Here is a 54,861-nt window from a genome sequence, read left to right on the forward strand (position 1 = left end):
GGCCGGGCGAAGACATCTTCGCCCGGCCACAACCGTTTTGTTTCTCCGCAGGTCAGCCCACTTCGACGCTCGCGTCAATGCCTGGGAAGGTGTTCTGCGGGGGAGGCTCGGCCTGAGGCTGGGGCTTCCCCTGCTGGGGCGGCGGGACCGGCTGCTGAGGCTTCGGCTGCGCCGGGGCAGGCTTGCTCGGCGCGGCGGGAGCCGCAGGCGGCACGTTCTCGGCAGGAGCCGGGATGTCGCCGTCCTCGATCGCGAGCTGGCGGTCGAGGTCCTGCAGGGCCTTCGGCCGCGATCCTGGGGACGCGGGCTCGTACGGGCCGATCTTGTCGATGTCCCAGGTCGTGGCGTGGTCCTCCACGTACCAGCCGCGCGGCCACGGGTTGCCGGTCTCCACGAGGCGCTGGAACATGCCCTCGAAGGCGACGACGCAGGCCGCCTGCGGCGTCTGGTACACCTGCTGGAGCCACGGCGCGACCTCGTTGGCCCACTCGACCTCCTCGGTGAGGAACTTCTGCCGGTGCCAGATGTCGTACCAGCCGAAGAAAAGGTAGTGGATCGCGTTGATCGGGTTCTGGACATTGATGATCGTCGGGTTGATCCAGTACCTGTTCGGCTTGATCGTCGGCTGGATGATCGCGATGAGCGGGCCGAAGAGCTGGGCCATCGGCTGCCATGCGGCGGCGGGGGCGAAGGCCTCCGAGACGAAGTCCCCGGCCATCGGCGCGAGCTCGATGATGTCCGCGAGGCCGCCGTAGCGGTCCGGGGGCGGCCAGCCGAACGGGCACGGCGGCTGGTAGAGGATCGGCCCGTTGTTCAAGCTGAGCACGCTCGCCAAAGCGGGATTGGAAGACTGGTCGCCGTCGTCGCCGCCCGTGTCCGGATCGTCCGCTTCGGCCGCCGCCAGGACGGCCTCGTTGCTCTCCGCCCGCGCCAGCATATGCAGCGCGTTCGCGGTCTCCGGGACCTGCAGGGCGAGCGTCGTGATCTGGTCGTACCCCGCGCCGTGGCTCAGCCTCGCGGGCAGGGCTTCGCTCGCGCCGTCTGGCTCGGCAGGCTCGGCCTTCGGCGGCGCGGTCGCGGCGGCGACCGGCTTCGGGCGTGCGGTCGGGGCCTGCGTCGCGGGGGCTTGCTGCGGCTTCGCTTTCGCTGCCCGGACCGCTGCGGCGAGACGGGCCAGCGAGTCCGTGATTTCTTGCCGGGTCGGCGCCTGCGGCGCAGTTTTGTGGGCCGCGTGCCGGTCGGGAGCAGGCTCGGCGGACACGGCCTGCGGCGGGAGCGCGCCGACGACGGCCATCGCGGACACGAGCGCAGCGCCCGCCGTCCGGGCGGCGCCGAACGCGGAACGGGTTCTCCCTCCCACTGGCTTCATCTGGATGCTCTTCCTGTTGTTCATTCGTCCTCCGCTCACGATCAAGGTCGAGTGGGCGCTGGGCTGTCCGACGGCTCGAAGGACCCTTCGAGGTGCCAGAGCCCGGTGAACTTGTCGAACGGCCCGCCGACGATGAGGCTCCGCCACTCAAGGGTGTAATGCTTCGTCGCAGGGTCGTAGGAGCCTTTCGCCCAATCTCCTTGCGGGATGTTATCCGCGACGGGCACGTCGAGGAACTTCTGCGCGGCCCAGTCCCAGACCTGTTTGACCTGCGCCGCGCCTTGGACCTCGGCGTCTTTCGCGGGTTGGGGTTTCGGCGCACCTTGGTTGAAGTACTGCCCGTTCCACGTGGCGGCCCAGCTGGACAGGTCCGCCACAAGCGTCCCGTCTTTCAGCAGCACGACCTTCGGCGGGCCGACCGGGCGCTTGGTCTGCGGGTCGGTCGGATTGGTGGAGATGGAGAACCTCACCAAGAAGAACGGGGTCGGCTGGGTCACCGAGCTCGCGAGCGAGTCGCCCGCCTTCGGGTCCGTCGGCGTGCCTGCGAAGGCGGGGTCGGGCACGCTCTGGTACCCGCCCGAGCGCAGGCCGCCGCCGGCGCCGGGTTCGAGGTACGTGTACGCGCCGGGCACCGGCTTGCCGCCGACCTGCCAGATGTCGGCGCCGGGGTTGGAGTTCGACATCACGCCGCCCGCAGGGGTGACCATCTGGAACCACGTCCCAGAGGGCGCCTTGTCGGGGCCGAGGGACTTGCCGGGATCGAATCGGAAGAGCCCGACAAGGTCTGTCCCGCTGCGGTCGGGCTGCGCAGGCTTGGCATTGCCGCAGGCGGAAGTCGTCGCGATCAGCAGCAGCGCGGCGAGCGCCGCTGCGGCGCGGCCCTTGGCGGTGGTACGGCTTGTGGTGTTCATGCTTGCTCCCTTTGGTCGGCGCGGTTTCTCCGTGTGAGCACGTCTGCGCCGACGGCGGCCACAAGGAGGAGCCCCGGCGAGAGATAGAACCAGCCGAACTCGTCGAATGCGGCGAAGCTCAGCGGGGCCGTGGTCTGGTTGAGCCGTTCGAGGGCCTGGAAGTGGCCGAGGTTGTCGGCGAACTCCTCGATCACGCCCGCGAAGTCGGAGCTGATCGTCGCCCATTGGTCCACGAACGCCCTCGTCGCGGGGAGCTTGGCCTGCGGATCCGTGTGCAGGTCGTTGAGCAGCTCGGCGGACGAGGGCCCGATCACCACGAACTGGCTCTGCGCCCAGCGGACGTTCTCCTCGGTGAGGATCGGCCGGAAGTCCGCGAGGAGCTTGGTGCCTGCGGCAGATTTGGCGAACACGCCCGTGGCGACGGGGAACAGGACAAGGCTGACTCCCACCAGCGCGGCGACGACCTGCAGCGTCCGGCGTTTGTTGGGGGCGGAGTCCGACAGGAGGCCGATGGTCCCGACGACGACGAGGGCGAAGCCCGCGAAACCGAAGACGAAGGGGAAGAGGCCGAACGGGGGCAGCGACTTCAGCTGGCCGAACACGCCCTCGTCGGCGCGCATTCGCGTGATCCAGCCAGAGAAACGCGTTTCGGTCTCCGGGAACTGCCGGGTGAACTCGGCCGTGTTCAGATGGGCGAGGTCCCCTTGCGGCAACTGCCTCGCCTCGGTCTCGGCGCGGGCGGCCTCGATCACTTTGAGATGGTCTTCGAGCCGGTCGAGGCGTTGGTCGGTGAGGACCGGGGTGAACCGTTCGACCATGCGCTGGCCTTCGGCCGCCTCGCCGTACATGCCGAGCCGGATCGGAGCCAAGATGAAGGCCACGCCGACCAGCACGAGCAGCGCCCAGAGCCAATTGGCGCGGAGCCAATGGGTTGTGGGCGGGCCCGCTCCCGGCGCGGAGGCCGGAGCCTCCGCCTCGTGCTTCGGCAGAGCTGTGTGCTTCGGCAGATCAGTCACGTCGAGGACGCCCTTCTTCGGCTCGCGCTTAGTGCCCGCCACGGTGCTGGCTCATCGGCCGCCGCCGAAGTGGCCCTGCAGGTGCCAGTAGCCGGTGAACCCGTCGAAGGGGCCGCTGACGATCAGGCTGGTCCACGAGAGCGTGAAGTTGCCGCTGCCGTCGATGGTGCCCTTCACCGGGGTGGTGAGGCCGGGGAGGTCGCCGCCCGGCTTCGGGGCGCCTTGGTTGAAGAACTGGTTGTTCCAGGTGGCGGCGAACGCCGAGAGGTCCCCGCTGAGCGTGTTGCCGTCGCGGTTGATCGCGGGCAGCGCCGTCGCCTCTTTGGTCTGCGGGTCGTTCTGGTTCGTCGAGGTCGCGAACAGCACGCCGTAGAAGCGCACCGGGCGGGTCACCGTCCCGGCGGTCGCGTCGCCGTTCCCGGCGAACGGCGACGCGGGCTGCGGCTGGTACCGGCCGCTGACCAAACCGCCGTCTGTGCCCGGAGCGAGCGGGGTGACGGTGTTGTCGCCGCAGGGGGAGTCGCTGTTGCCGAGGTAGGGGCCGTTCTCCCCGCCTGCGGGGAGGATCATGCGGAAGTACGATCCTTGCGGCGATCCGGCACACGTCCCCGGAGTGAGGGAGAACAGGCCGTTGAGCGTCTCGGCGTGCGCGGGCGCCGCTGGCGCGAGGACGGCCGATGCGAGGGCGGCGGCCACGCCGAGGCGGGCAACCGGGATGCGGGAGAAGATCGTCATGCGCGTTACTTCCTGGTTCACGGGGATTGGCCGGCGGGTGTTTGTCCGCGACGGTGTTGATTCGAGAAGAGCATGATGCGGCGCGAAAACACTGCTCGCATGCCACGAGGAGGCGGTTTTCCGCCGATGCTCATGGTCTTTCGATCAATTCAGGGTGAGCGCAACGGCGCGGTTGCCAGGTCGGCGGGGGATAACAGCGCAGCGGGTCCGACTGTCCATTTTCCGTACATCCGATGTGGCCGAGCTCATATACCTTCGCCAAGGACAACAGTTGACAGCACGTGCTGTGCTCACGGTTCGAAGGCAAGGATTCGCATGGCCCACTCCCCGGCAGGCAATGCCGTCCCGGCGGATGGAGGGCGGAGCGCCTGCTCGACCTGTGCAAGAACCAACCAGTCCAAGAACTAACCAGTGCAAGAACCAACCGGATAGCGAGGTCCTCGTTGTGATGTCGGAAGATCGATCCAGCATTGCCGCGCCAGCGGAAGACGGAACGAAGCCAAATTTCACGGCCCTGATCATCGGGGCTGGGTTCAGCGGGCTCGCCGCCGCGCTTGAGTTGCGCAAGCACGGCGTCCATGACTTTCAAATCCTGGAGAAGCACGATGGGGTCGGCGGCACGTGGTGGATCAACCGATACCCTGGCGTGGGCGTCGACGCTCCGCCCATGGCGTACCGATTGTCCGCGAAGCCTTTCCGGACCCACTCTTTGTTCCCCAAGGGGCATGAGGTGCGTCGGTACCTGAACTCTGTCGCGGACGACTTCGACCTCCGCTCGAAGATACGCTTGAACACCGTCGTTGAGTCGGCCACATGGTGCGATGAACGCCATCTGTGGCAGGTGCGATTGTCCTCGGGCGAAGTGCTGTCGAGCCGTTTCGTGCTCATGTGCCACGGTTTCCTAGAGAAACCGAAGACTCCCGACATTCCGGGGTTGGACAGCTTCGCCGGACCGGTGGTCCACACCGCGCGATGGGACGCTAGCACTGACTACTCTGGAAAACGAGTGGGCGTCATCGGCACAGGCGCGTCCGCGGTGCAGCTCGTGCCCGAATTGGCAAAATCCGTCGAACGTCTGACGGTCTTTCAGCGCACACCGATATGGATTGTGCAAAAGCCAGATCGGACGCTGAGCCCGGCGTTGCAGAAGGTGATCTTCTCCAAACCCGTCGACAGCCTCGTGATGCAGCTCTTGAGGAGCGCGTATAGTCTGGTCACCACGCCGTTCATGGAGAGGGAATGGTTCTCCAGGCGAATGACTGCGCGGCTGGTGGGAATATATAAAAGCATCCTGAACGACGCCGAGCTCGAGGCGAAACTTATCCCAAAATATCCGATGGGATGCAAGAGGCCGGAGTTTTCCTCCGAGTACCTCCAGGCGTTCAAGCAGGAGCATGTTGGGCTGGTGACGCAGGGGATAGACAGCGTGTCCCCTCGGGGGATTGTGACGGCAGACGGCCAAGAACACCCCATCGACGTGCTGGTGCTGGCCACCGGGTTTCATATTTACGACCAGCATTCGACTCCGTCGATGCCCGTCTTCGGGGTAGGAGGCGAGGAGCTTGGAGCGTACTGGCAGGAGAACGGCGCTTTCGCCTACGACGGCGTGTCGACGCCAGGGTGGCCGAATCTTTTCTTCGTCGGATGCGGGCCGACGGTGTACACGTTCGATGTCATCGACTCGATCGAGGGCTCGGCAATACACGCGCGTCGGACGATGATCGAGGCGCTCCGGACCAATTCGACACGGGCCGAGCTCCGGCTGCAGCCGTATCGGGGCTATCGGCGCCGCCGCAAGGCGGAACTGGCGAGGTCGAACTGGGGCGGCAGCTACTGCTCGGGCGCTAATTCATACTATTTGACATATCAAGGCGAGTTGCTGTTCCGTATTCGCGCCACTGGATGGCCGCAGGTGTTGAAGGATCGTTATTGGCCGCTCAAAGCTTTGTACTCGTTCGGCCGTCGGGCGAGCGCCCATAGGCCTGTCGGCCACGACCTCATGGTGGGGCAAGCGAAGTGAATGCCGAGAATGAACGTGGTCGCCGAGGGCGAGAAAGACGAGAGTTCGTGAGTCCTGCCCCGGCTTCGCGGGGAGAGCGGTCGACCATCGTTCACCACGACCGGCACGGGAACCCCGGCCTCCGATACGCGTTGTATGTGTCGAAGTTGTTGTCGATGCTGGTGCCGTTGTCTTTGCTTGAACGGGCTATGGTGCCCTTGAACAGGGCTCTTGCGCGAAAACGGGTCACGGTCAGTTGCATCGAACGAGTGGTCGGCCAGCGGCCTGCGTTGGTCTTCTCCGGACCCGGATACAGCGACCGCCATGCCGTGCTCTACTTCCACGGCGGCGCTTTCTTGTCGGGCAATCCGCAGGTCTTCTCGAAGCTGACTCGGTGGATCGCGGACAGGCTGCGCATGCCCGTGTACTCGGTCGACTATCGGAAGCTGGAGAGCGGCGGCGTCGGGTCGGCGGTGCACGACGCGGTCGAAGCATATCGGGATCTCCTTCGTCTCGGCTACACCAGCATCGTCGTCATGGGCGATTCGGCAGGCGGGTTCCTCGCGGGGAAGGTGGTGGAAGCGAGTGCGCAAGCGCAGCTTCCCCGGCCCGCCGCCTTCGTCGGCCTGTCGCCAGCGGTGGATCTGTTCGTGGGGCGCAACCCGTCCCGATCCGGATGGCGCGATGCTGTGCTCTCGAAGCTCAAGGTCGCTCAGTTGTCCAGGAAAGTCTTTCAGGGCCCGGTCGGTTTCGTCGGCGAGACTTCCCTCGTGGACGTGCCTGCCGAATCATTCCCCCCGTCAATGTTCATCACTGCGCGCGGCGAGTTGTTCGAAGCGGACATTTTCGAGCTCACGGCCAGGATCTCCCGATCCGGGGGCTCCGCAGTGACGCATAGCTTCGCTGATCAAGTGCATGACTTTGTTTTCGGAGTCGGATTTTCATCAAAAGCGGGCAGCCTTCCGGATAACGCGAGGTACGCGTTGTCGCTCGTGACCGGATTCGTTCTCGAAGTCGCCGGTTCGGAAACCGGAAGAATAGTCGCCAGCTCGGAAACCGGAGGAATACATGGCCGACAATCCTGATGTCACAGTTCTCGTGATCGGCGCGGGGCTGGGCGGTATTTGCGCCGCCGTTCGACTGCGCGAGATGGGAATCGACGATTATCTGGTCATCGACCGCGAGGACGGCCTCGGCGGCACCTGGCTCAAGAACAGGTACCCCGGCGTGGCGGTGGACATCCCGTCTGTGCTCTATCAGTACTCGTTCGCGGTGAAGCTGGACTGGTCCCGGGTCTTCGCTCCCGGGCATGAGGTTCTCGACTACCTAGAAAAACTGGTGTCAGAGCGCGGCCTGCTCGACAAGTTCCGCTTCGGCGTGGAGGTCGTCAAAGAAACCTGGGACGGGGAGAACAATTGGTGGTCGGTCGAGACGCGGGACGGCAGGACGATCACAGCTCGTTTTGTCATCTCGTCGCTCGGCCCGTTCCTCGATCCGAAATCAGGCGACGGCATACCTGGACTGGCAGACTTCAAGGGCGTGCACGCGTCGACGGCTTCGTGGCGAGACGATTACGACCTGAGGGGCAAACGCGTCGGGGTCATCGGGACTGGCGCGACGGGGGTCCAACTCGTCGCTGCGGTCGCGCCCCTGGTCGGCAGTTTGGTGGTTTTCCAGCGAAGCGCGGCGTACGCGCTCCCGAAACCAGATGCCGAGCTGGGCAGGCGCGCCCACCGGGTGCTGGCGCTGCCGGGCGTGACCCCTGCGCTGCGTTGGACGCTTCGCTCGCTCTTCGACGTTTTTTCTGGCTTCTTCCGCATTATGCCGTTCTGGTTGGCCACGCGAGTATTCAAATCGATGGACGCTTTGGCGCTAAAACATTACCCGCGCTACTTGCGGCGGGTGGTGGACGATCCTGAAACGGCGGCCGCGCTTGCGCCGTCGCACGGGTTCATGACCCACCGTCCGACCCTCAATTCCGAGTATCCGCGGGCCTTCAATCTTCCTCATGTGAAGCTTGAGACGAATCCTATCGACTCGGTCACAGAAAAAGGAGTCAGGACGATCGGCGGAACCGAATACGAATTCGACTACCTTGTCACCGCTCTCGGCTTCTCGGTGTTCTCGGAGCCGAAATCGTATCTGTCCGGACGAGTGATCGGGCGCGACGGCGTGGACCTCGGGCAATATTTCAACACGAACGGTATGCGGGCGTTCGACAGCGTTGCGGTGCCTGGTTTCCCGAATCGGTGGATGGTCGTCGGCCCGTACTCGTGGGTGGGCAGCACTTGGCACGATGTGGTGGAGCTTGCGGTGGCGCACGCGTCTCGCGCTTTGGAGGTGGCTCGTCGTTCGTCGGCTGTTTCCATCGAAGTGAAGCGTTCCGCGGAGAGGGATTTTCATGAGAAGATGCGTCGAGAGGCGAAGTCTATCGAATACTATCTCGCGGATCTCCACGCGGGCGAGACCGGGTACTACGTGAATTCGCAGAACGAAGCGCCTATATTCCGGTTCGGCAGCTTTCGGCGGTTGATGAAATATTCTCAAAAGGTTGGGCTGGAATCGTACGAAATTGTCGTGTGACGCCGCCGAGGGGCGGCACAAGGCGCGTGTCGGCTCGTCGGAATTATCGTGACTTCATGGGCGAAGCGATGCTCTTTTAGCAAGGGATGGATATGAAAGTTCTCGTTGGCAAGGTGGCGACCGTGAGCGGCGCGGCTTCCGGTATCGGTCGAGGCATAGCGGTCGAACTGGCCCGGCACGGGGCAAGGTTGTCGCTGACCGATATCAATTCAGCCGGCCTGCAAGAGACGGCTGAACTGTGCCGGAGCGTGGGCGCGGAGGCCAAGTGCTACCAGTTGGATGTGCGTGACCGCTCGGCGGTCATAGCGCATGCCGACGAGGTCGTCGCGGATTTCGGTGGATTGAACATCGCGATCAACAATGCCGGTGTCGCTGTTCCTGGGCTCATCGAGGCGACATCATGGCAGACCATGATCGCGCCATCGACGTCCTGTTCACAGGCATGTTGGACTGCGCCCGAGCCTATCTGCCGAAATTGCTGGAGTCGGGCGATGGCCACATGGTGAACACGTCGAGCACGGCGGGGTTCATAGCGCTTCCGGGAACAGCCACATATTTCGCGTCGAAATTCGGCGTGCGTGGATACCGTGCGCGGACACACGGAGAGCTTGCGGATGGAGCTCAAGGCCATGCGCCGCCCAGTGAGCGCCACGTGCTTGCATCCAGGGTTCATCCTCACCGACATCATTTCTGGCTTTGGAGACGCGGCCCGTGTCACCAAGAGGATCGCGCCGTTCGTGCCGAAGCTGTACCTTCCGTCGACAGTTGGAAAGCGTGTGGTCAAGGGAATACTCAAAGATAAAGCGCGTGTGTACTGCGGCTTGTTCGGGCGGTCGTTGCCAATCGTTGGATCGTCAGGCTCGTGGTATTTTCCGATCGTGTCGCGAATCACCCGGCAGGTGTACCGCGCCTGAGGCCGCTCAGGCCCTGAGGCCGCTCAGACGAAGACGCCTGCCCGTTCGGGCAGGCGCCTTCGTCTGAGGTGTGGAATTACCCGAGGTAGTGCTCGCGGTCGGGAAGCCCCATCTCGTCGCGCAAGGCGTTCTCGGTGAGGTCGTGCGGATGCACCGAGTCCGGGACCGGAGCCTCCGGCGTCCTCGGGTTGCCGTCCCAGTCCACCGGCAGGCCGACGGCCTCGTGCTCCGCGTTGGCGAGGTACTGCGGCGACCAGCTGCCGATGTTCTGCGAGTCGACGGGGTCTTTGCCGTTGGGGCCGTAGTCCCCCGGCATCATGGTCCCATTCGTGTCGTCGTAGGCGTGCGCCATCTCGTGGTACATCACCACGGTGGGGTTGAGCTCGTGGTAGTCCGGGGCCGACCCCTGCGTGAGGTTGCCGAGGTTGGTGAGCGTGGTGTCGATGCTGATGATCGCGTCCGTCCCGGCGCCGGGACGGTTGTGCTGCGTGTCGTAATAGAAATCGGAGTCGTTCGTCGGCTGGTCCCCGTGCGACGGCGCGGTGTAGCCGTTGTTGTACAGCACCTTCCCGTCGTTGAGCAGGTGGCCGTCGTCGATGAGCAGGTTGTGCCCGCTGTGGCCGAGGCCCTGGAGCATCTTCTGCCCGTCCGGCGAGGCCGCGAGCATTTCGAGGTCGTCCTGGATCCTGCGTTGGAATTCGGGCGAGCCCTGGACGGTGATGTTGTCGGGGACCTCCAACGGCTGGATGGTGACGACCTGGTTGTGCCCGGAGCCCTCGTTGACGTGCGTCCCGGCCTGGGCGTAGACGGTGTCGTTGCCGCCCTGGTTGTTGATCGTGGCCTGCCCGCTGCCCGCGTAGATGGTGTTCTTCCCGGTCCCCGCATTGATGGTGTTGGTCCCGGTGCCGCCGTAGATGACGCTGTTGCCGCTGCCCGCGTTGATCTTGTTGTTGCCGGAGCCGCCGTTGATGTAGTCGGCTCCCTTGCTGCCGGTCACGGTGTTGTTGCCCGCGCCGAGGTAGACGGTGTTGTGCCCGCCGCCGAGGGTCACTGTGTCGTCGCCGTTGCCCGCGTCGATGTACGAGCCGCCGACAGCTTGGTCGTCGATGACGTCGTTGCCGTCGCCGAGCTGGAAGCGCACGCGGACCGTCACATTCGGGTCGACCGAGACCCGGTCGTTCCCGCCCTGGGTCTGGATCAGCACGTTCTCCGAGTCCTGGGCGCTGAGCGTCTGCGACTTGCCGTTCACGGTCACGATCAGGCGACCGCCGGTGCCTTGCTTGACCGAGACCACGTCGTCGCCGGGGCCGGTCTGGAAAATGGCCATGCCTTGGTCGCGGGTGAACGCCAGGCCGTCCCCTTGGCTCTGGACGGCGGTTTGGTCGGCGCCGAGCGCGGGCGGCACGGCGAGGTTCGCCGCGCGCGTCAGGGCCGTGGTCGCCGCGTCGTCCAGCTGCTGGCCTTGGGCGAGCACGTCGGCCACCCGCTTGGGGAGCTCGTCGCGGAGTTTGAGGTATTTGGCCTTCTCGTCGGCGGGAAGCTCATGCCACAGGCCGGTCGAGCCGTAGTAGTCGTTGACCTCCCCGGCGTCCGAGAACGTGAAGCGCATCTGCGCGCCGTCCTCGATGATGTTGGAGGCCACGGCCTTGAGCTGCGCGCGGGCGTTCAAGATCGGGCCGAGGTCGGCGGCCAGCTGCGCGGCCGAGCCGCCTGCGGCCTTGGCGTACGCGTCGTTGCCCGCGAACACGTTGTTCGCGGCCTCGCGGGCTTGTCCGCCCCAGGTCAGCGACTGGCTGTGCCCCCGGACCGAGGCGCCGTGCGCGGGGAAGCCCTCGCCGCGCCGCGAGACGCCGCCGAGGAGGGCGTTCGCCCCCGCCGAGTCGTAGTTCACAATGTCTGGTTTGAAGGCCAACGCCATGATCAGCGGCCCCCGTCCCGCTCGACGAGGCGCATCGCGTGGAAGCCGCTGTCGTCGTTGCCCTCGTACAGCGCCGCGCTGGACTCGACCTGCGCGGCGGTGTCCTCCAGCCGTTTGAGGTACGCCTCGTCTGCCGCGGCCCACGCGTCTTTGAGGTCGGCGGCAGCCTGCACGGCGCTCCCGCCGAGCGCGGGGCCGTACGAGGCCAAAGCCTCGGCGGAGCTCTTCGCGATCTCCTGCGCCGCAGGAGCCTCTCCCCTGACCGCGCTCGCGTAGCTTCTCAGCTCCTCGGCGTTCACCGTCAAAACAGCATTGTCTGACATAGCACTCCTGCCTTGTAATATGATCCCGGCCAGGCTGAGCCCAGCCTCACGGAAAATCTGCTTACAGGCTTAGACGCAGGAGTTGTGCCTCAGGTTCCCCGGAAACTTGACCGTTACAAGTGGCGTGGACCACATTTGCGCACGCGTCCTCCCCGGCGCGGCGGGCCCTGGGGGCTCGCGGCGGGGTTCAGCGCTCTTGGCGGGGGTCGTCCGACAGTTGCGCCCGTTCCGACCCGTTCGCCAGGCGCTCCGTCTCTTCCGGGGGCCAGTCCAGCAGCGCCGTCGGCGCGATCGCCGGGCTCGGGGTTTTTCTGTGGGCGAGAAACGACGTCAACGTCCAGGTCATGCTCTCTCCTGTAGGTTGGCCGAGCGCTCCGCGCTGAGCCTCAGGTTCGAAATTCTGTGGGTTGTCTAAGAAGAGATCTTACTCGGTTTTTCGGCCTTCGCGGCGGCAGAGGGGGGCCGTTTCGGGGATGTCCTGTGGCGTCCGGCATAGCGAGGGGGCGGGGCTCCGGAAAAGCCCAGGAGGCCTCCCCGCTTTGTGGCCGTTGCGAAATGTGTCGCAACGAAATCGTGACTATTCTGTGATCCCCGAAAGATTGCCCCGCGCGCCGATGGACTACAGTCCCAGCACGGCACGACGTAGAAAGACGGGGAAGCATGTATTCGACACAGAGGCCTCGGCTTCGAACGGGCGAGGCTGCGTCACAAGGGACGCAGCGCAAGGACCGCGCCCCACGGGCGTCGCGGGTGTTGGCCGCGCTCGTCGACGCGCTCGTCGTGCTGCCGTTCGGCGTCCTGCTCGGCGTGGTGCAGGCGCATAAGGAATCGTCCGGCCTGTATTCCGGCACATCGGTCGGCGCAGCTGTCGCGTCGGTGCTCCTGTCGGCCTCGGCGCTGGCCGTGTTCGTCTGGAACGTCGTCGTGAAGCAGGGCAGGACGGGCCAGACGATCGGCAAAGAGGTGCTGAAGATCAAGCTGGTCCAGGAAGGCACCGGCCTCCCGGTCGGCAATGGCCGAGTGCTCCTGCGCCATGTCGCCCATATCGACGCGGGCAAGCGGTCGCGCGCCGTCGTCGTGCGGGCCTAGGGCGGCTATTTCGGCTTGACGAGGGGGAAGGCCAAGGTCTCGCGGATATTCCGCCCGGTCAGCAGCATGACGATCCGGTCGACGCCGACGCCGAGTCCGCCGGTGGGCGGCATGGCGTATTCCAGCGCCTCGAGGAAGTCCTCGTCGAGCTCCATGGCCTCTGGGTCGCCGCCCGCCGCCGCCGCGGATTGGGCCTGGAGCCTGCGGCGCTGCTCGACAGGGTCGTTGAGCTCGCTGTAGGCGGTGGCCAACTCCATGCCGCCGACCACGAGGTCCCAGCGCTGGGTGAGCGCGGGCCGGTCGGAGTGCTGTTTGGTGAGCGGGGAGACGGACAACGGGAAATCGCTGTAGAAGGTCGGCGTGGTCGTCGAGTGCTCGACCAAACGCTCGTACAGCTCCAAGAGCAGCTGCCCCGCGTCCCAGTCGGGACGGAACTCGAAGCCCCGCGAGGCGAGGTGCTGGCGCAGCTTCGGGACGGGGGTGTTCTCGTCCACCTCGTCGCCGAGGGCTTGGGAGATCGCGGTGAGCATCGGGATCATCGGCCAGGGCCCCGGGGTGGCGAGCAGGCCCTCGTGGCCGGAGGCCTGCGCGCAGGCGCGCAGCATCCGCTCGGTCAGATCTCGCATGCCCCGGTAGTCGGAGTGCGCCTGGTATGCCTCGAGCAACGTGAACTCGGGGTTGTGCGTCGCGTCCACGCCCTCGTTGCGGAAGACTCGGCCGATCTCGAAGACCCGCTCCATACCGCCGACGAGCAGGCGCTTGAGATAGAGCTCCGGAGCGATCCGCAGATAGAGCGGCAGGTCGTACGCGTTGATATGGGTGCGGAACGGCTCTGCGTTCGCGCCGCCGTGGATCCGCTGCAGGACCGGGGTCTCGACTTCGAGGAACCCCTCGCCCCACAACTGCTCGCGCAGGGCGCGCAGCACCGCGCCCCGCGTCGACAGCGCGCTGCGCGCCTGCGGGTTCGTCATGAGCTCCACATGCCGCAGACGCACCTTGGCCTCGGGGTCGGCGAGCCCTCGGTGCTTGTCCGGGAGCGGGCGCAGGCATTTGGCGTCGAGCCGCCAGTCCCTCGCCAAAAGCGAAGCCGTGCCTGTTCGCGAGCTTCCAGGGACCGCTTCCACGCTGATCAGGTCGCCGAGGTCGATCTCCTTGCGGAACGCGTCGAGCCTGCCTGCGGCGAGCTCGCGCTCCTCGAGGACCACCTGTGCGAAGCCGGAGTTGTCGGAGAGGTCGACGAAGACCACCCCGCCGTGGTCGCGCTCGCGCAGCACCCGGCCCGCCACCCGCACCTGTCGCCCGGAGCGGGACATCCCCGCGGCCAAGGCGTCGCGGACCGTCGAAGTCGGCGGCTCGGACTCCGGATAAGGGTTCACGCCCTGGTCTTGGAGCCGTTCGAGCTTCCCGATCCGCACGCGCACTTGCTGCGGGAGCCTCGGCTTGTTCCGCTGGTCGTCCTCGGACGCGGCGGCGGGGGAGAGCAGGGCCGCGGGCGCGGTCGGGCGCTGCCCGGCGCGTTCGGATTTGCCGCCGAACTTCGGCACGACGAGGAAGCCCTCGGCGATGCCGGAGGCCATGGCGACCCTCGGGACGAGCCGGGCCTCCTCGAAGCAGACGTACCGGGGGACCCAGTCCGGGCCGAACCGGTGGTTGAAGCGGTACATCGCCTCCAGCTGCGTCCATCGGGAGAAGAACAGCAGCACGCCGCGCCAGACGCGGACCACCGGGCCCGCGCCGAGCCGGGAGCCTTCTTCGAAGGCGTTGCGGAAGACGGCGAAGTTCAACGAGATCTTGGTGACGCCCAGCTGCCTGCAGTGCATGGCGAGCTCGCAGATCATCAGGTCCATCACCCCGTTGGGCGATTTCGGATCCCGCCGCATCACGTCGAGCGAGACGCCCGAGCGGCCCCAGGGGACCAAGGAGAGCAGGCCGACCACTTCGCCGTCCGGGCCGAGCGCCTCGACGAGCAGGCAGTCGCCGTCCGTGCCGTCGCCGAGCCTGCCGAGCGCCATGGAGAAGCCGCGCTCCGCGCCGATCCGCCACTCGTCCGCCCTGCGCACAGTCGCGGCGAGCTCTTCGGGGGACAACTGGCTGTGCCTGCGGAAGCGCACGGTGATCCCGGCGCGCTTGGCGCGGGTCACCGCCTGGCGGGCGACTTTCCGGGCCGATCCGTCCAGGGTGAAGACCCGTGGGTCGAGGATCGCCTCGTCCCCGAGCTGCAGGGCGGAGAGCCCCGCCTCGCGGTACGCCCGCGCGCCGCGCTCGCTCGCCCCCATGACGGCGGGCGTCCACCCGTAGCTCTCACAGGTCGCGAGCCACGCGCCAATGGCCCCGGCCCAGGACCGCTCGTCGCCGATCGGGTCGCTTGAGGCGAGGCACACCCCGACCTCCACCCGGTAGGTGATGGCCGCTTTGCCGTTCGGCGCGAAAACCGCCGCCTTGTCGCGCCTGGTCGCGAAGTAGCCGAGCGAGTCGTCCTCGCTGTACGCGGCCAAAAGGCCCCGGATCGAAGACTCTTCCTCCGCCGTGAGCGCGGCCGCGAGACGCTGGGAGCGGAACAGCACCATCACGGCGGCGATGAACGCGAACGCGCCAAAGAGCCCGAGCAGGGTGTTGACGAAGCCGAAGGTGTACCCGCTGAAGTCGTGCCGCTCGAACGCTGTGAAGACGACCACGCGGTTGAGGGTGTAGGCCAGGCGCTCGTCCGAGGGCAGTGTGTGCGGGAAAGCCTCGACCAGCGCCCAGCCGAGCCCGGTCGCCACGACAAGGCCGCCGAGCAGCGTGACGAGCGCTCGCAACGGCGCGACCCGACGGACTTTCGTGCTGAACTCCCGGTGCGCGGCGAGCAGCAGCGCGATGGCGACGATGTGGGTGGCCAGCCCCGCGATCGGCCAGAACCGCTCGTGGTGGAACAGCTGGGCGACGTTGTACGCGGCGTAGACGACGAGCGCGCCGAGCAGCACCAGCCAGGCCAGCCGCTTGCGCTCGGAGAGCGCGGCGGCGAGGAGGCCCAGCACGAAGGCCCAGGCGAGGCTGGTGTCGGGGATCGCGAAGAAGTACTGGTCGAGGTACACGCGGGGCGTCTCGGCCAAGCGCCGGAGATGCGGGAAGACGCTGAGCAAGAACGAGAGGATCGAGAACGCGCCGATGACGAGTCCGGCGCGGTGCGGAGCCTCGTGCAACGGGCCTTTCCGTCTGCGCCGCGCCTGCGCGGCGGGCCGAGGCGGACGCAGCTCTGCCCCCGGCTCGTGTTTCGGCTTCTTCTCCTCGACCACCCCTGTAGCCATTGCTCTCGTCACTTCCTCCGTGGTCTAGCGCTCGGTGAGCACAATCCCGTCCTCGTCGCTGTGCAGCAGGTCGCCGGGGGTGAAGACGACGCCGCCGAACTCCACCGGCACGTCGAGCTCGCCCGCGCCGGTCTTGCCGCTCTTGCGGGGGTTCGTGCCGAGGGCTTTGATCCCGACGTCGAGCCCGGCCAACGCGGCCGCGTCGCGCACGGCGCCGTGCAGCACGAGGCCTGCCCAGCCGTTGTCCTGCGCGAGTTTGGCGATGACGTCCCCGACCAGCGCGGTGTGCACGCTGGCGGAGCCGTCCACCACGAGCACTGCGCCTTCGCCCGGTGTGGACAGGGTGGCCTTGATCAGCGCGTTGTCTTGGAATGCGCGGATCGTGCGCACCGGGCCCGAGAACTCCTTGCGTCCGCCGAACTGCCGGAACTGGGTGTCGCAGCTGCGGACTTGATCGCCGATCTGGTCGACGAGGTCGGCGGTGGGAATGAAGTTCACAGCAGTCATACAGGTCACTCTAGTGGCCTCGTCTAAACAAAACCTGAGAGCGTTGCCCATATCGTTTGGCCTGGCCGTGCGACACGCCCGGCGCGGGTTTCGTGCGTTAGAATCATGGGCCGTGCCGAGCGACGCCGCCCCAGGATTGAAGACCCAGGCCCTCCGTTTCCTCGCGACGGGCGTGTTCTCCGCCGTCGTGGACTACGGGCTGGTGATGGCGCTGTCCCAGTTCGGGGTCCCGCCGAACATCGCGAACATCGCGGGTTTCGTCGTCGGCACGACCGTGGCGTATTTGATCAACCGGCGCTGGACGTTCCAGGCCGAGCCGAGCGCCAAGCGGTTCGCGCAGGTGGCCGCCCTCTACGCGGTGGCGTTCTTGCTGCGGACCGGCATCTTCGCCGGGGCCTACGCGCTGCTGCTGTCGTGGGGGCTCGCGAAGTTCCCCGCCGAGTCCGCCGCGTGGGTCGTCGCGCAGGGCACGGTCACAGTGATGAACTTCCTCGTGCAGCGGCTGGTGATCTTCCGGGCGCCTGCGAGCCTGCCGGACTCGGCGGAGCGGCCGTGAACTGGCCGTCCGCGCCGGGGGTTGCGGAGCTGGCCGGGCTCGGCTCGACAGCCGGGGGGGACGCGGTCGGAGCGGGCGACGGCGAGCTCGTGTCGCTCGGGCGGCGCGGGCGCGACAGCGGGGCCTCGGACTCGCTCGGACCCTCCGAGGGCCTCGGCCTGGTCCTGCTTTCGGACGGGCTCGGCGTGCCGGATGCGCTCTCCGAAGTCGACGGCGTCTCGGAGGTGGACGGTTTCGGGCGCTCGGAAGACCGTGGCGGCGCTGCGGTGGTCTGCGGCGGGTAGTACTGCTGCGTGGTCGGGACCTGTGCGGGGACCGTCCAGTTGCCGTCCGTGCCGAACACGGCATTCGTCGGTGGCGCCCACGGTTGCGCGGGGGGCTCGGGGGCGGGGATCGGTTTCTTCGTCACGTCGAGGAGCACATAGAGGACGACGAGCAGAAGCGTGGACGTGCGCAGCCTGCCGTTGAAGAACGTCGCGGGCAGCCGCCGCTTCGCCGCCGCTTTGTCCTTCGCCGCCTGCGCGGCGACTTTCGGGAACTGCCAGCTCGGGGACCCTTCGACGTGCGGGGGCCTGCGCTTGTCGCTCTGCTCGGTCATCGCACACGCTCCTGGGGCGCGGTGTCCTCTTCCGGGCGGGTCGGGCGGATGGCCTTCTTCGGCGCGTCCGGCGGCTGTTGCGGCCCGGGGCTCGACATCGTCGCGATGCCCTCTTTGCGCAGCGCGGTCACGATCTTCGCGCGCAGTCTGCGGCTGAGGACGAATTGCTGGCCGGGCACGGAGTTCGCCACGATGCGCAGGTTGGCCCGGTCGAGCTCGATGCTCTCCACGCCGACGTAGACGGGCTCGCCGCGCAGGAGCGGGGCGAGGTTCGTGTCGTCTTTCGCAGTGCTGCAGATCTCGGCCAGCTTCTCGCGCAAGTGCCCGATATCGGTCCCGCTCGGGACGGGAATGTCCACAACGGCCTGCGACCAGTCCTTGGACATGTTGATGGACTTCACGATCTGGCCGTTGGGGACGGTGAAGAGCTCGCCCTCGGTGGAGCGGACCTTGGTCACGCGCAAGGTCACCTCTTCCACAGTCCCGACCGGGTCGTAGTTCGTGCCGAGCACGGAGAGCTGGACCAGGTCGCCGATCCGGTACTGCTTCTCGGCGATGATGAAGAATCCGGAGAGGAGGTCTTGGACGATGCGCTGCGCGCCGAAGCCGAGGCCCGCGCCCGCCGCCGTCGCGGGGATGGTGAGCCCGGTGAGGTCGAATTCCAGCAGCTTGGCGATGCGCAGCCCGGCGAAGAAGTAGACGAGGACGGAGAGGACCCATGCGATGGTCGACGCGAGGGTCTCGCGCTGCCGCGAGCCTTCGCTGCGCAAGCTGAGCTGGCGTTCTTTGAAGCCGCCTCGGCCGAGGACCCCTGCCGCCCAGCGCAGCAGCCGCGTGATCAGAATCGCCGCGACGACGACCATGGCGATGCGGAAGCCCCGGGTGAGCATCCAGTCGCCCAGGCTCTGCACGCCGAATTTGGCCAGCCAGGCGGTCCATTCGCTGTAGGGAGAAGCGATGATGACGGCGCGCACGTGTGTCGAGCTTAGTCGAAGACTCGGGTGGAGGCGGGCGCCTTCGCGAGGAGCGGCGGCGTGGGGGGATTGCCGGTCCGCCGGTCACCGCTCCCCGAAGCGCTCCTCGCGACCGATTCTGCGCAGCCGGACCCACTCGCGGAAACCCGGCAGGTCACGCCGGGTCACGAGGAAGAACCAGCCGAACCGGGCCCACTCCTGGGGCACGAGCTTCCGCATGCCGCGCTGGGCCTGCAGGTACCCACGGTTGCGGTATGTGTAGAAGCGTTTCGCCTCGTCGGAGGGGTATTGCGCGTGCATGGCCCCGCCGAGGATCGGCAGGAACTCGTCCGAGCCTTGCGGGTGCAAGTAGGAGGCCTTGAGGCAGGTCCCGAACGCGAGGCCGCTCGCCCCGAGCCTCCGGTGCACTTCGACCTCGTCGCCGCGCAAGAAAAGCCGCAGGTCCGGCACGCCGACCGCCGAGAACGCCTCGGATCGGAACAATGCGCCGTTGAAGAGCGAGGCGATCCCGGGGAGCAGCTCCGCGTCGCCCAGCTCGCGCCGCAGCCGCCGCCAGCGCAGGCCCCGGCGCAGCGGGAAGGCGAGGCGGTCGGGCTCGGCCTCGTCGACGACGACGGGGGAGACCTCGGCGAGCTGGTGGCGATTCGCGCAGCTCAAAAGCGAGGCGAGGGTGCCGGGGCCGTCGGGGCGGCCGTCGTCGTCTGCGAGCCAGACCCAATCGGCGCCTGCGGCGAGCGCGGTCAGAATGCCGAGCGCGAACCCGCCTGCCCCGCCGAGGTTGTGCTTGGAGCCGATGTAGCGGGCATGTGTCGCCGGGGTGTGCGGCCACAGGTCGGCGACGAGCGCGGCGACCTCGGGCTCGTCGCCGTTGTCGACGACCACCAGCCCTGCGAGCGGAACGGTCTGCTCCTTCAGCGCGAGCAAGGAGCGGCGCAGCGTCTGGGCGCGGCGGTGGGTGACGACGACTGCCCAGACGCGCGCTTGGCCTGTTGAGCCTGCGGGAGCCGGGCCTGCGGAAGATGACACGGCAGACCATTCTGCTGGACGCGCCTGCGGGTATGATCGAGGAGTGCCCGGACGCGCTCTGCGAACCCGGGATCGGAAACGCGAGAGAGCGAGAAGCGCCATGGCTGAATTCTTCGACAAGGTGAAGAGCTTCATCAAGAAGGACCCCTCCAAGGTCGGGCAGGCCATCGACAAGGCGGCCGATTTCGTCGACAAGAAGACCGAGGGCAAGTACTCTGCCGCGGTCGACAAGGTCCAGGATGTCGCCAAGAAGGCGGCGGACAAGGCTGTCGAGGGCGAGTAGTCGCCATGTCGGGGGAGTTGGAGGTGCTCTTCGACGCGGACTGCGGCTTCTGCCAGCGCAGCGTCGCCGTCTTGAAGAAGCTGGACCGCGGCGGCCGCCTGACGTTCACGGCGTTGCAGACTCCGGGCGCGCCCGGGCGGTTCGGGATCGGCTTGGACCAGGCGTACGAGCAGCTGTGGGCGTTGGACCGCTCCGGAAGGCGCGCGGGCGGCGCGCACGCGGTCGCCTCCGCCGCCGACGCCGCGCTGGGGACCAGGGTTTTGGGGCGCGCGCTTCGCGTCCGTCCGCTCGGGCGGGTCGCGGAGCGCGCCTACCGCTGGGTGGCGGGCCATCGGTATATGCTGCCCGGATCCACTGCCGCCTGCGCAGTTCAGCCGCGCTGATTTGACCGGATCGCCCCGACGCCGCTACCATGGTCGATCGGTGTTGCGGACCTCGTGCGCCCTCGACCAGTCAGAGCGGCTGGCCCAGAGGCGGGGGTTCTGCCGAAAGACATATAAACCGTTTGAGACCCGAGGTGTTCCTTTGTCCACGTACAGCCCGAAGGCTGCTGAACTGAACCATCAGTGGCATGTCATCGACGCGACCGATGTCGTGCTCGGCCGCCTGGCCGTCACCGCCGCCACCCTGCTGCGCGGCAAGCACAAGCCGACGTTCGCGCCGCACCTCGACAACGGCGACTTCGTCGTCATCGTGAACGCCGAGAAGGTCGCCCTCACCGGGAACAAGCGCGCCGACAAGCTGGTCCACCGGCACTCCGGCCACCCCGGCGGTCTGAAGACCCGCACCATCGGCCAGCTCCTCGAGAGCGACCCGCGTCGCGTCGTCGAGAAGGCCGTGAAGGGCATGATCCCGCGCAACAAGCTCGGCCGCGCCGTGGAGCGCAAACTCAAGGTGTACGCGGGCCCGGAGCATCCGCACCAGGCCCAGCAGCCCGTGCCGTACACGATCACCCAGGTGTCGCAGTGAGCGAGGAGCAAGAGACAGTGACCGAGGAATACCTGACCGAAGAGGAAGAGTCGACGCTCGACGCCCTGGAGTCCGCCCACAGCGAGGCGGGCGACGGCGAGGAAGGCGCGCCGGCTCGGGAGAAAGCCCCGCTGCGCGACTTCGTCGAGGAGATCATCACCGTGGGACGGCGCAAAGAGGCCGTTGTCCGGCTTCGGCTCTCCCTCGGCACCGGCAAGTTCACCCTGAACGGCCGCAGCCTTGAGAACTACTTCCCGAACCGGGTGCACCAGCAGCTGGTGAAGTCCCCGCTGGTGCTCGCCGAGCGCGAGGGCTCGGTCGACGTCCGCGCCACGCTGCACGGCGGCGGCATCTCCGGCCAGGCGGGCGCGCTGCGCCTCGCCCTCTCCCGCGCGTTGATGGTGGCCAGCCCCGAGGATCGTCCGACCCTCAAGCGCGCGGGCTTCTTGACCCGCGACGCGCGTGCCACCGAGCGCAAGAAGTACGGCCTGAAGAAAGCCCGGAAAGCTCCGCAGTACTCGAAGCGTTGAGCTTCGCTGTCTTCTCATGACAACACTGTTCGGAACCGACGGTGTTCGCGGTGTCGCGAACACCGAGCTCACTCCCGAGCTGGCGTTGACTTTGGGATTCACGGCTGGACTGCGGCTCCGTGGCGAGTCGGGCACTGCCGTGGTCGGTCGCGACCCCAGAGTCTCCGGGGCCATGCTCGAAGCCGCGGTCTGCGCGGGTCTCGCGAGCGCTGGCGTCAGCGTCCTCCGCGTTGGCGTGCTGCCGACCCCTGCCGTCTCGTGGCTCGTCAAAGAGCTCGGGGCCGATCTGGGCGTGATGATCTCGGCTTCGCACAACCCGATGCCGGACAACGGCCTCAAGTTCTTCGGCGCAGGCGGCGGCAAGCTCGACACGGAGACCGAGCACTTGTTGTCCGCCGACGTCTCGCGGGTGCGCAAAGGCGGCAAAGCGAGCTGGGGCTGGGGCGAAGGGGAACGGCCCACCGGCGCGGGAGTCGGCGATCTCACCGATTTCGTTGACGGCGCGGCGCGTTATTTGACCCGTTTCACGCCGATCACCCCGAACGCCGAAGGGCTGCGGGTGGTCGTCGACTGCGCGAACGGCGCGACTTCCCGGCTCGCGGCGCAGGTGTACGAGGCGACCGGGGCCGAAGTCATCATGCTCAACGCCGAGCCGGACGGGCTCAACATCAACGACCGATGCGGCTCCACCCACCTCGACGTCCTGCGCGCCGCAGTGCTGGAGGAGGGCGCCGACCTCGGTCTCGCCCACGACGGGGACGGCGACCGCTGCCTCGCGGTGGCAGGGGACGGCGACGTGGTGGACGGCGACGCCATCATGGCGATCCTGGCGCTCGGCCTGCACGAGCAGGGCCTGTTGCGCCACAGCAAGCTCGTCGTGACGGTGATGAGCAATCTCGGCCTGCACGTCGCGATGCGGCAGGCGGGCATCGAGCTCGAAGTCACGCCGGTCGGGGACCGGCATGTGACGGACGCGCTGCGCGAGGGCGGATACTCCCTCGGCGGCGAGCAGTCCGGGCATGTGGTGCTGCCGGACATGGGCGAGTCCGGTGACGGCATGGTCACCGGCCTGCGGTTGATCTCTCGGCTCGTGGAGACGAAGAAAAGCCTCGCCGAGCTCGCGTCTGTCGTCCAGGTGTACCCGCAAGTGCTGGTCAACGTCCCCGTGGTCGACAAGCTCGCCGCCGCGGGCGACGCGGCGGTGCTCGCCGCGGTGTCCGCCGCGCAAGAGCGCCTCGGCGACAACGGGCGCGTGCTCCTTCGCCCCTCTGGCACCGAGCAGCTGGTCCGTGTCATGGTGGAGGCCGAGTCGGCGCTCTCCGCGCACGAAGTGGCCGAGCAAGTGGCCCATCTCGTCCGCGCCACCAACCTGAAGTAGGGCACGCAGTCCAAATCGCGATCTGCGGCGTTGTCGGCCGTGGGGGGGCGTACCGCGCTCGTCCCTCGCTTTTTCGTACGCCACGCGGCCTTCCGCCGCGCATCTCGCCGATTTGGCTCGGCGTGGGCGTGAGGGGGCGCCGTATCTCTTGCCGGGCGTGTGGGCCGGTGTTACTCTCATCGCAACGCGCGTCGACGTGGGCCTTCCCGCTCCCGGGGCAGCGCGGTTTTGCGATAAAAGACGGACTTGAGCTGCGAAGAGAAGTATTCGCGCAGTTTTCTTGGGATGAAGTTGTCCACAGGAGCAGTGGAACAAATATTCGGTGGAACCGCAGAGGGCTTTGAAACGTCGAACATAGCAGAACCACAACTTCTCATGGCGATAAGACAATTTTTCCCAACGACAAGAAGGGGGCGAGAGCCTTGGCGAAAATGCAACCGGCGGAAGTGCGCCGCATTGGCTCCGAGCTGCAGGGCGACGGGAATCAGGTCGGAAGGATCGGGACGGATGTCGTCACTGCGGGAAATCTCCTGGTCTCGGCGCTGAGCGGCACGCCCGTCGCCGGGCAGGCGCAGGGGATCGCCTCCGGCTTCGACCAGCTTGAGGAGTCGTTGAACAAATACCACGACTACCTCGCCGCGTACGGGCAGTCGTTGATCAGCGCCGCCGCGTCCTACGAGAAGGTCGACGAGCACCACGGCCACGCGTTCGCCTCGGTCAACAACAAGATCGACCAAGCGGACGCGCCGCTGCGCGGTTACCAGGGCTGACCGGCGCGGGACGAAGGGAAGACGATCATGACTGCTCCGTCGACGGGGAGAGAACTTATTCAGAGCCAGACCGTGGCGCAGGGGCTGGAAGCGGTCGACCAGGTGCGCGCGGGCGCTCCCGCGATGGCCTCGGTGGGGGTTCCCGTGCATGTGGGCCTGTCCGGCGCGGACTTGCAGCGCAAGTACGACCAGTGGGACCCGTTGAGCCTGCAGCGGCTCAGCGGGGCGGCAGACCTTTTGAACAACACAAGGACGAGGCTCGAGGAGCTTCGCGCGCACGCGGACTCGACCGCCGGGCAGCTCTCCGGCGTGTGGCCGGACCAAGCGGGCCAGGCGGCGTACGGGAACTACCAGCAGGCAGCGGCCCGCGCCCAGGCCGATCTGGTGAAGGTCGGGCAGTTCTCCCGTGCGCTCGGCGCGTACCAGGGCTCGCTCACCGAATATCTGACCGAGCTGCACAAGCAAGCCGACGTTATTTTCTCCAACCTGGTGGGCAGCCTCGGCCAGTACCGGACCACGGGCGCGATCGTCCAGGCGGTGCAGCAGATCCAAAAGCTGATCGACCAGCGGCCCGCGCCGCAGAACGCGCAAAGCGTGGTCGACGCGCTGCGCCAGCAGTTGCAGAACCAGGTGGCCGTCCCGACCGAATGGGCGGTGACGCAGTTCCAGCAGCTGCTCGCCCTGGTCGAGCAGCAGGCCGGGGCCGCGACCGAGCTTTTGGCCAACACGCTGCAAGGCGTCGACACAAGCCCGTACAAAGTTCCCGAGTTCCCGATCACCTGCGAGCCGGACCACCCCGACGACTGCGGCTGCGAGGACAAGAAGCAGCAGGGCGACGGCGCGGCCGCCGCGGCGAGCGGAGCCGCAGTGCCCGCTGCCGCCTCTGCGGCAGCCGCGACCGCTCCGGCCTCGTCTGGCACGGGCGGTGGTTCCGGCGGCGGCACGGGCGGTGGATCAGGGGGAGGCTCCGCAGGCGGCTCCGACTCGGGCTCCGGCGGCGGCTCGTCTGGCAAGGGCGGCGGCTCGGGCGGCGGCTCTGGTTCGGGCGACGGCAAAGGCTCGGGCGGCGGCAAGGGCGACGACAGCGGTAAAGGCGGCGGCGAAGGCAAGGGGCCGGATCTGAGCTTCATCAGCGATATCGCCAAATCCATCGGCGACATCATCGGCAAGGGCGTCGAGGCGGCGGGCCAGCTCGGCTCGGGCATCGCGGGCGCGGTCGGCTCGGGCCTTGGCGCGGTCGGCACCGCGCTCGGCGGGACGGACTTCTCGAAGCTCGCGGGCGACGACTCGAAGAAGGGGACCGACGCGGCAGCGGACGCCGACAGCACGGACGAAGCCGAGTCCACGTCCGCTGACGACTCCGCCGACACAGGCGACGCGGGCGACACCGAGGCCGGCCTCGCAGGCGAGGCGGGCCTCACGGGCGAGGCGGGCCTCGACGGGACGCTCGACACCCCCGTCGGCTCGGTGGGATTGTCGGCGGACGGCGCGGTGGCCCTCCAGGACGGCGGCGCCGTGGTGGCGCAGTCGAGCGGTGGCCCGTACTTGGAGGGATCTGTCCCGGCGGGAGCCGTCGGCCATGCCGAGCCCGCCGCCGCTGTCCCGGCGACGCAAGGGAGCCATGGCGAGTTCGAGGTCGAGTCCAACGAGCTGAAGGTGCCTGCTCCTGCGGAGGAGCAGGCCTCGGCGCCGCAGGTCTGCGCCGTTCCCGCGACAACGCCGATTTCCGCCGTCCCGAGCGCGATCCCGAGTTTCTGAGCCAAGGCCATGGACCCTGTCGAGCAGCTGTACCACCTTCAGCTTGAGAGCCGGAAGCAGACACAGCAGCTGCAACGCGAGACGACTTCGGGTTTCGAGTACTTGCGCAAAAGCGCAGAAGCTTCGAGCCGCCGGGTCCAGCAGAGCCTCGGCCAGGGCAGTCCGCAGTCCGCGCGTTCGTCGGACCGGGGCTGGGCTTCGAGCACTCGGAACATCGGCGGCCCGGCGGCCCCGCAGGAGATCAAATCCCCGGAGGAGGCTGTCCCGCCTGGGCTGCCTGCGGACTTGCGGAACATCCTGATCCGCAACCAGCAGATGGAGCAGCGGTGGCGGCGCGAGTTCGCCGAGCGTCTCCGCCAAGCGGGCGAAGAGCGGCCCGGCGCGTTCCCTGGTCGGGCCGAAGACCCAAGGCGGCAAGCCGAGCAGCAGCGCGGCTTGCCGCAGCCGAGGCAGGCCGCGCCGACCAGGACGCCCGCGCCGCAGCAAGGCGCGCGTGTGAAAGGCCGGGGCTGGGGCGACAGCACGCGGCGGATCGGCCCGCCGCACGGCGACGATTGACGAGAGGGACGGCTCGGCGGCGAGGCCTAGCCGAGCAGCGCGCGAATCGCGCTGACCGGGTTCCGCTCGATCGCGGTCGCGTCGAGCGGGGCGACACCGGGTAGCTCCGCGTCGGGGTTGGCGAACGCCGCGTAGTCCTTGTCTTTGGCCAAGGCCGCAAGGAGCCAGCCGGTGAGCTGCGCGTGGATCCCGTTCCGCCCTGCTCCGAAGTCGAATTCGACCAGGCCGCGCGGTCCGCGCCGCTCCGGCAGCTGCTCCGGGCGGAACTCGGGGATGGCGCGCAGCGCGGCTTCCCCGCCCCACGCGAGCGCCAGCTCGGTGGCGTTCGAGGTGAGCGACAGCTCCTCCGCCACGGTCGTGAGGATCAGGCCAGGCGCGGCGATCTCTTCCGCGGCTTGGACCGTTGTCGCGGTGGTCTTGCTCGGCCACAGCGCGGCGACGCCCGCCAAAGCGGGCTCCTTCGCGGCCGCGAGCACGGCGGCCGAAGCCCCGAAGCCGTGCCCGACGATCCCGAGCCGTTTCGCGTTCGCCCGAACCCGGCCCTCGCCGAGCGTCGCGCTGCGCAGCACCTCCAAAGTCCGGACGAGGTCCGAGGCGAAATCCTTGTCGCTCGCGAAGAAACCGCGTCCCGTGCTCGGCGCGGCGACGACGAACCCCCACGAGGCGAGGTGGCGAAGTGTCCGCTGGTAGCGTTTCGGATGCGTCGTCCAGCCGTGCGCGAACACCACGGCTGGCGCGTTCGAGCCGCTCGCGGGGGAGAAAACGAGCCCGGGAACGCCTGCGGCTCCGAGGTCTCCGCGCACCACCCGGTTCGGCCCGGTGCGAGTCAGCCGGGGGAGCAGCGCTTTCGGGTTCTTCGCCATGGACGTATCCTAGCGCGGATGACGCGATCCCACGTGAGACGGCCTGAGCGGTCCGAACGGCCAGGGGCGGCCAAACTTGAGAAGCGGGCCACCTGGCTGCTCTGGGCGGCCCTGCTCGTCGGCGGCACGGTTGTGGGGGTCTTCAGCCTCGTCATCGGGACGATCAACGTCATCGCCTCCATCGTCGGCGCAAGCACTGGCCAGAACACCGGCGGCTGGCTGAACCTGGTGTGGTACTTCGTCGGCGGCGCGCTGCTCGTCGTGCTGCCGTGGTCGATCCTCGCGGTCGTCGTCTCCGGTTCCAGGCGGCGCAGGCGCGTCTGGTTCTGGCCTGTCGCCGGGCTCGCCGCGGCGGGCGCGACCACGGCGGGGCTGGCGAGCGTCTACGGGTTCTTCTGAGTCGTAGCAGATCAGTGGCGGCGAGCGTGGCGCCATAGACTGCCTCGGGTGTCGTATCCCCGCCCGCAGGGCTGGTACCAGCCGCCCCCGCCCCGGCCGAGCGCCGCAGAGAAGGCGGCCACCTGGGTCCTGTGGACGTGCTTGGTCCTTCTCTCGCTCTGCGGCAGCGGTGTGTTTTTTCTGTCCGGGCTGCTCTGGTGGCTGGTGCGCGACTTCGCCGCTTCCCTGGACGCCCCGACCGGCGAGCACGCGACGCAGATGACGGCGTGGTCCCTTGTGCTGAGCTTCGTGCTGCTCATGGAGCCGTGGCTGGTGCTGGTCGTCGTGCTCAGGGGGCTGAAGCGAGAGCGGCACGTCTGGTATTGGCCGGTGACCGCGTTGATCGTCGCGGTCGCGATCATCGTCGACCTCGTCGTAGCAGGCAGTTAGCGCACCGACGTTCCCGGCCGCCCCCGCAAGTCGTTATGGATTTGCCGCCGATTCACCTACCCTAGACGGCATGTGCGGCATCATCGGCTACGTCGGCCATCGGCAAGCGACCCCAGTCTTGATGGAGGCGTTGCGCAAGATGGAGTATCGGGGGTACGACAGCGCGGGTATCGCCGTGGTCACCAAGGAGCACGAGCTCGCAACGGCGAAGAAGGCCGGGCGGATCGCGAACCTGGAGGCCGAGTTCGACGGCGGCCCCGAGTTCCTCGGCAACCTCGGGATGGGGCACACCCGCTGGGCCACCCACGGCCGCCCGACCGACCGCAACGCGCACCCCCACCTTGACCCCACCGGCCGGGTCGCGGTCGTGCACAACGGGATCATCGAGAACCATCTGCGTTTGCGCGAAGAGCTCGAAGCCGTCGGAGTCGAGTTCGCGAGCGACACCGACAGCGAAGTCGCCGTCCATCTGGTCGCCCGCGCGGTGGCCGACGGCCCGACCAAGGGCGACCTCTACGCCAGCGTCCAGGCTGTCGCCGCGCGGCTGCACGGCGCGTTCACCCTGGTCTTCACCCACGCCGACCATCCGGGGACCATTGTCGCGGCCCGGCGGTCCACCCCGCTCATCCTCGGCGTCGGCGAGGGCGAGATGTTCCTCGCCTCCGATGTCGCGGCGTTCATCGAGCACACCAGGGAGGCGGTCGAGCTCGGCCAGGACGAAGTCGTCGCCATCACCCGCGAGGGCTACCAGATCAGCTCCTTCGACGGAGAGCCGCGCACCGGCAAGCCGTTCCACATCGACTGGGACCTCGAAGCGGCGGAAAAAGGCGGCTACGAGCACTTCATGCTCAAAGAGATCGCCGAGCAGCCCGCCGCGATCGCCGACACCCTCCTCGGCCATTTCGACGGGGGCCGGGTCGTGCTCGACGAGCAGCGCTTCACCGACCAGGACCTGCGGGATGTGGACAAGATCTTCGTCGTGGCCTGCGGCTCCGCGTACCTCTCCGGCCTCATCGCCAAGTACGCCATCGAGCACTGGACGAGGCTCCCGGTCGAGGTGGAGCTCGCGAGCGAGTTCCGCTACCGAGACCCGGTGCTGGACAGCTCGACCCTGGTCCTCGCCATCTCGCAGTCCGGGGAGACCCTCGACACCCTCGAAGCCGTCCGGCACGCCAAGGAGCAGGACGCGAAGGTCCTCGCCATCTGCAACACCAACGGCGCGCAGATCCCCCGCGAGGCAGACGGGGTGCTCTACACGCATGCCGGGCCGGAGATCGCCGTCGCGTCCACGAAGGGCTTCACCACCCAGGTCGCCGCGAACTACCTCGTCGGCCTCGCGCTCGCCCAGGCCAGGGGCATGAAGTACCCGGACGAGGTGGCGCGCGAGTACGCGGAGCTCGAAGCGGTGCCGAAGCTGCTGCAGCACGTGCTCGACCAGATGGGTCCGGTGCGCGAACTCGCCACCGAGCTCGCCGGGGCCTCGACCATCCTCTTCCTCGGCCGCCACGTCGGCTACCCTGTGGCGCTCGAAGGCGCGCTCAAGCTCAAGGAGCTGGCGTACATGCACGCGGAGGGCTTCGCGGCGGGCGAGCTCAAGCACGGCCCGATCGCGCTGGTCGAAGAGGGCGTCCCGGTGGTGGTCGTCGCGCCGCCAGCGAAGTCCATGCTGCACGCCAAGGTGCTCAGCAACATCCGCGAGATCCAGGCGCGCGGGGCCCGCACCATCGTCATCGCGGAAGAGGGCGACGACGGCGTCGCGCCGTACGCGGACCACTTGTTCACCATCCCCGCGACGTCGACGCTGTGCCAGCCGCTGCTCTCGATCGTCCCGCTGCAGGTGTTCGCGGCCCAGGTCGCCATCGCGCGGGGCCTCGACGTGGACAAACCGCGCAACCTCGCGAAATCTGTCACGGTGGAGTAGCCGCCTGCCAAGTAGGCTGGACTCCGATGCTCTCGTACTTCGCCGCCGCAGATGTGAAAGCCGCCGACGCGGCACTGGTCGCGACACTGCCGCCGGGCGTCCCGATGCGCCGGGCCGCGTTCGGCTTGGCGCAGGTCGTGCTGCGCGAATTGCGGCAGATCCACGGGCGCGCGGTCGGCCAGAAGGTCTGGTTGGTCGTCGGCTCGGGGGACAACGGCGGCGACGCGCTGTGGGCCGGGGTATTCCTCAAACGCCGGGGCGTGGACGTGAAGGCGCTGCTGCTCAGCCCGGAGCGGGCGCACGCCGAGGGCCTCGCCGCGTTCCGCCGGGTTGGCGGGCGGGCGGTCGCCGATGCGACCTGGAAGGATCTGCTCGGCGACCTGTGTCTTCAGCGGGGGATCCTGGTCGACGGGGTGACCGGTTTGTCCGGGAGGGGGCCGTTGCGGAGCGAGCCTGCGCTGATCTTCGACATGCTGCTGCGCTGCAGCCCGCCGGTCCGGGTCGTCGCGGTGGACGTGCCGAGCGGCGTCGATCCGGACACCGGGGCGGTCGACGGGCCTGCCGTCTTCGCCGACATCACCGTGGCGATGGGGGTGCGCAAGCCGGTCCACGCGCTGAATCCGGAGCATTGCGGCCGGGTGGAGCTGGTGGACGTCGGCTATCGAGAAGCCGGGCTCCAGCGCTGGTCCGGCGAGCTCAACGGCAGGGGGCCGCTCTTCCACAGCTGGCAGTGGCACTATCCTTCGGACGACAAGTGGTTGTCGGTCCCCGGCCCGGACGATGACAAATACACCCAGGGCGTGGTCGGCGTCGTCGCTGGCTCGCCGACCTATCCGGGAGCCGGGGCGTTGTGCGCGGCAGGAGCGTTGGCGATGACCTCCGGCATGGTGCGCGCGGTGGGGCCTGCGGCGAAAGCGCTGGTCGCGGTCCATCCCGAACTTGTGGTGAGCGAGGATTTCGATTCGACCGGACGCGTCAACGCCTGGGTGATCGGCCCGGGGGCGGACGAGTCGACGCAGGATCTCCTGCTGCGGGTCCTCGCAACAGATCTCCCGGTGCTCGCCGACGCCAGCGCCTTGCGCCTGGTCGCGGACGCGATCAAACACCGTGCGGCTCCGACTCTGATCACACCGCACGACCGGGAGTTCGAGGCGTTCGCGGGCAGGCCGGTCGGCGCGGACCGAGTCGCGGCGGCGAAGGCGCTGGCGGCGGAGACCGGGGTGACGGTGCTGCTCAAGGGCCATGCCACGGTCATCGCGGACCCTGATGGCGACGTGTGGGTGAACACGGCGGGGAACTCGTGGGCCGCCACTGCGGGCTCCGGGGACGTGCTCTCCGGTATGACGGGGGCTTTGCTCGCCGCTGGATATTGGGATCCGGACGAGGAGGCGGAGGACAGCGTCGTGCATCGTCCGCTTGCCGCCGCCAGGGTCGCCGCCGACATCCACAGCCGAGCGGCGGACCTCGCCGCAGGCGGCGCGAGAGGCGCTCCCATCACCGCCAGCAGGCTCGCCGCGCATATTCCCGAAGCGATCCGCGCCGTACGGGGTATGTTCAGAGGATGATTTCGTCTCCTGCCGTGCAGGCGACTGTGGACCACGGCGCGCTCGCGCACAACGTCCGGCTGCTCGTCCAAGCCTCGGCTCCCGCCCAAGTCATCGCGGTGCTCAAGGCGAACGCCTACGGGCACGGCGCCGTCCCCGTGGCGCGGACCGTCCTGGCCGCAGGCGCGGCGCAGCTCGGTGTCGCGACCCTCGCCGAGGCCTTCGAGCTGCGCGCGGGCGGGATCGACGCGCCGATCATCGCCTGGCTGCACGCCTACGACCCCGACGAGGCGGTCGAGGTGTTCGCGGAGGCGGTCGAGCTCGGTGTCGAGCTCGGGGTCTCCACCTCGGCGCAGTTGCGGGCGGTGGCCGAGGCCGCGTTGCGTGCCGACCGGCCCGCCGTCGTCGCGGTGAAAGTCGACACGGGCCTCAACCGGGGCGGGTTCGCGCGCGCCGACTGGGACAAAGCGTTCGCCGACCTCGCGAACGCGGAGGCCGCCGGAGCGGTCCAGGTGCGCGCGGTGTTCAGCCACCTCGCCAACGCCGACCGGCCCGAGTACCACACCAACGCCGAACAGGCCAGAGGCCTGCGGGAGGCGGTCGCGCTCGCCCGCGAGGCGGGCCTCGACCCGAAGCTGGTGCACCTCGCCAACTCTCCCGCCGTGCTCACCCGGCCGAAGGCGCTGGTGGACGGGCTGCCCGTGTTCAACGCGACCCGGCCTGGCGTGGCGGTCTACGGGCTCTCGCCGATCTCGGGCCGGGATTTCGGGCTGATCCCGGCGATGACGCTGACGGCGCGGGTCGGCCTGGTCAAGCGGATCGAAGCGGGCGACGGCGTCTCCTACGGGCACGACTTCGTCGCGCATGCGAGCACCACGCTGGCCCTCCTGCCCATCGGCTACGCCGACGGCCTCTCTCGCGCGCTCGCCGGAAAATTCGAGGTCGTGATCCGAGGCAAGCGCTACCCCGGGGTGGGCCGGGTGTGCATGGACCAAGTGATGGTCGACCTCGGCCCCGGCGTGCCCGCCGTCGGCGAAGGCGATATCGCGACCCTGTTCGGCCCCGGCAAGGACGGCGAGCAGACGGTGGACGACTGGGCGAAAGCGGCTGGCACCATCAACTACGAGATCGTCACCCAGATACGGGGGCGTGTGAAACTCGCGCATATCAATGCCTGAGCCAAGGACGCCCGAGCCAAGGACGCTCGCCACTCCAGACGAGACCAGGAGCCTTGGAAAGGAGCTTGCCGCCCAATTGCGGGCGGGCGACGTGATGGTGCTGATCGGCCCGATGGGGGCGGGCAAGACGACGTTCACCCGAGGGGTCGCCGAAGCGCTGGGAGTCCAGGGCAGGGTGCAGTCCCCGAGCTTCGTCATCGTGCACACGCATCCCGCCGCCGACGGCGGTCTCGCGCTCGCGCATGTGGACGCGCAACGTCTCGGCGGCCACGCCGAGTTCGAGGCGTTGGAGCTGGAGGACGCGCTGGCGACGGGGGTCGTCGTGGTCGAGTGGGGCGACGGGCACGTCGAAGGGCTCGGGACGCGAACGCTCGAAGTCCGGATCGAGCCGGACTGGGCGAGCGACGTCCGCCGGATCAGCTGGGAATGGCGCGGCTGACCCGGTGGCATTGTCGGTCGCCGGACCTGCGCTTTGGACATGAGAGCGAAGCCGGGGCCGATCATCACGGTGGAGCAGTGGGAGGCGCTGCCGGAGACGGAGCACAAGGCCGAGCTCGTGGAGGGGGTGGTGGTCATGGAGCCGCCCGCCACGTTCGGGCACAACAATGGGCAAAACCAACTACAGTGGGTCCTGCGCGGTTTTCTACCGAGAGAGCGATGGGCCGTGACGCGGGACAACGGCGTCTACTTGCAGCGGGAGTTTCCGCCAGCCGATCGCGTGCCCGATCTCATGGTGATCCGCAGGGAAGCGTTCGATCGGACCAAGCACAGCTTTGAAAAATCTGACGTGGTGCTGGTCGTGGAGTTTGTCTCCCAAGGCAGCCGGGGCAGGGATGTGGTGAAAAAACGCCATGAGTATGCCAAGGCCGGCATCCCGCATTATTGGATCCTCGACCTGGACGCGGCGGATCCGCCTGCGCGATTCCTCGCCCTCGAACTCGGAGCCGATGGCCAGTGCCACGAGCAGGAGGGCGTCTCCGACGGCGAGCGCATCGCAGTGACGGACCCGTTCGAGGTCTCCTTCGCCATCGCGGATGTGATGGAAGACTAAGCCGCGCCGGTACACTTGAGCGGCCATGCTTGTACTCACCATCGACACCTCGACTGAGACCACCAATGTCGGTGGAGTTTGGTTTGACGGCCTGGACGGCAAGATTCAGAACGTCGTGACACGCTCTGCGGTCGACAGCAAGCACGTGGAGCAGATTGCTTCGTTGGCTGAGGAAATCCTTGAGTGGACGGACGGAGCCGCGCAGGGCTTGGACGCCGTGGTCGTCGGTGTTGGGCCTGGGCCGTACACAGGATTGCGGATCGGGATCGCTGCGGCTGCGGCTTTCGGCGATGCGCTCGGCGTCCCGGTGCACGGCGTGTGCAGCTTGGACGCTTTGGCCGTCGAGGTGGATGAGGATTGGGACAATCCCGGCCGGGTGTTCCACGATGTGCTGTCTGTGCTCGACGCCAAGCGTCGGGAAGTGTTTTGGGCTTTGCACCACGATGGGCAGCGGGTGCTTGGGCCTGCGGTATGCCGTCCGGACGAGCTGCCGGGTTTTCTTGAGGGGCGGAATGTGGACGTGTCTGTGGGGGCGACGCAGCTTCTGCCGAGTTCTGTCACTGAGCTTTTCGGCGGGGTGCGGCCCCAGAGCCCGCAGCCTTGGGGGCTCGCCACACTCGCCATACCGGCTCTCCTCGCGGGCGAGCCGCCCGCGTCGCTCGTCCCGCTGTACCTGCGCCCGCCGGACGCCAAGCCGCCCGCTTCGATGAAGGGGATCCCGGCATGACCACATGGGCGACAGTGGACGCGTTGCGCGAGGTCGACCTGCCGCGCGTCGCGGAGCTGGACCAGGTCCTGTTCCAGCAGGAGGGGCCCTGGACGCTCGCGATGTTCAAGGGCGACCTCAAAGCCGGCCACACCCGCTATTTCGCGGCGCGGGACCTCACCGGCCTGGTGCTCGGGTACGCGGGGGTGGCCTTGCTCGGCGACACCGCCGAAGTCGTCACCATCGGCGTGGACCCAGCCGCCCAGCGCACCGGCGCGGGCCGGGCGCTGCTCGGCGCGCTCTTGTACGAGGCGGAGGGGTGCGAGGTGTTCCTCGAGGTCCGCGCGGACAACGAGCCCGCCATCCAGCTCTACGAGGCCGAGGGGTTCGAGCAGGTGGCGGTGCGCAAGAACTACTACCGCCGCGTCGGGAAGGACGCCGTGGTGATGCGCCGCCCGCCGGAAGCCGGTGACGGATCGTGATCGTCCTCGGGATCGAGTCAAGCTGCGACGAGACCGGCGCGGGGATCGTGCGGGTGGAGTCCGACGGGACGTTGACGCTGCTCGCCGACGAGGTCGCCTCCAGCGTGGCGGAGCACGTCCGGTTCGGCGGGGTGGTGCCCGAGATCGCGGCCCGCGCGCATCTGGAGGCGATCCGGCCCACCGTGCGGCGCGCGCTCGAAACCGCGCAGATCGACAAGCCCGACGCGGTGGCGGTCACCATCGGCCCCGGCCTGATCGGCCCGCTGTCGGTCGGCGTTGCGGCAGCGAAGGCGTACGCGCTCGCTTGGGGCGTGCCGTTCTACGCGGTGAACCACCTCGGCGGCCATATCGCGGTGGACCAGATCGAGCACGGCCCGCTGCCGCCAGCGGTGGCGCTCTTGGTCTCCGGCGGGCACACTCAGATCCTCAAGGCGCAGAGCCTCGCAGAGCCGCTGGTCGAGCTCGGCGCGACCGTGGACGACGCGGCGGGCGAGGCGTTCGACAAGGTCGCCCGCCTCCTCGGGCTCGGCTATCCCGGCGGGCCGGTGGTGGACAAGCTCGCGCAGACCGGCGACCGGTCGGCGGTGAAGTTCCCCCGGCCCATGACGGGCCCAAAGGACGGCTACGACTTCTCGTTCTCCGGCCTGAAAACAGCGGTGATCCGGCACCTGCAGGTGAACCCGGACCATGTGAAGGCCGATGTGGCGGCGGGGTTCCAGGAGGCGGCGGCGGACGTGCTGACGGCGAAAGCCGTCGCCGCGGCGCAGGAGCACGGCGTGACGACCCTGGTGCTCGGCGGAGGAGCCTGCGCGAACAGCCGCATCCGCGCGCTCGCCGAAGAGCGCTGCGCGGCGGCCGGGATCGAGCTTCGGGCGCCGAGGCCGAGGCTGTGCACGGACAACGGCGCGATGATCGCCGCGTTCGGCGCGGGATTCGCGGCGGCGGGGGCCAAGCCCTCGGCGCTCGACGTGGGCCCGACGCCGGGGCTCAGCGTGGGCGTCAGCCTGCTCTGAAACGTGACGGTGGCTGTCGGAGCCATGGCTTACTTTTGAATGCGACCGACGGGGAAGATCGTCGGGCGGGCGCTGTGGGTCTCTCTCCATGGCCCTGAATAAGGAAGGAGGAGCAAGGGTGGAAACCTTCAACCACACCCTCGCCCTCTCCGCAGTGATTCTCTCGCTGCTGAGAGAGCTGGCCATATTATGGCTGGCGAACCACAAGCAGTAATAGCGACACTGCAGCCGGGAGGTTCGGTGCTAGCACACCGGGCCTTCCGGTCCTACACCGGAAGTATACGCCAAACCTCGATAAAGCCAAGGGTCAATCCACGCCAGGCTCCGCGTCGGGAAGCAAGTTCTTGGCGAAGCAGTTCGAGTACGCGAGGAGCTCGTGCGTGTAGGGCGGGAAGCGGGGGATCCGGTGGTAGCCCTCTTTCACGTACAGCCGCACCGCGTCCGGCTGCAGGTCGCCGGTCTGCAGGATGAGCCGCGCGGAGCCCGCCGCGAGCGCCGCCTCCTCCGAGGCGCGCAGCAGCGCCTGGGCCACGCCGGTCCCCCGGCTCTGCGCCGCCACGAACATCCGCTTCAGCTCTAATTCCCCGTCGTTCCAGCGCAGCGCCGCATGCCCGACGGGCACGGCTTCGCTGGCGAGCGCAGTTCCGACGGCCGAGTCGTCGCTGGAATAGACCACGATGGTGGCGTGCACGGTCTCGGGGTCGACGTCGTTGTGCCCGCTCGCCTCCGGCGGCAGCTGGCCCCGCCGATGGGCGTACCGGGGGCCGACCTCTGTCGCCATCGCCGCGCGCAGCTCGGCCGCGTCCGGATGCTCCCACGGCACCTGGCGCACCACGAATCGTCCCGATGTCGACATGGCCGACAGTTTAGGCCGTTTGGTCCGCCGTGAGCTCTTTGACGGCGGCCTCGATCTCCTCGCCCGTGGGCCCCGGCTGCGCGACGAACGCCGTGGCTCGGTAATACCGCAGCTCCTGGACCGACTCGACGATGTCCGCGAGCGCCCGATGGGCGAGCCCTTTTTCAGGCTGGTTGAAATAAATCCTCGGGTACCAGCGCCGCGACAGCTCTTTGATCGTGCTCACGTCGACCATGCGGTAGTGCAGCCAGGCGTCGAGCTCTGGCATGTCTTTGACGAGGAAGGAACGGTCGGTGGCGATGGAGTTCCCGGCCAAGATGGCGGTGCGGGGCGCGGGGAAGCGCTCTTTGACGTAGGCGAGCACCTGCGCCCCGGCTTCCTCGAGGGAGAGCGTCGAGGCGCGCACCGCCTCGGTGAGCCCGGAGCTCGCGTGCATGTTCGTCACGTACTCGTCCATCTGGGCGAGCTTGTCCTCCGACGCGTGGATCACCAGGTCGATCCCCTCGTCGATGATGTTCAGCTCGCCGTCGGTGACGAGGGCGGCGATTTCGATGAGCTGGTCGAAGCCGGGGCGCAGCCCGGTCATCTCGCAGTCGATCCACAACAGCCGGTCTTTCGTGTCTCCCATGGTCACCGTCCCCCGTAGAAGCGGTACATGGCCTTCGCGTAGAGCGGCCTCGGCAGGTAGTTCGCAAGCACGGATTGGATTTTATGCGCAGCGATGGGCGCCACGCGCAGCTTGTTGCGCCTGAGGCCTTCGACGGTGGCCTTGGCGGTCTGCTCCGCGCTGGCCCACAGGAACGCGGGGGACTTCGCCAGCGGGCCCGAGACGAGCTCGGTCCGCACGATGCCAGGGGCGAGCAAGGTCACGTGCACGCCTCGGTTCTGCACGTCGAAGTGCAGCCCCTCCGCGAATGTGTTGAGGAACGCCTTGGTCGCGGAGTAGGTCGTGGTGATCGGCACCGGCGCGTTGCCCGCGATCGAGCCGGTGACGATGATCCCGCCGCTGCGGCGTTCGAGCATCTTGGGCAGCGCGGCGAGGACGAGGTCGTAGGAGGCGACGACGTTGAGCTCCACCTCGGCGCGCTCCTGCGCGGGGTCGAGCCTGCCGTGCCAGAGACCGGCGGTGACGAATCCCGCGTTGCTCACCAGGATCGGCACGTCCAAGTCCGCCAGGTGTTCGACGAGCTTCTGCCGGTCGTCGCGGTTGGTGAGGTCCACCGGCCACGTCGTCGCCTCGACGCCGTGCTTGCGGTGGATCTCGGCGGCCACCTCGGTGAGCACGTCGCCTCGGCGGGCGACGAGGAGCACCGGGTAGCCGAGGGCGGCGAGCTCGAAGGCGATGGCTTTGCCGATGCCTTGGGAGGCCCCGGTGATCACGGCGGGCTGCCCTGGCGTGGGCGGGGGAAGTGGCATGACGCTCCTTAGAAGATCAACTGCGCATCATTCTAGGCCGCGCGCTCCCGATGCCCCCGCCCGATCACTTCCTGCCGAACAGGGACAGGATCGTCAACCCGTACAACCTGCGCGGCGTGTACAGGGCGGAGAGGGTTTGCAGCTTGTGCGCGAGGATGGGGACGGCGCGGAGTTTGTTCTTCGCCAGGCTCTCGACGGTGACTTTCGCGGTGTGCTCAGGGGTGGCGGTGACCAGCGAGGAGGAGAACACGCCCGCCTGCAAGTCGTCTTTGAGCGCGGTCTCGACGAATCCGGGCGCGAGCAGCGTCACGTTGACCCCTTGCGGTTTGACGTCGAAGTGCAGGCTTTCCGCGAAGGTGTTCACGAACGCCTTCGACGCGGCGTAGGTGCTGGCCGTGGGGAACACGTTGTTGCCCGCGTTCGAGCCGGTGAGGACGATCCCGCCGCTGCGGCGTTGGAGCATCTTCGGCAGCACCGCCAGCGTCGTCTCGTACGCGGCGATGACGTTGAGCTCGACCTCGGCGCGCTCTTTCGCGTAGTCGAGCCCCTTGTGCCAGAGGCCTTGCGTGGCGAAGCCCGCGTTGGCGACCAGGACGGACACGTCTAGTGCGGCCAGCTCTTCGAGGAACGCGCCCCGCGCAGTCGGGTCGATCAGGTCGACGACGCGGCCGTCCGCGTCGACCCGGTGCTTCGCGCGGATCTCCTCGGCGAGCGCCTCGAGCAGGTCGCCCTGGCGGGCGACGAGCAGGACGGGGTAGCCGAGGGCGGCGAGCTCGTGGGCGATGGCTTTGCCGATGCCTTGGGAGGCCCCGGTGATGACGGCGGGCTTTCCGGCGGCGGGCTGGGGGAGTGGCATGGGGCCTCCTTGGGCTTTCGAGGGATGGTGCGAGTCTATCCTTGCGCGATCAGAGCGCCCCGTACGCCTTGTCCAGGGACCAGCCGTACAGGCGCCTCGGGACGAGGGCCGAGAGCGCGCCCGCGACCTTGTGCGGGAATGCGGGGACGACCCGGAGTTTGTTCTTGGCCAGCCCCGCGACGGTGGCCCTCGCGGTGTGCTCGGCTTCGCCCCAGACAAAGTTCGGGATCGCCTTCGCGGCATGCGGGAGTTCGGCGAAGATCTCGGTGCGCACCGGGCCGGGGGCGAGCAGGGTGACGTTGACCCCTTGCGGTTTGACGTCGAAGTGCAGAGACTCGCTGAACGTGTTGACGAAGGCCTTGGTCGCCGCGTACGTCGTGTTCCTCGGTCCCGGCCCGTTGCCCGCGAGCGAGCCGGTGAGGATGATCCCGCCGCTGCGGCGGGCGAGCATCTTGGGCAGCACGGCGAGCGTCGTCTCGTACGCGGCGATGACGTTGAGCTCGACCTCGGCGCGTTCTTTCGCGTAGTCGAGCTCGTCCTCCCAGCGTCCGAGGGTGGCGACGCCCGCGTTGGCGACGAGGATGGACACGTCGACGTCCGCGAGGTGGTCTATGAGCTTTTGCCGCGCGTCGCGGTCGGCGAGGTCGACGGGGAAGGTTCGCGCGTCGACATTGTGGCGGGAGCGGATCTGGCCCGCGATCTCGTCGAGCTGGTCCGCCCGTCTGGCGACGAGCAGCACCGGGTGGCCGAGCTTGGCGAGCTCGAAGGCGATGGCCTTGCCGATGCCGCCGGAAGCGCCGGTGACGACGGCGGGCCTGCTTGGGTCGGGGTTGGGTATGGGCATAACGGCCTCCTCGGGACGGAATTTACTATATCAAATAGTATATTCCGTCCCGAGGGAGGGCGTCACAGCTTTGCGGCCAGCTCCGTGCCCTGCCGGATCGCGCGCTTCGCGTCGAGCTCGCCCGCGAGCAGCGCCCCGCCGACGACGTGCGCCCGCACGCCCTTGGCGACCAACTCGTCGTACAGCCCGCGCTGGGACTCTTGGCCCGCGCAGATCACGACATTGTCGACCTCGAGGACCTGGGGCTTCTCCTTGGCCTCGCCGAAGCTGATGTGCAGCCCCTGGTCGTCAATGCGCTCGTAGTTCACGCCGGAGAGCTGTTTGACCCGCTTCATCTTGATCGAGGCCCGGTGGACCCATCCGGTGGTCTTGCCGAGGCCCTTGCCCTGCGAGCCCGCGGTGCGGGCGAGCAGGAACACCTCGCGCGGCGAGGGCGCGGGCTTCGGCTTGGTCAGGCCGCCGCGCGGGCCGCCGTGCTCGGGGTCGATCGGGTCGGACACGCCCCATTCCTGGCGCCACTCCTTGATGTGCAGGGTCGGGGACTCGTCGGTGGTGAGGAACTCGCTCACGTCGAAGCCGATGCCGCCCGCGCCGATGACCGCCACGCGCTTGCCGACCGGCTTGCCCTCCTTGACCACCTCGGGGTAGGAGAGGACCATCGGGTGGTCGATGCCGGGGATGTTGGGCCTGCGCGGCGCGACGCCGGTGGCGACCACGACGTCGTCGAAGCCCTCGGCGGCCAGCTGGTCGGCGGTGACCCGGGAGCCGAGCCGCACGTCCACCTTGTGGTGCTCCAGCTTCGCCGTGTAGTAGCGAAGGGTGTGCTGGAACTCCTCCTTGCCGGGGATCTTGCTCGCCATGAGGAACTGGCCGCCGATCTGCGAGTCGCCCTCGTAGAGCGTCACCGCGTGCCCGCGCTCGGCGAGGGAGACGGCGGTCGCGAGGCCCGCGGGGCCGCCGCCGACCACCGCGACGCGCTTGGCCTTGCGGGTCGGCAGGAGCTGGAGGGTGGTCTCGCGGCCTGCGCGGGGGTTGAGCAGGCAGGAGGCCTTCTTGCCGACGAAGGAGTGGTCGAGGCAGGCCTGGTTGCAGGCGATACACGTGTTGATCAGGTCGGCCTGGTCGGCGGCGGCCTTGTTCACCCAGTCCGGGTCGGCGAGGAGCGGCCGGGCCATGGAGACCAGCTGCACCGAGGTCTCGGTCAGGATCTGCTCGGCGGCCTGCGGCATGTTGATCCGGTTGGACGCGACGACCGGGATGCTGACCTGCTGGGCGATGGCGTTGCTGTACTCGACGAAGGCGTTCGACGGCACGGAGGTCACGATGGTCGGGACGCGGGACTCGTGCCAGCCGATGCCGGTGTTGAGCAGGGTCGCGCCGGAGTCCTGGATCTCCTTGGCCAGGGCCACGATCTCTTCCCAGGTCTGCCCGTCGTCCACGAAGTCCGCGAGCGAGATACGGTACTGGACGATGAAGTTCGGGCCGACGGCCTCGCGGACTTTGCGGACGATCGCGTTGGCGATGCGGCGGCGCTTCTCCGGAGTCCCGCCCCACTCGTCGGTGCGCTTGTTCGTGTACGGGGCGAGGGTCTGGTTGATGAAGTAGCCCTCGCTGCCCATGATCTCCACGCCGTCGTACCCGGCGAGCTGGGCGAGCTTCGCGGAGCGGGCGAACTGGTCGATCGTGCGGCGGACCAGCCAGCCCGGCATCTTCTGGGACGGGAACGGGTAGATCGGGGCCTTGCCGCCGGACGGCGAGACGGCGAGCGGGTGGTAGGCGTACCGGCCCGCGTGGATCAGCTGGAGCAGGATCTTCCCGTCGTGGGTGTGCACGGCGTCGGTGACCTTGCGGTGCAGCCGCGCGTGCCACTCGCGGGACATCTGCCCGGCGAGGGGCTTGAGCCAGCCGAGGACGTTCGGCGAGAAGCCGCCGGTGACGATGAGCCCGACCCCGCCCTTGGCGCGCTCGCCGAAGTACGCGGCCATCTTGGGCAGATCCCACGGCATGTCTTCCAGGCCCGCGTGCATGGAGCCCATCACCACGCGGTTGCGCAGCGTGGTGAAGCCGAGGTCGAGCTCGGAAAGGAGTTTCGGGTACGGATTGGCGGAACGGTCAGCGCTGGTGGCCACTGGTCTCTCCTTCTTCGGGTTGGTTGTCGGTGCTGAGGGCTGTGATGGTCTCGTCGAGCCAGTCGATGAGGCCTTCGGTCTGGCGGATGCCGCCTTCGAGGACGAGGCGCTGGTGCAGTTGTGCCCCCGCGAGCTTGCCCTGGGGGAAATGCCGGACGGCGCTGTCTTGGTAATGCTGCAGGGTCCGCTGCGCTTCTTCGCGCTGCGTCTTCAGGTCTTTGAGCATCGCGTCGGGCTCGCCGTGGTGCAGGCCGCGCAGCTTGACCGGGATCTCCCAGCGCAGCGTCGGCGCGGGGCTCGGCTCGGCGAGCCATTTCGCGAGCTCGGCCCGGCCGAGGTCGGAGATCGAGTAGATCTTCTTGTCCGGCTTGCCGTCTTGGGCGACCACTTCGAAGGTGGCCCATTCGGCCTCGGTGATGCGCTTGAGGGTGCGGTAGATCTGCTGGTGGGTGGCGCTCCAGAAGAAGGAGATGGACTTGTCGAACCGCCTGGCCAGCTCGTATCCCGAGCTGGGCTGTTCGGCCAGCGAGACGAGGAGGGCGTGTTCCAGTGCCACGTCCCTAGAATAATGCGATTCGGCGAGCTATGCAACTCGTTGCAGTGCAACGGGTTGCTGTACAAGATTGTGCTGTGCTAGTTGCGCATAATCGTTTCGGAGCTTGGTCGGACGAGCCGCCGCTTCGGCGGCGGAGTCTTCGGGGTCGGCGGCGGCGGGAAACGCTGCAAGAACTCCCCGAGCAAGGCCGCCATGGTCACGAGCGCGCCGAGCCGGGCCCTCGGCCAGCTCGTTCCCCGCGCCGAGAGCACGGCGGCGCACCCGTCGACCAACCGGTCGCCGAGCACGGGGCTGGTGCACAGGGACGCGGCGAACGCGACTGCCGCGCCTGCTTGCCGTGAAAGCGGCATGCGGGACACTTGGTCCGGGGTCAACAGGAGCATCTCCGGGGCCAGGGTGGCCGCGCCCGCTGCCGAGCCCGCGACGAGCGCGGCACGGGCGAGGAAGCGCTCGCGCTTGGTGAGCGGGAGGTCCGCGACGGCGACGTAGGCTCCGAGCCCGAGCGCGCCGAGCGCCCCCATCCACCAGGGAGGCAGGGCGTGAGTTTGGGACGTGGGGCGCATAAAGCCATAATACGGCTCAGTTCGGCATTCCCAGGAGCGGCAGCTTGATGGACTCAGGCCAGCGAGAGCCGCCAGGCGCTATGCAGCTCGGCGAAGCGCCCGTTTCCTTCGACCAGGTCGGCGGGCGGGCCGTCTTCGAGGATCCTTCCCTCGCCGACCACGAGCACGCGGTCGGCGATTTCGACCGTGGAGAGCCGGTGCGCCACGATGATCGCGGTCCGGCCCGCGAGCAGCGCGCCCAATGCTCGCTGCACCACTCGCTCGCTCGGGATGTCGAGGCTCGCGGTGGCCTCGTCCAGCACGATGACTTTCGGGGCCGCCAGGAAGACCCTGGCGAAGGCGACAAGCTGGCGCTCTCCGGCGGAGAGCCGGTCGCCGCGCTTTTGCACGGCGGTGTCGTACCCGTCGGGCAGCGCGGCGATGAACTCGTGCGCCCCGACCGCTTGCGCGGCCGCCACGGCCTCGGCGAGGGTCGCGTCCGTTTTTCCGAGCCGGATGTTCTCGAAGATTGTTCCGGAGAACAAATACGGCTCCTGGGTCACCATGACGACCCGCGCGCGCAGTTCTGCGTCCGCTATTTCCCGCAGGTCGACGCCGTCGAGCCGGACCGAGCCCGAAGTCGGGTCGTAGAACCGCGCGACGAGTTTGGCGATCGTCGATTTCCCCGCCCCGGTCTGCCCGACCATGGCGACCACCTGTCCGGGGGCGATGGCGAGCGAGCATTCGGGGAGCACCGGCGGCCCGTCCGGGGCATAGGAGAACGCCACCCGGTCGAAGACGATCTCGCCCTCGTTCTTGGCCGGGACGACCGGATGCTCCGGCTCTGGCACGGCGGGGCGCTCTTCGAGCACGCCGGAGATCTTTTCCAGCGCGGAGGCGGCCGACTGGTACATGTTGAAGACCTGGGCCAGGGTCTCAAGCGGCTCGTAGAAGTTCCGCAGATACATCAGGAATGCGGCGAGCACGCCGACCTGCGTGTCGCCGTGGATCACCCGCCAGCCGCCGACCAGCAGCACGGCAACGGTCGAGAGGTTGTCGACCAAGCGGGAGAAACCGATGTAATCCGCCATGTTCAGCGTGGCCTCGACTGTAGTCGCCTGGTACTCGGCGCTCTCCGCCGCGAGGATGTCCTCGTTGCGGCGCTCCCTTCGGTACGTCTGGACGGCGCGGACTCCGCTCATCGTGTCCACATAGTGGGTGATCACCCTGGCGATGGCCCGTCGCGCGCGCCGCTGGGAGATCCGCTGGAGCCTCGCGGAACGTCGGGTCATGAGGACCATCGGGATAAAGCCGAGCGCGCCGACGATCGCGAGCGGCGCGTCGAGCCAGAACATGATGGCGGTCATGCTGATCAGCGACAACGTGGCGTTCATGGACTCGACGATCGATCCGCTCAGGAACTCCATGAGCGTGTCCATGTCGTTGCCGAGCCTTGCGATCACTTTGCCGGAGGTGTAGCGCTCGTGGAAGGCGACGGAAAGGCGCTGCGCATGGGCGAACACCGTGGTGCGCAGCTCGAACAGCATGGCCTGGGCGAGGATGGCCGATCTCGTGTTGGAGGCGTAGTTGAGCCACGCGCCGAAGAGCATCATGAGCAGGAGCGCCAGCCCTGCGAGCCCGAGCGCCGACCAGTCGCCCCGGCCTGCCCTGCTGATCCCTGAGTCCAGCCCGTACGCGACGAGGAGCGGCGTCAGCACGAAGCACGCGTTGTCGGCCAGCACAATGCCGAGGAAGAACCACAATTTCCGCAGATGCGGACGCGCCAGGTCGAGCAGCAGCGCCCGCGAGCGCCTGGCAAGGACCAGGTTGCCCTTCTTGTCGGGCTCTGCCTCCTCGTTCGCGACTCCCCGCCAGTCCTGCTCGTCCAGCGGGCGATCTGCTGCGTTATCGGAGCCTCGCGTGCCCTCCTCCCTCCCCAGCACGTGTCGGCTCCTGCTGCCTTGCATCTCATCCCGCTGGCCTGGCAGGACGACGTTCTTCTCGTCCTCCTCAGACATGGCTCGGCTCCAAGGCCGCGCCCATGACGTGGCGATAGCGCGCGGAGGCGGCGAGCAGGTCCTCGTGGGAGCCGACGGCTTCGATCCTGCCGTCCCAGATGAGCGCCACCCGGTCCGCGAGTGCGGCTGTGGACGGGCGGTGCGCGACAAGCAGGGTCGCCGCAGTGGACAACGCGGCCCTGAGCCTGGCCTGGACCAGCGCCTCGGTGTCCACGTCGAGCGCGGAGAGCGGGTCGTCGAGCACGAGCACCTTCGGCTGGCCGAGGACCGCGCGGGCCAACGCGAGACGTTGGCGCTGGCCCCCGGAGAGGCTCAGGCCCTGCTCGCCGATGCGGGTGCGGGTTCCCCACGGGAGCCTCGCGACGAAATCGGAAGCGGCGGCCACGTCCAGCGCGTTGGCGATCTCCTCGTCCGTCGCCTCGGGCTGGCCGAGCGCGACGTTCTCCCGGACGCTCGCTGAGAAGAGCACGGGCTCCTCGAAGGCCACGGCGATCTGCGCGCGCAGATCTGCGAGACGCAGCTCGCGGATGTCGACCCCGTCCAGCGTGATCCGCCCCGAGGTGGCGTCGAGGAGGCGGGGCACGAGGTTCGCGAGGGTGGTCTTCCCCGAGCCGGTCGGGCCGACCAGCGCCACGATCTCGCCCGGCTCGACGCGCAGCGACACGTCCGTGAGCACGGGGGATTTCGAGTCCGGATGGGCGAAGCCGACGTTCTCGAAGACCAGCTCGCCCCGGACGGGCCGCGCCAGCTCACGGGGATCGTCCGGATCCGCCACCGAGATCGGCCGGTCCATGAGCTCCCAATGCCGGTCGGCGGCGTTCATCGTGTTGAACAGGTCGCCGAGCAAGAGTGCGATCGAGGTGAGCGGCCAGTTCAGATACATGACCAGCGAGATGGCCGCGACGAGGGTGCCGAGCGTCCATTGCCCTTCCGGGACGCCCCAGCCGCTCGCCAGGAGCATCGCGGCGACCGCGAGCACGGGGGTCGCGCCGCTGACCATCCACAGCGAAGCCTTCAGCCGGGTCTCGCGCAGCTGCAGCGCGCGCAATGTGTCGGCTTGGGCGCTGTACTGGGCGATCGAGTCGTCGCCCGCGCCGAACGCCTTGAGCACGCGGACGCCGAGCACCGACTCCTCGACCGTGGTGGTGATGTCGCCGACGAGGTCTTGGACCTGCCTTGAGACTTGGTTCCAGGCGCGCTCGATCTTGCTCGTGGTCACGAGCATCGGCGTCTCGCAGACGATGAGGACGAGGCCGAGCGGCCAGCACAGGACGAGCAACGTGACGGTCACTGCGACGATCGCGACGGTGTTCACCACGAAGAACGGGCCGAAGAACGCCACGAAACGGCGCAACTGCCGGAGATCCTCCACGCCACGGGAGAGCAGCTGGCCGGAGTCCCAGTGGGCGTGCTCGCCGATGGCGAGGCGCTGCGCGTGGGCGAAGACCTTGGCCCGCATGCCGGTCTCGAGCTCGGCGGACGGGCGGGCTCCGACCCGCCGTCTGCCCCAGATGGCTCCCGAGTCCACCAGGCCAAGAATCGACACGATGACGACCGGCCACAGGAGGCCATGGGCGTCGCCGCGAGCGATCGGCCCGTCCACCACATGTTTGACGACGAGCGGGATGGCGATGCTGGTGACCACCGACGAGAGGATCAACCCCAAGGCAAGGCCGATCCGGCCCGCGTACGGACGCACATCCGGCCATAGGCGTAGGAGAGCGTTGCCGCCAGGGCTGGTTTCCGTCATGCCTTCATTCATAGCGCATGGGGCTGACAGTTTTCGACCCGTTTTGTCGGGCGGCGCTGTGGGACCGCGCCGTTTTCAGCGGGGGCCGATCACGGCTGTTGCTGGTTCTTGAGCGCCGCCTGGTCCTCTTGCAGCTCCTTGTAGGCGAGCCTGCCGATCAAGTGCGCGAGGACGGGGGAGGTGAGCAGCGCGAAGAGGGCGATGAGCACGAGCATCCCCACATCGAGGTTGTGGCGGAGCCGGAGCGCGGCTCCGACGCAGGTCAGGACGAGCCCGAGGGTCTGCGGCTTGGCCGCGGAGTGCATCCGGGTCAACGTGTCAGGGAACCGGACCACGCCGAGCGCGGCGGTGAAGGCGAGGAGGGAGCCCAAGAGGACGAGCAGTGCGGCGGCGAGGTCCATCAGTTCGGCCGCCTCCGCTTGTCTTTCCCGCGGGTCAGGGAGAGCCCGAGGGTCTGCGGCTTGGCCGCGGAGCGCGTCCGGGTCAACGTGTCCGGACGGTGTTGTCTGGAAGCGGGGACCACGCCGGGCGCGGCGGTGAAGGCGAGGAGGGAGCCCAGGAGGACGAGCAGTGCGGCGGCGAGGTCCATCAGTTCGGCCGCCTCCGCTTGTCTTTCACGCGGAACCGCACGACGCTGAGGGAGCCGATGAAGCCGAGCAGCGAGAGCGCGGTCGTCCCGTAGACGACGGTCGAGTCCAAGCTGTAGGCCGCCCAAGCGTTCAACCCGCACATCAGCACCGCGACCAGGGCGTCCACGGAGACCAGGCGGTCGAGCGTCCGAGGGCCGACGGCGACTTTCCACGCGGTGAGCAGTGCGGCCCCGCAGAGCAGGACCGAGGCGGCGAGCCAGATCCAGTGCATCACCCTGCCTCCCGCTTGCGGGCAGCGGCAGTCGGGATCGGCTTCTTGCCCTGCTCGAACGCGAGGCTGAACCATCGTTCCAGCACAGCGGTCTTCTCCTCGAACTTCTTCACATCGGCCTCGTTCCGGGACGGGATGAGATGGACTTGCACCCTGCGGTGCACCCGGTCGATCGACAGCACCACCGTGCCGGGGATGAGGTTGAGCGCGAGGATCGCGAGCGTGAGCACCAGGTCGGAGCTCATGCGCAGCTTCACCCAGTGGATTCCCCTGGCGGGCACGGGCGCGGGCCGCACGGCGTACCACGCGACTTGCGCGCTGGAGATCACCAGGTCCCTCGCGATGATCAGGCACAGCACGATCAGCGGGCCGATCCGGATCCGAGTGCCGACAGGCACCCGGGGCAGCGGCAGGAAGACGATCACGGCGACCGCCACGAGGACGCCCGACCCGACGATGAGCGGTGTCGCCTCGCCCCAGAGCAGCGTCCACACGGCGGTGAGCCAGACGACCGACCCGCTGCGGATCACCAGCTCGTGGAGCTGTTCGCCGCCTTTGATCCGGCTCATGGCGCGTCCCCCGCCTCTGCGGCGGCGCGTTGCGCGACGCCGAGGATCGGCCCTGCGGCGAACGCCAGCCCCAGCCCGAGCACCACCAGGGCGATGGTCGCGCCGACCATGCCCGCGGGCATGCGGCCAACATCTGCCCGGTCCGCGTACGCGATGTCGACCAATTCGCTTGTCATCGTGGGCGGCGCCGCGTTGGCGAGCTCGCCCTCCGGCGCGTCGTCGCGCGAGCGCCAGAACGCGAGGTTCCACACCCGCATGATCGCGTAGAGGGTGAGCAGGCTGGTGACCATGCCGCCCGCGACGAGGAGCCAGGCGAGGAGCCCGCCGTGGGCGATCGCCGCCTGGGTCAGGACGACTTTGCCGATGAAGCCGGAGAACGGCGGTATCCCTGCGAGGTTGAGCGCGGGGATCAGGAACAGCACGGCAAGCATGGGGCTCGCGGCGGCGAGGCCGCCGAGGCGGCGCAGCGACGAGGCTCCGGCCTGGCGCTCGATGAGCCCGACGACGAGGAAGAGCGTGGTCTGCACCAGGATGTGGTGCGCAACGTAGTACACCGTCCCCGTCAGGCCTTCCGGGGTGGACAGCGCGATCCCGAACACGAGATACCCGATATGGCTCACCAAGGTGAAGGAGAGGAGCCGTTTCACGTCGGACTGGGCGAGCGCGCCGAGGATGCCGATGAGCATGGTGCCGAGCGCCGCCACGAGCAGCGCCGAGTCCAGTCCGGACCCGGAGAAGAGCAACGTGTGCGCCCGGATGATGGCGTACACGCCCACCTTGGTCAGCAGGCCTGCGAAGACGGCGGTCACCGGCGCGGGGGCGGTGGGGTAGGAGTCGGGGAGCCAGGCGGAGAGGGGGAAGATGGCGGACTTCACGCCGAAGGCGACCAGCAGCACGGCGAAGACCGACGAGCGGACTCCGCCGGGGATGTTCGTCATCGCGGCGGCGATCTGGTCGAAGTTCAGCGACCCGGTCGTGGCGTAGACCAGCGCGATGCCGATGAGGAAGACCGAGGAGGAGAGGATCGAGACCATGACGTAAGAGATCCCGGCCCGGATCCGGGCGCCCCCGCCGCCGATGGTCATCAGCACGTAGCTGGACGCGAGCAGCACTTCGAACCCGACGAAGAGGTTGAAGAGGTCGTGCGCCAAGAACGCGTCGCACACCCCCGCCGTCAACGCCAGATAGGTCGGCAGGAAGATCGACACCGGCTCGTTCCCGTCGCCGTCGCGGATGCCCTGGCTCACCGCGTACACCAGCACCGCGAGCAGCACGCTGGCCGAGACCACGAGCATGAGCGCGGAGAGCCGGTCGACGCTCAGCTCCACGCCGAGCGGACCCGGCGAGGACTCCGAGGCGCCCCATCCGCCGAGGAAGAGGCGCTGGGCGCCCCGCGTGTCGACGAGGACGAGCAGCCAGACGCTGGCCACGAGGGTGACGGCGAGCGCTCCGAACGAGGTCAACAACGCGAGGCGGGGCCTGCGCCCCAGAATGAGCGTGCCCGCCGCCCCGGTCATCGGGATGATCATCGGGGCGGGGACGAGCGCCTGGGAGAGGAAGTCGCTCATGTCCGCAGCTGTCCTTCCGTGTCGCCGACGTCCACCCTGGCGGGCTGGTCGTCGGGCTCGGAGTCCTCGATCTCCGCGCGAAGGGCGACGATCTCGTCCTCGGCGTCGTCGTCCACGTCCTCGTCGGTCTGCAACCGGTACGAGCGGTAGGCGAGCGCGAGGACGAAAGCGGCCACGCCGAGGGAGATGACGATGGCGGTCAGGATCATCGCCTGCGCAAGGGGATCGGCGGCCCGGCCCTCCTCGGCGGCTCCGACGATGGGCGGCGCCCCCGACGGGCCGCCAGCGGCGAGGATGAGCAGGTTCACCGCGTTGCCGAGCAGGATGGTGCCGATCAGCATCTTGGTGAGGGTGCGGCGCAGGAGCAGGTTCACCCCGGTGGCTCCGAGCAGGCCGATGAGGACGACGAGCGTCAGGTTCGCGCTCATGCGGGAGTCCGCTCCGCGAGCGCCGAAGGGTGGGCCTCGGCCCCGGCCTTGCTCGGCGCGCCGACGGGGTCTCCTTCGTCCAGCCGGGCCCCGAGGCTGCGCAGGATGTCGAGGACCATGCCGACGACGATCAGGTACACGCCGAGGTCGAAAAGGCTCGCGGTGTTCAGCCGGAGCGTTCCGAGGACGGGGAGGTCGACGGCGAGGCTGGCGCTGGAGAGCGCGGGCAGGCCGACGAAGACGGACCCGGCGGCGGTGGCGGCGGTGAGCGCGAGGCCCGCGCCGAGGATCTTCCCGGCTTCCACGGGCAGCGTCTCGCCGAGCTCGTAGCGCCCGCCCGCCAGATACCGCAGGACCAGGGCGAGCCCGGCGACCAACCCGCCCGCGAAGCCGCCGCCGGGGGCGTTGTGCCCGCTGAAGAAGAAGTACACCGACAGGGCCATGATGGTCGGGAAGACCATCCGCGTCGCGATCTCCAGGATCATCGAGCGCTGCCTCGGGTCGGTGAACTCGCTCGAACGCAACCAGCTGACCTGGTCGCTGCCGCTGGTCGCGTCCGCCGCGAGGCGGGGGACCGTCCCGTAGCGGCGGTTCACGAACACCAGCGAGGCCACGCCGGTGGCCGCCACGAGCAGCACGGAGATCTCGCCGAAGGTGTCCCAGGCCCGGATGTCCACGATGATCACGTTCACGGTGTTCTTGCCGTGCGCCCGCTCGAGGCCCGCCCGCGCGAGCGAGTCCGCGAGGATGGGCGCGTTCCCCGGCCGCGCGCTGATGGCGAACATGGCGAGCACGGCCAGCCCGGTCCCGACTCCGAGGGAGAACACGGTGCGGGCGACGTGCGAGAGGACCGGGATCGGCTCGTTGGTGTGGGCGTCGAATTTGCGGAGCACCAGCGTGAAGACGACCAAGGTGAGCGTTTCGACGAGGAACTGGGTGAGGGCGAGGTCGGGGGCTCCGTGCAGGGCGAACAGCACGCCGCAGCCGTATCCGGTGATCCCGGAGGCGAGCACCGCGCCGATCCGGTGGGTGAGGACCACGGCGGCGACCGCGCCGATGACCATGACGACCGCGATGACGGGTTGGAACGGCGAGTCGTACGCGTGCCACGCGATCGTGCTCCGGGACCCGAGGAAGAGCACGGCGAGCGGGAAGACGGTGAGCACGGTGAGCGTCGTGGCCTGGGCGATCGGCAGCGAACCGCGCTGCACGAACGCCGTCACCCGCAGGGCGAACGCGGAGAGCAGGCGCATGAACTCGTCGTAGACCTCGTCCGCGTTGCCGAGGCGGCGGCGCGACTTCGGCAGCCCGGGGTTGGCGGCGAACAACGCGCAGCCGATCGCGACGGCGACCGCGACGAGGGCGGCTCCCGCGCCGAGGTGGGCGAATGGGGCAGGCCCGGCGGGCTCGGCTCGGAAACCCCGTCCGCCAGCAGCCGCGTCGAGGAGCGGCGACCATGCGGGCAGCGAGAACGTCGCGACGATCCCGAGCAGGCCGAGGAGGACGGGCGGCGCCCACAGCGCGACGGCTGGCCGCAGCGCGGGCTCCGCGCCCTTGCGGTGCGCGTAGAGCCCCCAGCTGAGCCGGAGGCTGTAGCCGGTGGTGAGCGCGGCGGCTCCGACTTCGAGCAGGACGAGCACGACGAGGCTCGTCAGCGGCGCCCGTTCGGCGAGCACGGCGCTGAACGCCGCGTCTTTGCCCGCGAAGCCCAAAAACGGCGGGAGCGCCGCCATCGAAGCCCCGCCGAGCACGCCCGCGAGCACGAGCGGAGCCGCCCGCCTGCCCATATGCGAGAGCTTGGGCAGGTGCCGGGTGCCCGCGGTCCGGTCGACGCCGCCGACGGTCATGAAGAGGGCAGCTTTGAAGAGCGAATGGGCGAGCAGCATCACGAGGCCCGCGACGCGGGACTCCTCGCTCTCCCCGCCGACGAACGTGGTCATGAGCCCGAGCTGGCTGATCGTGGAGAACGCGAGCACGAGTTTCGCGTCCCAGGCGCGCAGCGCCCGCCATCCGCCGAGGAAGGCCGTCGCGAGCCCGAACGGGAGGACCATCCAATGCCACACGGCGAGGTGGGCGTAGCCGGGGGCGAACCTGCACACCAGGTAGACGCCCGCCTTGACCATCGCGGCGGCGTGCAGGTACGCGCTCACCGGGGTCGGGGCCGCCATGGCGCCGGGGAGCCACAAATGCCAGGGGATGAGGGCGGATTTGGTGAACGCCCCGGTGAGCACGAGCGCGATCGCGACTTGGCCGAGCACGCCGCCCACCGGGTGGCGGACCACGTCGGAGACGAGGTAGCTGTTCGCCTGCTCGCCGAGGATGATGATCCCGACGAGCATGGCGAGGCCGCCGAGGGTGGTGATGTTGAGCGCGCGCAGCGCGGCCCGGCGGGCGACGAGCTTATGCCCCTGGTGCCCGACGAGCAAGTACGAGAGGACGCTCGTGATCTCCCAGAACGTGAAGAGCATCAGCATGTTGTCGCTGACGATGAGGCCGAACATGACGCCCGCGAACGCGGTGAGCTGGCCCGCGAGCGCGCCGAGCTTGGGCTCGTCCGGGGCGAAGTACCGCGAGCAGTAGACGAGGACGACCGCGCCGACGCCAAGGACGGGCAGGCACATGAGCACCCCGAGCGGGTCGAGCAGCAGGTCCACGTCCAGCGCCGCCTGTGGGATCCAGGTGTAGTGCTCGCGCAGCTGCGTCTGCCCGCAGCCGGTCGCGGCGAGCACCCATGCCAGGCTCGCGGCGGGCACGAGCGCGAGCCCGAGGAAGGCCTGCCTGCCCCAGCGCGCGACAAGCACAGGGGCCAAGAGCGCGGCTACCCCATGCGCGAGCAAGACATCGAACACCTATTCGATAATACACGATAATCGATGGAACCGCAACCCGAAAAGCGGGCCCAGGTCCTCTCCGAAGGCGGTCACAGCCCGGCGTGGTACATGTCGACAGTCACGGTGCCGAGCTTCGGGAAAGCGGTCCCAGGGGCCGGTTCCTGGTGGAAAATCTGCCCCGGCGGCTTGTTCGGATCGGGGAAGAGCCCGTTGCCCTGGGTGCTCGTCGTGCTGAACTGCCCCGCGAATCCCACCCTGCGCAACGCGCTGCGGGCTTCCTGCTCGCTCATGCCGCCGAGATCGGGCATGACGAACTGGTCGCCCTTCGAGATGGTCAGCGTGACGGCGGAGCCGCGCTTCGCGTCGGACCCCGGCTGCGGGCTCTGGCTCAGCACCTTGCCGTACGGCTCGGTCGAGCTCTGATCCTGGGTCTGCGGCGGGGCGAGCCCGGCGTCGGTGAGCGCCTTGGCCGCCGCGTCCTGCTGCGAGCCGACGACATTGGGCACCTGGGTCGTGTCCGGCCCCTTGGAGACGATCAGCTGGACCTTGCTGCCCTTCGCCACCTTCTTCCCCGCGTCGGGCGATGTGCGGATCACATGGTCTTTGTCGACGTCGTTGGAGAACTCGGTCTGCGCCTGGTCGGCCGCGCTCAGCCCGGCGTCCGAGAGGATCGACGTCGCCTCGCCGAGCGTCTTGCCCGCGAGGTCGGGAATGACCGCTTGGCCTGGCCCGGTGGAGACACTGAGGGTGACCTCGGCGTTCTTGTTGATCGCGCTCCCGCCTTGCGGCGAGGTGCCGATGGCCGTGCCCGATTTCGTCTGGGGGTTCTCCGGGTGCTCGATCTTCAGGTGCGTCACCCCCGCCTTGCGGAGCGAGTCGGTGGCCTGCTGCTCGTTCATGCCCGCGACGTTGGGGAGCATGATGTACCCAGGCTGCAGCGGCATCGCCCGGTGGAGCGCGAAGTACGCGGACACCATCGCCACCACGACGGCGACGGCGAGCGCGACGTAGACCCCTTTCGGCCTCGGGCGCGGCTCGGCGACCAGCCGCCCGTGCTCGCGCAGCGGCTTGTGCGTCGGCCCGGTGATCTCCCCGGTGGAGAGCAGCGAGTGCCGTTCCGCCTCGGACATGACCCGGGGCGCGTTCGGCCGCTCGCCCGCCCTCAGCTTGAGCAGGTCGTCGCGCAGCTCCGCCGCGGACTGGTAGCGGTTCGCCGGGTTCTTGCTCATGGCCTTGAGCACGACGGCGTCGATGTCCGGGGAGAGGGACTTCTTGATCGAGGACGGCGGCTTGGGGTCTTCCCGCACGTGCTGGTAGGCGATGGCGAGGGGGGTGTCCCCGGTGAACGGCGGCGAACCGGCCAAGAGCTCGTAGAGCACGCAGCCCAAGGAGTACACGTCCGAGCGCGGGTCGACGGTCTCGCCCCTGGCCTGCTCGGGCGAGAGGTACTGCGCGGTCCCGATCACGGTCGCGGTCTGGGTCGCCGTGATCGTCGCGTCGGAGATGGCCCGGGCGATGCCGAAGTCCATCACCTTCACCTGGCCGAGCTTGTTGATCATGATGTTGCCCGGCTTGACGTCGCGGTGCACGATGCCGTTGTGGTGGCTGAAGTCCAGGGCCGCGGCGACGTCCGAGATCCACGCGAGGACCTGCTCGGTGGTGAGCGGGCCGTCCTGGAGGGCCTCGCGCAGCGTCTGCCCGTCGACGTACTCCATCACGATGTACGGCATCGGGCCCTGGTCGGAGGCCGACTCGCCGGTGTCGAAGACAGAGACGATCATCGGGTGGTTGAGCGAGGCGGCGTTCTGCGCCTCGCGTCGGAACCGCAGGTAGAAACGCGGATCGCGGGCGAGGTCCGGGCGGAGCAGTTTGATCGCGACCTCGCGGCCGAGCCGCTCGTCCCGCGCGATGTGGACTTCGGACATGCCGCCGTAGCCGATCGCCTCGCCGAGGGTGTACCGGCCGCCGAGATGCTTCGGAGTGGTCATTGCCGCGCCCTG

At 68.4% G+C, this 54,861-nt stretch carries 56 protein-coding genes and 1 pseudogene; 26 read left to right on the plus strand and 31 right to left on the minus strand.

Features of this window, described 5'->3' with window-relative positions:
• Positions 1–52: 52 nt before the first annotated feature.
• Genes ACRC20_RS01960 through ACRC20_RS01975 form a run of 4 tightly spaced genes read right to left on the minus strand, consistent with a single transcriptional unit; the run spans position 53 to position 4,031 of the window.
• Positions 53–1,369, minus strand: coding sequence for a hypothetical protein (locus ACRC20_RS01960; RefSeq protein WP_438684657.1), 1,317 nt, complete (start codon positions 1,367–1,369; stop codon positions 53–55).
• Positions 1,370–1,410: 41 nt separating this feature from the next.
• A complete protein-coding gene (locus ACRC20_RS01965; protein WP_438684658.1) occupies positions 1,411–2,280 on the minus strand; it encodes a hypothetical protein in 870 nt (289 codons plus the stop codon).
• Entirely contained in the window at positions 2,277–3,338 is a 1,062-nt protein-coding gene (locus ACRC20_RS01970; protein ID WP_438684659.1) for a hypothetical protein, read from the minus strand. The genes ACRC20_RS01965 and ACRC20_RS01970 overlap by 4 nt, the downstream gene beginning before the upstream one ends.
• Before the next feature lie 9 nt (positions 3,339–3,347).
• Entirely contained in the window at positions 3,348–4,031 is a 684-nt protein-coding gene (locus ACRC20_RS01975; RefSeq protein ID WP_438684660.1) for a hypothetical protein, read from the minus strand.
• A gap of 448 nt (positions 4,032–4,479) precedes the next feature.
• Between ACRC20_RS01975 and ACRC20_RS01980 the strand changes: the two genes are divergently transcribed.
• From ACRC20_RS01980 to ACRC20_RS02005, 6 genes and pseudogenes are all read left to right on the plus strand, one after another.
• Positions 4,480–6,051, plus strand: a complete 1,572-nt coding sequence (locus tag ACRC20_RS01980) for a flavin-containing monooxygenase (RefSeq protein WP_438684731.1) — start codon at positions 4,480–4,482, stop codon at positions 6,049–6,051.
• 155 nt (positions 6,052–6,206) lie between these two features.
• A complete protein-coding gene (locus tag ACRC20_RS01985) occupies positions 6,207–7,115 on the plus strand; it encodes an alpha/beta hydrolase (RefSeq protein WP_438684732.1) in 909 nt (302 codons plus the stop codon).
• Complete coding sequence (locus ACRC20_RS01990) at positions 7,099–8,613, plus strand: flavin-containing monooxygenase (protein WP_438684661.1); 1,515 nt, start codon at positions 7,099–7,101, stop codon at positions 8,611–8,613. Before ACRC20_RS01985 ends, ACRC20_RS01990 begins: the two co-directional genes overlap by 17 nt.
• Before the next feature lie 92 nt (positions 8,614–8,705).
• On the plus strand, positions 8,706–9,119 hold the full coding sequence (locus ACRC20_RS01995; RefSeq protein ID WP_438684662.1) for an SDR family NAD(P)-dependent oxidoreductase: 414 nt from the start codon (positions 8,706–8,708) through the stop codon (positions 9,117–9,119).
• A pseudogene (locus ACRC20_RS02000) lies at positions 9,080–9,166 on the plus strand (acetoin dehydrogenase); the annotation flags it as partial. The gene ACRC20_RS01995 and the pseudogene ACRC20_RS02000, both read left to right, overlap by 40 nt.
• Positions 9,167–9,227: 61 nt before the next feature.
• A complete protein-coding gene (locus ACRC20_RS02005; RefSeq protein ID WP_438684736.1) occupies positions 9,228–9,527 on the plus strand; it encodes a hypothetical protein in 300 nt (99 codons plus the stop codon).
• Positions 9,528–9,603: 76 nt separating this feature from the next.
• On the opposite strand, the gene ACRC20_RS02010 is transcribed toward ACRC20_RS02005, so the two are convergent.
• From ACRC20_RS02010 to ACRC20_RS02020, 3 genes are all read right to left on the minus strand, one after another.
• On the minus strand, positions 9,604–11,445 hold the full coding sequence (locus ACRC20_RS02010) for a M91 family zinc metallopeptidase (RefSeq protein WP_438684663.1): 1,842 nt from the start codon (positions 11,443–11,445) through the stop codon (positions 9,604–9,606).
• Between the two features lie 2 nt (positions 11,446–11,447).
• A complete protein-coding gene (locus ACRC20_RS02015) occupies positions 11,448–11,768 on the minus strand; it encodes a hypothetical protein (protein ID WP_438684664.1) in 321 nt (106 codons plus the stop codon).
• A 187-nt stretch (positions 11,769–11,955) separates the two neighbouring features.
• Positions 11,956–12,114 (minus strand): hypothetical protein, encoded by a 159-nt coding sequence (locus ACRC20_RS02020; protein WP_438684665.1) that lies wholly within the window; start codon positions 12,112–12,114, stop codon positions 11,956–11,958.
• A gap of 314 nt (positions 12,115–12,428) precedes the next feature.
• On the opposite strand from ACRC20_RS02020, the gene ACRC20_RS02025 reads away from it, so the two are divergent.
• Positions 12,429–12,857 (plus strand): RDD family protein, encoded by a 429-nt coding sequence (locus tag ACRC20_RS02025; protein ID WP_438684666.1) that lies wholly within the window; start codon positions 12,429–12,431, stop codon positions 12,855–12,857.
• Between the two features lie 5 nt (positions 12,858–12,862).
• On the opposite strand, the gene lysX is transcribed toward ACRC20_RS02025, so the two are convergent.
• Positions 12,863–16,144, minus strand: a complete 3,282-nt coding sequence (gene lysX, locus ACRC20_RS02030) for a bifunctional lysylphosphatidylglycerol synthetase/lysine--tRNA ligase LysX (RefSeq protein WP_438684667.1) — start codon at positions 16,142–16,144, stop codon at positions 12,863–12,865.
• 24 nt (positions 16,145–16,168) lie between these two features.
• On the minus strand, positions 16,169–16,651 hold the full coding sequence (gene rraA / locus ACRC20_RS02035; RefSeq protein ID WP_438684668.1) for a ribonuclease E activity regulator RraA: 483 nt from the start codon (positions 16,649–16,651) through the stop codon (positions 16,169–16,171).
• A gap of 112 nt (positions 16,652–16,763) precedes the next feature.
• On the opposite strand from rraA, the gene ACRC20_RS02040 reads away from it, so the two are divergent.
• Positions 16,764–17,207: a GtrA family protein gene (locus ACRC20_RS02040; protein ID WP_438684669.1), complete on the plus strand. Its 444-nt coding sequence runs from the start codon at positions 16,764–16,766 to the stop codon at positions 17,205–17,207.
• On the opposite strand, the gene ACRC20_RS02045 is transcribed toward ACRC20_RS02040, so the two are convergent.
• The 3 genes from ACRC20_RS02045 to glfT1 form a co-directional block, all read right to left on the minus strand.
• A complete protein-coding gene (locus tag ACRC20_RS02045; RefSeq protein WP_438684670.1) occupies positions 17,125–17,805 on the minus strand; it encodes a hypothetical protein in 681 nt (226 codons plus the stop codon). The genes ACRC20_RS02040 and ACRC20_RS02045 overlap by 83 nt on opposite strands.
• Positions 17,802–18,779 carry a mechanosensitive ion channel family protein gene (locus ACRC20_RS02050; RefSeq protein WP_438684671.1) on the minus strand — a complete coding sequence of 326 codons (978 nt, stop codon included), beginning with the start codon at positions 18,777–18,779 and terminating at the stop codon, positions 17,802–17,804. The genes ACRC20_RS02045 and ACRC20_RS02050 overlap by 4 nt, the downstream gene beginning before the upstream one ends.
• Before the next feature lie 84 nt (positions 18,780–18,863).
• Complete coding sequence (gene glfT1 / locus ACRC20_RS02055) at positions 18,864–19,805, minus strand: galactofuranosyltransferase GlfT1 (protein ID WP_438684672.1); 942 nt, start codon at positions 19,803–19,805, stop codon at positions 18,864–18,866.
• Positions 19,806–19,905: 100 nt separating this feature from the next.
• Here glfT1 and ACRC20_RS02060 point away from each other — a divergent pair, with 100 nt between their 5' ends.
• From ACRC20_RS02060 to ACRC20_RS02095, 8 genes are all read left to right on the plus strand, one after another.
• Positions 19,906–20,088, plus strand: coding sequence for an antitoxin (locus tag ACRC20_RS02060; RefSeq protein WP_438684673.1), 183 nt, complete (start codon positions 19,906–19,908; stop codon positions 20,086–20,088).
• A gap of 5 nt (positions 20,089–20,093) precedes the next feature.
• Positions 20,094–20,471 (plus strand): thiol-disulfide oxidoreductase DCC family protein, encoded by a 378-nt coding sequence (locus ACRC20_RS02065; RefSeq protein WP_438684674.1) that lies wholly within the window; start codon positions 20,094–20,096, stop codon positions 20,469–20,471.
• Between the two features lie 142 nt (positions 20,472–20,613).
• Positions 20,614–21,057 carry a 50S ribosomal protein L13 gene (rplM, locus tag ACRC20_RS02070; RefSeq protein ID WP_438684675.1) on the plus strand — a complete coding sequence of 148 codons (444 nt, stop codon included), beginning with the start codon at positions 20,614–20,616 and terminating at the stop codon, positions 21,055–21,057.
• Positions 21,054–21,587 (plus strand): 30S ribosomal protein S9, encoded by a 534-nt coding sequence (rpsI, locus tag ACRC20_RS02075; protein ID WP_438684676.1) that lies wholly within the window; start codon positions 21,054–21,056, stop codon positions 21,585–21,587. Before rplM ends, rpsI begins: the two co-directional genes overlap by 4 nt.
• 16 nt (positions 21,588–21,603) lie before the next feature.
• Positions 21,604–22,965, plus strand: coding sequence for a phosphoglucosamine mutase (glmM, locus tag ACRC20_RS02080; protein ID WP_438684677.1), 1,362 nt, complete (start codon positions 21,604–21,606; stop codon positions 22,963–22,965).
• Positions 22,966–23,396: 431 nt separating this feature from the next.
• Positions 23,397–23,735 (plus strand): hypothetical protein, encoded by a 339-nt coding sequence (locus ACRC20_RS02085; protein ID WP_438684733.1) that lies wholly within the window; start codon positions 23,397–23,399, stop codon positions 23,733–23,735.
• 27 nt (positions 23,736–23,762) lie between these two features.
• On the plus strand, positions 23,763–25,493 hold the full coding sequence (locus ACRC20_RS02090; RefSeq protein WP_438684678.1) for a hypothetical protein: 1,731 nt from the start codon (positions 23,763–23,765) through the stop codon (positions 25,491–25,493).
• A 9-nt stretch (positions 25,494–25,502) separates the two neighbouring features.
• The gene (locus ACRC20_RS02095; RefSeq protein ID WP_438684679.1) at positions 25,503–26,051 is read left to right on the plus strand and encodes a hypothetical protein; all 549 of its coding nucleotides are present in this window, start codon (positions 25,503–25,505) and stop codon (positions 26,049–26,051) included.
• Between the two features lie 26 nt (positions 26,052–26,077).
• On the opposite strand, the gene ACRC20_RS02100 is transcribed toward ACRC20_RS02095, so the two are convergent.
• Positions 26,078–26,914 (minus strand): dienelactone hydrolase family protein, encoded by an 837-nt coding sequence (locus ACRC20_RS02100; protein WP_438684680.1) that lies wholly within the window; start codon positions 26,912–26,914, stop codon positions 26,078–26,080.
• An 18-nt stretch (positions 26,915–26,932) separates the two neighbouring features.
• Between ACRC20_RS02100 and ACRC20_RS02105 the strand changes: the two genes are divergently transcribed.
• The 10 genes from ACRC20_RS02105 (at position 26,933) to tsaD (ending at position 35,637) form a co-directional block, all read left to right on the plus strand.
• On the plus strand, positions 26,933–27,313 hold the full coding sequence (locus tag ACRC20_RS02105; RefSeq protein ID WP_438684681.1) for a hypothetical protein: 381 nt from the start codon (positions 26,933–26,935) through the stop codon (positions 27,311–27,313).
• 48 nt (positions 27,314–27,361) lie between these two features.
• On the plus strand, positions 27,362–27,742 hold the full coding sequence (locus ACRC20_RS02110; protein ID WP_438684682.1) for a hypothetical protein: 381 nt from the start codon (positions 27,362–27,364) through the stop codon (positions 27,740–27,742).
• Positions 27,743–27,812: 70 nt separating this feature from the next.
• Complete coding sequence (glmS, locus tag ACRC20_RS02115; protein ID WP_438684683.1) at positions 27,813–29,663, plus strand: glutamine--fructose-6-phosphate transaminase (isomerizing); 1,851 nt, start codon at positions 27,813–27,815, stop codon at positions 29,661–29,663.
• A gap of 26 nt (positions 29,664–29,689) precedes the next feature.
• Positions 29,690–31,228 (plus strand): NAD(P)H-hydrate dehydratase, encoded by a 1,539-nt coding sequence (locus ACRC20_RS02120; RefSeq protein ID WP_438684684.1) that lies wholly within the window; start codon positions 29,690–29,692, stop codon positions 31,226–31,228.
• Positions 31,225–32,385, plus strand: coding sequence for an alanine racemase (gene alr / locus ACRC20_RS02125; RefSeq protein WP_438684685.1), 1,161 nt, complete (start codon positions 31,225–31,227; stop codon positions 32,383–32,385). The genes ACRC20_RS02120 and alr overlap by 4 nt, the downstream gene beginning before the upstream one ends.
• Entirely contained in the window at positions 32,378–32,824 is a 447-nt protein-coding gene (gene tsaE, locus ACRC20_RS02130) for a tRNA (adenosine(37)-N6)-threonylcarbamoyltransferase complex ATPase subunit type 1 TsaE (RefSeq protein ID WP_438684686.1), read from the plus strand. Before alr ends, tsaE begins: the two co-directional genes overlap by 8 nt.
• A gap of 39 nt (positions 32,825–32,863) precedes the next feature.
• On the plus strand, positions 32,864–33,436 hold the full coding sequence (locus ACRC20_RS02135; protein WP_438684687.1) for a Uma2 family endonuclease: 573 nt from the start codon (positions 32,864–32,866) through the stop codon (positions 33,434–33,436).
• Between the two features lie 25 nt (positions 33,437–33,461).
• Positions 33,462–34,163, plus strand: coding sequence for a tRNA (adenosine(37)-N6)-threonylcarbamoyltransferase complex dimerization subunit type 1 TsaB (tsaB, locus tag ACRC20_RS02140; RefSeq protein ID WP_438684688.1), 702 nt, complete (start codon positions 33,462–33,464; stop codon positions 34,161–34,163).
• Complete coding sequence (gene rimI, locus ACRC20_RS02145; RefSeq protein ID WP_438684689.1) at positions 34,160–34,624, plus strand: ribosomal protein S18-alanine N-acetyltransferase; 465 nt, start codon at positions 34,160–34,162, stop codon at positions 34,622–34,624. The genes tsaB and rimI overlap by 4 nt, the downstream gene beginning before the upstream one ends.
• On the plus strand, positions 34,621–35,637 hold the full coding sequence (gene tsaD, locus ACRC20_RS02150) for a tRNA (adenosine(37)-N6)-threonylcarbamoyltransferase complex transferase subunit TsaD (RefSeq protein WP_438684690.1): 1,017 nt from the start codon (positions 34,621–34,623) through the stop codon (positions 35,635–35,637). The genes rimI and tsaD overlap by 4 nt, the downstream gene beginning before the upstream one ends.
• A 307-nt stretch (positions 35,638–35,944) precedes the next feature.
• Here the strand turns inward: tsaD and ACRC20_RS02155 are convergent, their stop codons facing one another.
• The 18 genes from ACRC20_RS02155 to pknB all read right to left on the minus strand — a co-directional run bounded on the left by ACRC20_RS02155 (position 35,945) and on the right by pknB (position 54,849).
• Complete coding sequence (locus ACRC20_RS02155) at positions 35,945–36,493, minus strand: GNAT family N-acetyltransferase (protein ID WP_438684691.1); 549 nt, start codon at positions 36,491–36,493, stop codon at positions 35,945–35,947.
• A gap of 10 nt (positions 36,494–36,503) precedes the next feature.
• The gene (gene orn / locus ACRC20_RS02160; protein ID WP_438684692.1) at positions 36,504–37,121 is read right to left on the minus strand and encodes an oligoribonuclease; all 618 of its coding nucleotides are present in this window, start codon (positions 37,119–37,121) and stop codon (positions 36,504–36,506) included.
• A gap of 2 nt (positions 37,122–37,123) precedes the next feature.
• Positions 37,124–37,909 carry an SDR family NAD(P)-dependent oxidoreductase gene (locus ACRC20_RS02165; protein WP_438684693.1) on the minus strand — a complete coding sequence of 262 codons (786 nt, stop codon included), beginning with the start codon at positions 37,907–37,909 and terminating at the stop codon, positions 37,124–37,126.
• A 64-nt stretch (positions 37,910–37,973) separates the two neighbouring features.
• Positions 37,974–38,765, minus strand: coding sequence for an SDR family NAD(P)-dependent oxidoreductase (locus ACRC20_RS02170; RefSeq protein WP_438684694.1), 792 nt, complete (start codon positions 38,763–38,765; stop codon positions 37,974–37,976).
• Positions 38,766–38,814: 49 nt separating this feature from the next.
• Positions 38,815–39,609 carry an SDR family NAD(P)-dependent oxidoreductase gene (locus ACRC20_RS02175; RefSeq protein ID WP_438684695.1) on the minus strand — a complete coding sequence of 265 codons (795 nt, stop codon included), beginning with the start codon at positions 39,607–39,609 and terminating at the stop codon, positions 38,815–38,817.
• 62 nt (positions 39,610–39,671) lie between these two features.
• Positions 39,672–41,738 (minus strand): FAD-dependent oxidoreductase, encoded by a 2,067-nt coding sequence (locus ACRC20_RS02180; RefSeq protein ID WP_438684696.1) that lies wholly within the window; start codon positions 41,736–41,738, stop codon positions 39,672–39,674.
• Positions 41,722–42,294, minus strand: a complete 573-nt coding sequence (locus ACRC20_RS02185; protein WP_438684697.1) for a PadR family transcriptional regulator — start codon at positions 42,292–42,294, stop codon at positions 41,722–41,724. Before ACRC20_RS02185 ends, ACRC20_RS02180 begins: the two co-directional genes overlap by 17 nt.
• Before the next feature lie 77 nt (positions 42,295–42,371).
• A complete protein-coding gene (locus ACRC20_RS02190) occupies positions 42,372–42,857 on the minus strand; it encodes a tat pathway signal sequence (protein ID WP_438684698.1) in 486 nt (161 codons plus the stop codon).
• Positions 42,858–42,910: 53 nt separating this feature from the next.
• Positions 42,911–44,725 carry an ABC transporter ATP-binding protein gene (locus ACRC20_RS02195; RefSeq protein WP_438684734.1) on the minus strand — a complete coding sequence of 605 codons (1,815 nt, stop codon included), beginning with the start codon at positions 44,723–44,725 and terminating at the stop codon, positions 42,911–42,913.
• Positions 44,726–44,846: 121 nt separating this feature from the next.
• Complete coding sequence (locus ACRC20_RS02200; protein WP_438684699.1) at positions 44,847–46,604, minus strand: ABC transporter ATP-binding protein; 1,758 nt, start codon at positions 46,602–46,604, stop codon at positions 44,847–44,849.
• A gap of 89 nt (positions 46,605–46,693) precedes the next feature.
• On the minus strand, positions 46,694–47,005 hold the full coding sequence (mnhG, locus tag ACRC20_RS02205) for a monovalent cation/H(+) antiporter subunit G (RefSeq protein WP_438684700.1): 312 nt from the start codon (positions 47,003–47,005) through the stop codon (positions 46,694–46,696).
• Complete coding sequence (locus tag ACRC20_RS02210) at positions 47,005–47,193, minus strand: hypothetical protein (protein WP_438684701.1); 189 nt, start codon at positions 47,191–47,193, stop codon at positions 47,005–47,007. The genes mnhG and ACRC20_RS02210 overlap by 1 nt, the downstream gene beginning before the upstream one ends.
• On the minus strand, positions 47,193–47,465 hold the full coding sequence (locus ACRC20_RS02215) for a monovalent cation/H+ antiporter complex subunit F (protein ID WP_438684702.1): 273 nt from the start codon (positions 47,463–47,465) through the stop codon (positions 47,193–47,195). The genes ACRC20_RS02210 and ACRC20_RS02215 overlap by 1 nt, the downstream gene beginning before the upstream one ends.
• Complete coding sequence (locus ACRC20_RS02220) at positions 47,465–48,034, minus strand: Na+/H+ antiporter subunit E (protein WP_438684703.1); 570 nt, start codon at positions 48,032–48,034, stop codon at positions 47,465–47,467. The genes ACRC20_RS02215 and ACRC20_RS02220 overlap by 1 nt, the downstream gene beginning before the upstream one ends.
• Positions 48,031–49,602, minus strand: coding sequence for a Na+/H+ antiporter subunit D (locus tag ACRC20_RS02225; protein WP_438684704.1), 1,572 nt, complete (start codon positions 49,600–49,602; stop codon positions 48,031–48,033). Before ACRC20_RS02225 ends, ACRC20_RS02220 begins: the two co-directional genes overlap by 4 nt.
• Complete coding sequence (locus ACRC20_RS02230; RefSeq protein WP_438684705.1) at positions 49,599–50,030, minus strand: Na(+)/H(+) antiporter subunit C; 432 nt, start codon at positions 50,028–50,030, stop codon at positions 49,599–49,601. Before ACRC20_RS02230 ends, ACRC20_RS02225 begins: the two co-directional genes overlap by 4 nt.
• Positions 50,027–52,879, minus strand: coding sequence for a Na+/H+ antiporter subunit A (locus ACRC20_RS02235; protein WP_438684706.1), 2,853 nt, complete (start codon positions 52,877–52,879; stop codon positions 50,027–50,029). The genes ACRC20_RS02230 and ACRC20_RS02235 overlap by 4 nt, the downstream gene beginning before the upstream one ends.
• A 71-nt stretch (positions 52,880–52,950) precedes the next feature.
• Entirely contained in the window at positions 52,951–54,849 is a 1,899-nt protein-coding gene (gene pknB / locus ACRC20_RS02240) for a Stk1 family PASTA domain-containing Ser/Thr kinase (RefSeq protein WP_438684707.1), read from the minus strand.
• Positions 54,850–54,861: the final 12 nt, after the last annotated feature.

The organism is Segniliparus sp. (assembly GCF_051660745.1).
Classification (GTDB): domain Bacteria; phylum Actinomycetota; class Actinomycetes; order Mycobacteriales; family Mycobacteriaceae; genus Segniliparus.

What these genes read in the sequence shown, in the direction of transcription:
- ACRC20_RS02060 (WP_438684673.1), top strand. Translation starts at nt 19,906, where the DNA reads ATGGCTGAATTCTTCGACAAGGTGAAGAGCTTCATCAAGAAGGACCCC.
- ACRC20_RS02215 (WP_438684702.1), bottom strand. Translation starts at nt 47,465, where the DNA reads ATGCACTGGATCTGGCTCGCCGCCTCGGTCCTGCTCTGCGGGGCCGCA.
- rimI (WP_438684689.1), top strand. Translation starts at nt 34,160, where the DNA reads ATGACCACATGGGCGACAGTGGACGCGTTGCGCGAGGTCGACCTGCCG.
- ACRC20_RS02085 (WP_438684733.1), top strand. Translation starts at nt 23,397, where the DNA reads ATGCAACCGGCGGAAGTGCGCCGCATTGGCTCCGAGCTGCAGGGCGAC.
- ACRC20_RS01965 (WP_438684658.1), bottom strand. Translation starts at nt 2,280, where the DNA reads ATGAACACCACAAGCCGTACCACCGCCAAGGGCCGCGCCGCAGCGGCG.
- ACRC20_RS01990 (WP_438684661.1), top strand. Translation starts at nt 7,099, where the DNA reads ATGGCCGACAATCCTGATGTCACAGTTCTCGTGATCGGCGCGGGGCTG.
- orn (WP_438684692.1), bottom strand. Translation starts at nt 37,121, where the DNA reads ATGGGAGACACGAAAGACCGGCTGTTGTGGATCGACTGCGAGATGACC.
- ACRC20_RS02005 (WP_438684736.1), top strand. Translation starts at nt 9,228, where the DNA reads ATGGAGCTCAAGGCCATGCGCCGCCCAGTGAGCGCCACGTGCTTGCAT.
- ACRC20_RS02210 (WP_438684701.1), bottom strand. Translation starts at nt 47,193, where the DNA reads ATGGACCTCGCCGCCGCACTGCTCGTCCTCCTGGGCTCCCTCCTCGCC.
- ACRC20_RS02045 (WP_438684670.1), bottom strand. Translation starts at nt 17,805, where the DNA reads ATGACCGAGCAGAGCGACAAGCGCAGGCCCCCGCACGTCGAAGGGTCC.
- ACRC20_RS01995 (WP_438684662.1), top strand. Translation starts at nt 8,706, where the DNA reads ATGAAAGTTCTCGTTGGCAAGGTGGCGACCGTGAGCGGCGCGGCTTCC.
- ACRC20_RS02155 (WP_438684691.1), bottom strand. Translation starts at nt 36,493, where the DNA reads ATGTCGACATCGGGACGATTCGTGGTGCGCCAGGTGCCGTGGGAGCAT.
- ACRC20_RS02025 (WP_438684666.1), top strand. Translation starts at nt 12,429, where the DNA reads ATGTATTCGACACAGAGGCCTCGGCTTCGAACGGGCGAGGCTGCGTCA.
- ACRC20_RS02220 (WP_438684703.1), bottom strand. Translation starts at nt 48,034, where the DNA reads ATGAGCCGGATCAAAGGCGGCGAACAGCTCCACGAGCTGGTGATCCGC.
- ACRC20_RS02020 (WP_438684665.1), bottom strand. Translation starts at nt 12,114, where the DNA reads ATGACCTGGACGTTGACGTCGTTTCTCGCCCACAGAAAAACCCCGAGC.
- ACRC20_RS02175 (WP_438684695.1), bottom strand. Translation starts at nt 39,609, where the DNA reads ATGCCCATACCCAACCCCGACCCAAGCAGGCCCGCCGTCGTCACCGGC.
- ACRC20_RS02170 (WP_438684694.1), bottom strand. Translation starts at nt 38,765, where the DNA reads ATGCCACTCCCCCAGCCCGCCGCCGGAAAGCCCGCCGTCATCACCGGG.
- mnhG (WP_438684700.1), bottom strand. Translation starts at nt 47,005, where the DNA reads ATGGACCTCGCCGCCGCACTGCTCGTCCTCTTGGGCTCCCTCCTCGCC.
- ACRC20_RS02190 (WP_438684698.1), bottom strand. Translation starts at nt 42,857, where the DNA reads ATGCGCCCCACGTCCCAAACTCACGCCCTGCCTCCCTGGTGGATGGGG.
- ACRC20_RS02200 (WP_438684699.1), bottom strand. Translation starts at nt 46,604, where the DNA reads ATGACGGAAACCAGCCCTGGCGGCAACGCTCTCCTACGCCTATGGCCG.
- glmM (WP_438684677.1), top strand. Translation starts at nt 21,604, where the DNA reads ATGACAACACTGTTCGGAACCGACGGTGTTCGCGGTGTCGCGAACACC.
- ACRC20_RS02090 (WP_438684678.1), top strand. Translation starts at nt 23,763, where the DNA reads ATGACTGCTCCGTCGACGGGGAGAGAACTTATTCAGAGCCAGACCGTG.
- ACRC20_RS01960 (WP_438684657.1), bottom strand. Translation starts at nt 1,369, where the DNA reads ATGAAGCCAGTGGGAGGGAGAACCCGTTCCGCGTTCGGCGCCGCCCGG.
- lysX (WP_438684667.1), bottom strand. Translation starts at nt 16,144, where the DNA reads ATGGCTACAGGGGTGGTCGAGGAGAAGAAGCCGAAACACGAGCCGGGG.
- glmS (WP_438684683.1), top strand. Translation starts at nt 27,813, where the DNA reads ATGTGCGGCATCATCGGCTACGTCGGCCATCGGCAAGCGACCCCAGTC.
- ACRC20_RS02015 (WP_438684664.1), bottom strand. Translation starts at nt 11,768, where the DNA reads ATGTCAGACAATGCTGTTTTGACGGTGAACGCCGAGGAGCTGAGAAGC.
- tsaB (WP_438684688.1), top strand. Translation starts at nt 33,462, where the DNA reads ATGCTTGTACTCACCATCGACACCTCGACTGAGACCACCAATGTCGGT.
- ACRC20_RS02010 (WP_438684663.1), bottom strand. Translation starts at nt 11,445, where the DNA reads ATGGCGTTGGCCTTCAAACCAGACATTGTGAACTACGACTCGGCGGGG.
- rraA (WP_438684668.1), bottom strand. Translation starts at nt 16,651, where the DNA reads ATGACTGCTGTGAACTTCATTCCCACCGCCGACCTCGTCGACCAGATC.
- pknB (WP_438684707.1), bottom strand. Translation starts at nt 54,849, where the DNA reads ATGACCACTCCGAAGCATCTCGGCGGCCGGTACACCCTCGGCGAGGCG.
- ACRC20_RS01975 (WP_438684660.1), bottom strand. Translation starts at nt 4,031, where the DNA reads ATGACGATCTTCTCCCGCATCCCGGTTGCCCGCCTCGGCGTGGCCGCC.
- ACRC20_RS02120 (WP_438684684.1), top strand. Translation starts at nt 29,690, where the DNA reads ATGCTCTCGTACTTCGCCGCCGCAGATGTGAAAGCCGCCGACGCGGCA.
- ACRC20_RS01985 (WP_438684732.1), top strand. Translation starts at nt 6,207, where the DNA reads ATGCTGGTGCCGTTGTCTTTGCTTGAACGGGCTATGGTGCCCTTGAAC.
- ACRC20_RS02095 (WP_438684679.1), top strand. Translation starts at nt 25,503, where the DNA reads ATGGACCCTGTCGAGCAGCTGTACCACCTTCAGCTTGAGAGCCGGAAG.
- ACRC20_RS02065 (WP_438684674.1), top strand. Translation starts at nt 20,094, where the DNA reads ATGTCGGGGGAGTTGGAGGTGCTCTTCGACGCGGACTGCGGCTTCTGC.
- ACRC20_RS02230 (WP_438684705.1), bottom strand. Translation starts at nt 50,030, where the DNA reads ATGAGCGCGAACCTGACGCTCGTCGTCCTCATCGGCCTGCTCGGAGCC.
- tsaE (WP_438684686.1), top strand. Translation starts at nt 32,378, where the DNA reads ATGCCTGAGCCAAGGACGCCCGAGCCAAGGACGCTCGCCACTCCAGAC.
- ACRC20_RS02225 (WP_438684704.1), bottom strand. Translation starts at nt 49,602, where the DNA reads ATGAGCGACTTCCTCTCCCAGGCGCTCGTCCCCGCCCCGATGATCATC.
- ACRC20_RS01980 (WP_438684731.1), top strand. Translation starts at nt 4,480, where the DNA reads ATGTCGGAAGATCGATCCAGCATTGCCGCGCCAGCGGAAGACGGAACG.
- alr (WP_438684685.1), top strand. Translation starts at nt 31,225, where the DNA reads ATGATTTCGTCTCCTGCCGTGCAGGCGACTGTGGACCACGGCGCGCTC.
- ACRC20_RS02100 (WP_438684680.1), bottom strand. Translation starts at nt 26,914, where the DNA reads ATGGCGAAGAACCCGAAAGCGCTGCTCCCCCGGCTGACTCGCACCGGG.
- ACRC20_RS02105 (WP_438684681.1), top strand. Translation starts at nt 26,933, where the DNA reads ATGACGCGATCCCACGTGAGACGGCCTGAGCGGTCCGAACGGCCAGGG.
- ACRC20_RS02135 (WP_438684687.1), top strand. Translation starts at nt 32,864, where the DNA reads ATGAGAGCGAAGCCGGGGCCGATCATCACGGTGGAGCAGTGGGAGGCG.
- ACRC20_RS02165 (WP_438684693.1), bottom strand. Translation starts at nt 37,909, where the DNA reads ATGCCACTTCCCCCGCCCACGCCAGGGCAGCCCGCCGTGATCACCGGG.